The 55,172-nt window shown below is 64.7% G+C and carries 58 protein-coding genes; 31 read left to right on the top strand and 27 right to left on the bottom strand.

Annotation, left to right across the window (positions count from 1 at the left end; translation table 11 throughout):
• The 15 genes from ACU0BR_RS14795 to ACU0BR_RS14865 all read left to right on the top strand — a co-directional run.
• A partial coding sequence (locus ACU0BR_RS14795; RefSeq protein ID WP_446157598.1) for a preprotein translocase subunit SecY occupies nt 1–581 on the top strand: 581 nt, incomplete at its 5' end.
• Nucleotides 578–1,225, top strand: coding sequence for an adenylate kinase (locus ACU0BR_RS14800; protein WP_446157599.1), 648 nt, complete (start codon nt 578–580; stop codon nt 1,223–1,225). The genes ACU0BR_RS14795 and ACU0BR_RS14800, both read left to right, overlap by 4 nt.
• 187 nt (nt 1,226–1,412) lie before the next feature.
• A complete protein-coding gene (gene rpsM / locus ACU0BR_RS14805; RefSeq protein ID WP_446157600.1) occupies nt 1,413–1,781 on the top strand; it encodes a 30S ribosomal protein S13 in 369 nt (122 codons plus the stop codon).
• 15 nt (nt 1,782–1,796) lie between these two features.
• Nucleotides 1,797–2,186, top strand: coding sequence for a 30S ribosomal protein S11 (rpsK, locus tag ACU0BR_RS14810; RefSeq protein ID WP_446157601.1), 390 nt, complete (start codon nt 1,797–1,799; stop codon nt 2,184–2,186).
• A gap of 108 nt (nt 2,187–2,294) precedes the next feature.
• Complete coding sequence (locus tag ACU0BR_RS14815; RefSeq protein WP_446157602.1) at nt 2,295–3,311, top strand: DNA-directed RNA polymerase subunit alpha; 1,017 nt, start codon at nt 2,295–2,297, stop codon at nt 3,309–3,311.
• 121 nt (nt 3,312–3,432) lie between these two features.
• On the top strand, nt 3,433–3,852 hold the full coding sequence (gene rplQ, locus ACU0BR_RS14820; protein ID WP_446157603.1) for a 50S ribosomal protein L17: 420 nt from the start codon (nt 3,433–3,435) through the stop codon (nt 3,850–3,852).
• 146 nt (nt 3,853–3,998) lie between these two features.
• The gene (locus ACU0BR_RS14825; RefSeq protein ID WP_446157604.1) at nt 3,999–5,321 is read left to right on the top strand and encodes a replication-associated recombination protein A; all 1,323 of its coding nucleotides are present in this window, start codon (nt 3,999–4,001) and stop codon (nt 5,319–5,321) included.
• Between the two features lie 31 nt (nt 5,322–5,352).
• Nucleotides 5,353–5,730 (top strand): fluoride efflux transporter CrcB, encoded by a 378-nt coding sequence (crcB, locus tag ACU0BR_RS14830; protein ID WP_446157605.1) that lies wholly within the window; start codon nt 5,353–5,355, stop codon nt 5,728–5,730.
• Nucleotides 5,727–6,776, top strand: a complete 1,050-nt coding sequence (locus tag ACU0BR_RS14835; protein ID WP_446157606.1) for an RluA family pseudouridine synthase — start codon at nt 5,727–5,729, stop codon at nt 6,774–6,776. The genes crcB and ACU0BR_RS14835 overlap by 4 nt, the downstream gene beginning before the upstream one ends.
• Nucleotides 6,773–7,459 carry an HAD-IA family hydrolase gene (locus ACU0BR_RS14840; protein WP_446157607.1) on the top strand — a complete coding sequence of 229 codons (687 nt, stop codon included), beginning with the start codon at nt 6,773–6,775 and terminating at the stop codon, nt 7,457–7,459. Before ACU0BR_RS14835 ends, ACU0BR_RS14840 begins: the two co-directional genes overlap by 4 nt.
• Nucleotides 7,456–8,169: an ATP12 family chaperone protein gene (locus ACU0BR_RS14845; protein WP_446157608.1), complete on the top strand. Its 714-nt coding sequence runs from the start codon at nt 7,456–7,458 to the stop codon at nt 8,167–8,169. Before ACU0BR_RS14840 ends, ACU0BR_RS14845 begins: the two co-directional genes overlap by 4 nt.
• A 262-nt stretch (nt 8,170–8,431) precedes the next feature.
• On the top strand, nt 8,432–9,448 hold the full coding sequence (locus tag ACU0BR_RS14850; RefSeq protein WP_446157609.1) for an amino acid ABC transporter substrate-binding protein: 1,017 nt from the start codon (nt 8,432–8,434) through the stop codon (nt 9,446–9,448).
• Nucleotides 9,449–9,583: 135 nt separating this feature from the next.
• On the top strand, nt 9,584–10,840 hold the full coding sequence (locus ACU0BR_RS14855; protein WP_446157610.1) for an amino acid ABC transporter permease: 1,257 nt from the start codon (nt 9,584–9,586) through the stop codon (nt 10,838–10,840).
• A gap of 1 nt (nt 10,841) precedes the next feature.
• Nucleotides 10,842–12,158 (top strand): amino acid ABC transporter permease, encoded by a 1,317-nt coding sequence (locus ACU0BR_RS14860; RefSeq protein ID WP_446157611.1) that lies wholly within the window; start codon nt 10,842–10,844, stop codon nt 12,156–12,158.
• Between the two features lie 12 nt (nt 12,159–12,170).
• Nucleotides 12,171–12,962 (top strand): amino acid ABC transporter ATP-binding protein, encoded by a 792-nt coding sequence (locus tag ACU0BR_RS14865; RefSeq protein WP_446157612.1) that lies wholly within the window; start codon nt 12,171–12,173, stop codon nt 12,960–12,962.
• Nucleotides 12,963–13,101: 139 nt separating this feature from the next.
• Here the strand turns inward: ACU0BR_RS14865 and ACU0BR_RS14870 are convergent, their stop codons facing one another.
• The 3 genes from ACU0BR_RS14870 to argB are packed head-to-tail and all read right to left on the bottom strand — an operon-like array spanning nt 13,102 to nt 15,166.
• Nucleotides 13,102–13,632 carry a SixA phosphatase family protein gene (locus ACU0BR_RS14870; protein WP_446157613.1) on the bottom strand — a complete coding sequence of 177 codons (531 nt, stop codon included), beginning with the start codon at nt 13,630–13,632 and terminating at the stop codon, nt 13,102–13,104.
• Nucleotides 13,623–14,303: a ferredoxin gene (locus tag ACU0BR_RS14875; RefSeq protein WP_446157614.1), complete on the bottom strand. Its 681-nt coding sequence runs from the start codon at nt 14,301–14,303 to the stop codon at nt 13,623–13,625. The genes ACU0BR_RS14870 and ACU0BR_RS14875 overlap by 10 nt, the downstream gene beginning before the upstream one ends.
• On the bottom strand, nt 14,300–15,166 hold the full coding sequence (argB, locus tag ACU0BR_RS14880; protein ID WP_446157615.1) for an acetylglutamate kinase: 867 nt from the start codon (nt 15,164–15,166) through the stop codon (nt 14,300–14,302). Before argB ends, ACU0BR_RS14875 begins: the two co-directional genes overlap by 4 nt.
• Before the next feature lie 119 nt (nt 15,167–15,285).
• Here argB and ACU0BR_RS14885 point away from each other — a divergent pair, with 119 nt between their 5' ends.
• The gene (locus ACU0BR_RS14885; protein ID WP_446157616.1) at nt 15,286–16,023 is read left to right on the top strand and encodes an SDR family NAD(P)-dependent oxidoreductase; all 738 of its coding nucleotides are present in this window, start codon (nt 15,286–15,288) and stop codon (nt 16,021–16,023) included.
• A gap of 78 nt (nt 16,024–16,101) precedes the next feature.
• Here the strand turns inward: ACU0BR_RS14885 and yihA are convergent, their stop codons facing one another.
• The 9 genes from yihA to ACU0BR_RS14930 all read right to left on the bottom strand — a co-directional run bounded on the left by yihA (nt 16,102) and on the right by ACU0BR_RS14930 (nt 23,311).
• Entirely contained in the window at nt 16,102–16,752 is a 651-nt protein-coding gene (yihA, locus tag ACU0BR_RS14890; RefSeq protein WP_446157617.1) for a ribosome biogenesis GTP-binding protein YihA/YsxC, read from the bottom strand.
• A gap of 4 nt (nt 16,753–16,756) precedes the next feature.
• The gene (locus tag ACU0BR_RS14895) at nt 16,757–17,512 is read right to left on the bottom strand and encodes an MOSC domain-containing protein (RefSeq protein WP_446157618.1); all 756 of its coding nucleotides are present in this window, start codon (nt 17,510–17,512) and stop codon (nt 16,757–16,759) included.
• The gene (yidC, locus tag ACU0BR_RS14900; RefSeq protein ID WP_446157619.1) at nt 17,509–19,362 is read right to left on the bottom strand and encodes a membrane protein insertase YidC; all 1,854 of its coding nucleotides are present in this window, start codon (nt 19,360–19,362) and stop codon (nt 17,509–17,511) included. Before yidC ends, ACU0BR_RS14895 begins: the two co-directional genes overlap by 4 nt.
• A 152-nt stretch (nt 19,363–19,514) precedes the next feature.
• Nucleotides 19,515–20,351, bottom strand: a complete 837-nt coding sequence (gene ttcA / locus ACU0BR_RS14905; RefSeq protein ID WP_446157620.1) for a tRNA 2-thiocytidine(32) synthetase TtcA — start codon at nt 20,349–20,351, stop codon at nt 19,515–19,517.
• Nucleotides 20,352–20,420: 69 nt separating this feature from the next.
• Nucleotides 20,421–20,693 carry a membrane protein insertion efficiency factor YidD gene (gene yidD, locus ACU0BR_RS14910; protein WP_446157621.1) on the bottom strand — a complete coding sequence of 91 codons (273 nt, stop codon included), beginning with the start codon at nt 20,691–20,693 and terminating at the stop codon, nt 20,421–20,423.
• Nucleotide 20,694: 1 nt separating this feature from the next.
• Entirely contained in the window at nt 20,695–21,141 is a 447-nt protein-coding gene (gene rnpA / locus ACU0BR_RS14915; protein ID WP_446157650.1) for a ribonuclease P protein component, read from the bottom strand.
• Nucleotides 21,142–21,244: 103 nt separating this feature from the next.
• Entirely contained in the window at nt 21,245–21,379 is a 135-nt protein-coding gene (gene rpmH, locus ACU0BR_RS14920; RefSeq protein ID WP_012177012.1) for a 50S ribosomal protein L34, read from the bottom strand.
• 168 nt (nt 21,380–21,547) lie between these two features.
• Nucleotides 21,548–22,216, bottom strand: a complete 669-nt coding sequence (locus ACU0BR_RS14925; protein ID WP_446157622.1) for a DUF1236 domain-containing protein — start codon at nt 22,214–22,216, stop codon at nt 21,548–21,550.
• A gap of 264 nt (nt 22,217–22,480) precedes the next feature.
• Entirely contained in the window at nt 22,481–23,311 is an 831-nt protein-coding gene (locus ACU0BR_RS14930) for a prephenate dehydratase (protein ID WP_446157623.1), read from the bottom strand.
• A gap of 110 nt (nt 23,312–23,421) precedes the next feature.
• On the opposite strand from ACU0BR_RS14930, the gene ACU0BR_RS14935 reads away from it, so the two are divergent.
• From ACU0BR_RS14935 to ACU0BR_RS14955, 5 genes are all read left to right on the top strand, one after another.
• Entirely contained in the window at nt 23,422–23,940 is a 519-nt protein-coding gene (locus ACU0BR_RS14935) for a c-type cytochrome (protein ID WP_446157624.1), read from the top strand.
• A gap of 241 nt (nt 23,941–24,181) precedes the next feature.
• Nucleotides 24,182–26,029, top strand: a complete 1,848-nt coding sequence (locus ACU0BR_RS14940; protein WP_446157651.1) for an extracellular solute-binding protein — start codon at nt 24,182–24,184, stop codon at nt 26,027–26,029.
• Between the two features lie 23 nt (nt 26,030–26,052).
• Nucleotides 26,053–27,138, top strand: coding sequence for a microcin C ABC transporter permease YejB (locus ACU0BR_RS14945; protein ID WP_446157625.1), 1,086 nt, complete (start codon nt 26,053–26,055; stop codon nt 27,136–27,138).
• A gap of 1 nt (nt 27,139) precedes the next feature.
• Nucleotides 27,140–28,246 (top strand): ABC transporter permease, encoded by a 1,107-nt coding sequence (locus ACU0BR_RS14950; RefSeq protein WP_446157626.1) that lies wholly within the window; start codon nt 27,140–27,142, stop codon nt 28,244–28,246.
• Nucleotides 28,243–29,865, top strand: coding sequence for an ABC transporter ATP-binding protein (locus ACU0BR_RS14955; protein ID WP_446157627.1), 1,623 nt, complete (start codon nt 28,243–28,245; stop codon nt 29,863–29,865). The genes ACU0BR_RS14950 and ACU0BR_RS14955 overlap by 4 nt, the downstream gene beginning before the upstream one ends.
• 74 nt (nt 29,866–29,939) lie before the next feature.
• Here ACU0BR_RS14955 and ACU0BR_RS14960 read toward each other — a convergent pair whose 3' ends face one another.
• Both ACU0BR_RS14960 and ACU0BR_RS14965 read right to left on the bottom strand, forming a co-directional pair.
• Nucleotides 29,940–31,394, bottom strand: coding sequence for a D-alanyl-D-alanine carboxypeptidase family protein (locus ACU0BR_RS14960; RefSeq protein ID WP_446157652.1), 1,455 nt, complete (start codon nt 31,392–31,394; stop codon nt 29,940–29,942).
• Between the two features lie 228 nt (nt 31,395–31,622).
• The gene (locus ACU0BR_RS14965) at nt 31,623–32,330 is read right to left on the bottom strand and encodes an HAD family hydrolase (protein ID WP_446157628.1); all 708 of its coding nucleotides are present in this window, start codon (nt 32,328–32,330) and stop codon (nt 31,623–31,625) included.
• Between the two features lie 194 nt (nt 32,331–32,524).
• Here ACU0BR_RS14965 and clpS point away from each other — a divergent pair, with 194 nt between their 5' ends.
• The 3 genes from clpS to ACU0BR_RS14980 are packed head-to-tail and all read left to right on the top strand — an operon-like array spanning nt 32,525 to nt 34,755.
• Nucleotides 32,525–32,845: an ATP-dependent Clp protease adapter ClpS gene (clpS, locus tag ACU0BR_RS14970; RefSeq protein ID WP_446157653.1), complete on the top strand. Its 321-nt coding sequence runs from the start codon at nt 32,525–32,527 to the stop codon at nt 32,843–32,845.
• Between the two features lie 47 nt (nt 32,846–32,892).
• A complete protein-coding gene (locus ACU0BR_RS14975) occupies nt 32,893–33,888 on the top strand; it encodes a class I SAM-dependent methyltransferase (protein ID WP_446157629.1) in 996 nt (331 codons plus the stop codon).
• A 57-nt stretch (nt 33,889–33,945) separates the two neighbouring features.
• The gene (locus ACU0BR_RS14980) at nt 33,946–34,755 is read left to right on the top strand and encodes an SDR family NAD(P)-dependent oxidoreductase (protein ID WP_446157630.1); all 810 of its coding nucleotides are present in this window, start codon (nt 33,946–33,948) and stop codon (nt 34,753–34,755) included.
• 64 nt (nt 34,756–34,819) lie between these two features.
• Here ACU0BR_RS14980 and ACU0BR_RS14985 read toward each other — a convergent pair whose 3' ends face one another.
• Nucleotides 34,820–35,197, bottom strand: a complete 378-nt coding sequence (locus ACU0BR_RS14985; protein ID WP_446157631.1) for a hypothetical protein — start codon at nt 35,195–35,197, stop codon at nt 34,820–34,822.
• Nucleotides 35,198–35,267: 70 nt separating this feature from the next.
• Here ACU0BR_RS14985 and hemF point away from each other — a divergent pair, with 70 nt between their 5' ends.
• Complete coding sequence (hemF, locus tag ACU0BR_RS14990; RefSeq protein ID WP_446157632.1) at nt 35,268–36,161, top strand: oxygen-dependent coproporphyrinogen oxidase; 894 nt, start codon at nt 35,268–35,270, stop codon at nt 36,159–36,161.
• Between the two features lie 61 nt (nt 36,162–36,222).
• On the opposite strand, the gene hemE is transcribed toward hemF, so the two are convergent.
• Entirely contained in the window at nt 36,223–37,254 is a 1,032-nt protein-coding gene (hemE, locus tag ACU0BR_RS14995) for a uroporphyrinogen decarboxylase (RefSeq protein WP_446157633.1), read from the bottom strand.
• A 105-nt stretch (nt 37,255–37,359) separates the two neighbouring features.
• Between hemE and hemC the strand changes: the two genes are divergently transcribed.
• Nucleotides 37,360–38,310 (top strand): hydroxymethylbilane synthase, encoded by a 951-nt coding sequence (gene hemC / locus ACU0BR_RS15000; protein WP_446157634.1) that lies wholly within the window; start codon nt 37,360–37,362, stop codon nt 38,308–38,310.
• A gap of 30 nt (nt 38,311–38,340) precedes the next feature.
• Here hemC and ACU0BR_RS15005 read toward each other — a convergent pair whose 3' ends face one another.
• The 9 genes from ACU0BR_RS15005 to ettA all read right to left on the bottom strand — a co-directional run bounded on the left by ACU0BR_RS15005 (nt 38,341) and on the right by ettA (nt 46,382).
• Nucleotides 38,341–38,931, bottom strand: a complete 591-nt coding sequence (locus ACU0BR_RS15005; protein ID WP_446157635.1) for an antibiotic biosynthesis monooxygenase — start codon at nt 38,929–38,931, stop codon at nt 38,341–38,343.
• A gap of 45 nt (nt 38,932–38,976) precedes the next feature.
• Nucleotides 38,977–40,107: a molybdenum ABC transporter ATP-binding protein gene (gene modC, locus ACU0BR_RS15010; protein ID WP_446157636.1), complete on the bottom strand. Its 1,131-nt coding sequence runs from the start codon at nt 40,105–40,107 to the stop codon at nt 38,977–38,979.
• Complete coding sequence (gene modB, locus ACU0BR_RS15015) at nt 40,104–40,799, bottom strand: molybdate ABC transporter permease subunit (protein WP_446157637.1); 696 nt, start codon at nt 40,797–40,799, stop codon at nt 40,104–40,106. The genes modC and modB overlap by 4 nt, the downstream gene beginning before the upstream one ends.
• A gap of 9 nt (nt 40,800–40,808) precedes the next feature.
• Nucleotides 40,809–41,645 (bottom strand): molybdate ABC transporter substrate-binding protein, encoded by an 837-nt coding sequence (gene modA / locus ACU0BR_RS15020; RefSeq protein ID WP_446157638.1) that lies wholly within the window; start codon nt 41,643–41,645, stop codon nt 40,809–40,811.
• A 337-nt stretch (nt 41,646–41,982) separates the two neighbouring features.
• Nucleotides 41,983–43,194 (bottom strand): geranylgeranyl reductase family protein, encoded by a 1,212-nt coding sequence (locus ACU0BR_RS15025; protein ID WP_446157639.1) that lies wholly within the window; start codon nt 43,192–43,194, stop codon nt 41,983–41,985.
• 152 nt (nt 43,195–43,346) lie between these two features.
• Nucleotides 43,347–43,553: a cold-shock protein gene (locus ACU0BR_RS15030; RefSeq protein WP_446157640.1), complete on the bottom strand. Its 207-nt coding sequence runs from the start codon at nt 43,551–43,553 to the stop codon at nt 43,347–43,349.
• 248 nt (nt 43,554–43,801) lie between these two features.
• Nucleotides 43,802–44,215, bottom strand: coding sequence for a DUF7282 domain-containing protein (locus ACU0BR_RS15035; protein WP_446157641.1), 414 nt, complete (start codon nt 44,213–44,215; stop codon nt 43,802–43,804).
• A 255-nt stretch (nt 44,216–44,470) separates the two neighbouring features.
• Nucleotides 44,471–44,629: a DUF3309 family protein gene (locus ACU0BR_RS15040; RefSeq protein WP_446157642.1), complete on the bottom strand. Its 159-nt coding sequence runs from the start codon at nt 44,627–44,629 to the stop codon at nt 44,471–44,473.
• A gap of 97 nt (nt 44,630–44,726) precedes the next feature.
• Nucleotides 44,727–46,382 (bottom strand): energy-dependent translational throttle protein EttA, encoded by a 1,656-nt coding sequence (gene ettA, locus ACU0BR_RS15045; protein ID WP_446157643.1) that lies wholly within the window; start codon nt 46,380–46,382, stop codon nt 44,727–44,729.
• Between the two features lie 274 nt (nt 46,383–46,656).
• On the opposite strand from ettA, the gene ACU0BR_RS15050 reads away from it, so the two are divergent.
• Nucleotides 46,657–47,253: a nicotinate-nucleotide adenylyltransferase gene (locus ACU0BR_RS15050; RefSeq protein ID WP_446157654.1), complete on the top strand. Its 597-nt coding sequence runs from the start codon at nt 46,657–46,659 to the stop codon at nt 47,251–47,253.
• Between the two features lie 83 nt (nt 47,254–47,336).
• A complete protein-coding gene (gene dacB / locus ACU0BR_RS15055; RefSeq protein ID WP_446157644.1) occupies nt 47,337–48,851 on the top strand; it encodes a D-alanyl-D-alanine carboxypeptidase/D-alanyl-D-alanine endopeptidase in 1,515 nt (504 codons plus the stop codon).
• Between the two features lie 219 nt (nt 48,852–49,070).
• Here dacB and ACU0BR_RS15060 read toward each other — a convergent pair whose 3' ends face one another.
• A complete protein-coding gene (locus ACU0BR_RS15060; RefSeq protein ID WP_446157645.1) occupies nt 49,071–50,657 on the bottom strand; it encodes a lysine--tRNA ligase in 1,587 nt (528 codons plus the stop codon).
• An 84-nt stretch (nt 50,658–50,741) separates the two neighbouring features.
• On the opposite strand from ACU0BR_RS15060, the gene ACU0BR_RS15065 reads away from it, so the two are divergent.
• Both ACU0BR_RS15065 and ACU0BR_RS15070 read left to right on the top strand, forming a co-directional pair.
• Nucleotides 50,742–51,200: a tellurite resistance TerB family protein gene (locus ACU0BR_RS15065; RefSeq protein WP_446157646.1), complete on the top strand. Its 459-nt coding sequence runs from the start codon at nt 50,742–50,744 to the stop codon at nt 51,198–51,200.
• A gap of 235 nt (nt 51,201–51,435) precedes the next feature.
• Entirely contained in the window at nt 51,436–53,721 is a 2,286-nt protein-coding gene (locus ACU0BR_RS15070; protein ID WP_446157647.1) for a right-handed parallel beta-helix repeat-containing protein, read from the top strand.
• A gap of 93 nt (nt 53,722–53,814) precedes the next feature.
• Here ACU0BR_RS15070 and ACU0BR_RS15075 read toward each other — a convergent pair whose 3' ends face one another.
• Nucleotides 53,815–54,108, bottom strand: coding sequence for a hypothetical protein (locus ACU0BR_RS15075; protein ID WP_446157648.1), 294 nt, complete (start codon nt 54,106–54,108; stop codon nt 53,815–53,817).
• A 96-nt stretch (nt 54,109–54,204) separates the two neighbouring features.
• Here ACU0BR_RS15075 and ACU0BR_RS15080 point away from each other — a divergent pair.
• Nucleotides 54,205–55,172: IS481 family transposase (locus ACU0BR_RS15080; RefSeq protein ID WP_446157649.1), on the top strand; the 968-nt coding region annotated here is incomplete at its 3' end.

Consider the following 55,172-nt stretch of genomic DNA (forward strand, 5'->3'; position numbering starts at 1 on the left):
ACGGCGGATCCTCGCATCTGCCGATCAAGGTCAACCCGGCCGGCGTGATCCCGGCGATCTTCGCCTCTTCGCTGCTGCTGCTGCCCACGACGATCGCGACATTCTCGGGCAATTCCACCAACCCGGTGATGTCGACGCTGCTGGCCTATTTCGGGCCCGGCCAGCCGCTTTACCTGCTGTTCTTCACCGGCATGGTCGTGTTCTTCACCTACTTCTACACCGCCAATGTCGCCTTCAAGACCGATGACGTGGCCGAGAACCTGAAGAACCAGAACGGGTTCATTCCGGGCATCCGCCCCGGCAAGCGCACCGAGGAATATCTGGACTACGTGGTCGCGCGCATCCTGGTGCTGGGCTCCGCCTATCTGGCGCTGGTGACGCTGCTGCCGGAGATCCTGCGCAGCCAGCTGGCGATCCAGTTCTACTTCGGCGGCACCTCGGTGCTGATCGTCGTGTCGGTTACGATGGACACCATCCAGCAAGTGCAAAGCCATCTGTTGGCGCATCAATACGAAGGACTGATCGAAAAGTCGCAACTTCGCGGTAAGCGGCGTGGTAAAAAAGGGACAGCCAGACGATGAACATCATTCTTCTCGGCCCGCCGGGCGCCGGTAAAGGCACACAGGCGAAAATTCTGGTCGAAGAGAGGGGCATGATCCAGCTGTCTACCGGCGACATGCTGCGCGAAGCCAAGGAAAGCGATACCGAGATGGGGCGCCGCGTCGCCGAGGTCATGGCGCGTGGCGAGCTGGTGACCGATGAGATCGTGATCGGTCTGATCGAGGAAAAGCTGACCGGCGACAACGGCGGCGGGCTGATTTTCGACGGGTTCCCGCGGACGCTGGCGCAGGCCGATGCCCTGGGCGAGCTGCTGGAGAAGAAGGGCGCCGCGCTGGATGCGGTGATCGAGATGCGCGTGGACGACGAGGCGCTGGTCGCGCGTGTGTCGGGCCGGTTCACCTGTGGCAACTGCGGCGCGGTCTATCACGATGAAACCCGTCCCACCAAGGTGGCGGGCGTCTGCGACGTCTGCGGGTCGCACGATCTGAAACGGCGCGCCGACGACAACGCCGAGAGCCTCAAGCAGCGGCTGATGGAATATTACAAGAAGACCTCTCCGCTGCTGGGCTATTATTATTGCAAGGGCAACCTGACCGGGGTGGACGGGCTCAGCGACATTCCCGTCGTGGCAGCGCAGGTCAAGGAAGTTCTTGACAACCTGTGAATCCGGTCTTGACCCGGTGGTCAAAACGACCTAGTTCACGCCATCCCGTTAGGGGAATCGGTGGAATTCCGCCGTCCCGCCTTCGGTGGATAATCAGTTATGACGTGGCCCGCTGGCAGCTGCCTCGGGCCGTCGTTGTGAGAAAAGGTTCTGGAGCTACGGAACCGCAACGAAAGGAAAGTGACACGTGGCACGTATTGCTGGCGTAAACATCCCCACGGGAAAGCGCGTTCCCATCGCCCTGACCTACATCACCGGAATCGGCCCCTCCTCGGCCCGCTCGATCTGCGAAGCTGTCGGCATCGACGGCACGCGCCGGGTCAACGAGCTGTCGGATGCCGAAGTGCTGCAAATCCGCGAGCATATCGACGCGAACTTCACCGTCGAGGGCGATCTGCGTCGCGAAGTGCAGATGAACATCAAGCGTCTGATGGACCTGGGCGCCTACCGTGGCCTGCGCCATCGCCGCAACCTGCCTGTCCGCGGCCAGCGGACCCACACCAACGCTCGTACCCGCAAAGGCCCCGCGAAGGCCATTGCCGGCAAGAAGAAGTAAGGGAGGGTCTGATCAATGGCACGCGATAAGACACGCACGAAGAAAAAAGAACGCAAGAACATCGCCACCGGCGTGGCGCATGTGAACAGCTCGTTCAACAACACCAAGATCCTGATCTCCGATGTGCAGGGCAATGCGATCGCATGGTCCTCTGCCGGCACGATGGGCTTCAAGGGCAGCCGAAAATCCACACCCTACGCGGCCCAGATGGCGGCAGAGGATGCGGGCAAGAAGGCGCAGGACCACGGCGTCAAGACGCTGGAAGTCGAAGTGCAGGGCCCCGGTTCGGGCCGCGAATCCGCGCTGCGCGCCCTGGCTGCCGTCGGCTTCAACATCACGGCGATCCGTGACGTCACGCCGATCGCCCACAACGGCGTTCGCCCGCCGAAGCGTCGCCGCGTCTGATCTATCCAAATTCGGGCTGCGTGGTTTCGCGCGGCCCGATTCCGTCTTTTTGAACCTCGGGCGTTCTCGGACCCGGATCCTTACCGAGAACACGAATGGAGGCGACACATGATCCATAAAAATTGGCAAGAGCTGATCAAGCCGACCCAGCTTGACGTCAAACCCGGCAACGACCCCACGCGTCAGGCGACCGTGATCGCCGAACCGCTGGAGCGCGGCTTTGGCCTGACGATGGGCAACGCGCTGCGCCGCGTGCTGATGAGCTCGCTTCAGGGTGCCGCCATCACCAGTGTGCAGATCGACAACGTGCTGCATGAGTTCAGCTCCATCGCCGGGGTCCGCGAGGATGTGACCGACGTTGTGCTGAACCTCAAGGGCGTGGCGATCCGCATGGAAGTCGAGGGGCCCAAGCGGCTGTCGATTTCCGCCAAGGGTCCGGGCATCGTGACGGCGGGCGACATTTCCGAAAGTTCGGGGATCGAGGTTCTGAACAAGGACCACGTGATCTGTCACCTCGACGAGGGCGCCGATCTGTTCATGGAACTGACGGTCAACACCGGCAAGGGCTATGTCTCGGCCGACAAGAACCGCCCCGAGGATGCGCCCATCGGCCTGATCCCGATCGACGCGATCTATTCGCCGGTCAAGAAGGTCAGCTATGACGTGCAGCCCACCCGCGAGGGGCAGGTGCTGGACTATGACAAGCTGACGCTGAAACTCGACACCGACGGCTCGCTCAGCCCCGACGACGCGGTGGCCTTCGCCGCGCGCATCCTGCAGGATCAGCTGTCGATCTTCGTCAACTTCGACGAGCCCGAGGCCGCCCGCACGCAGGACGACGACGACGATCTGGAGTTCAACCCGCTGCTGCTGAAGAAGGTCGACGAGCTGGAGCTTTCGGTCCGGTCCGCGAACTGCCTGAAGAACGACAACATCGTCTATATCGGCGATCTGATCCAGAAGACCGAAGCCGAGATGCTGCGCACCCCGAACTTTGGCCGCAAGTCCCTGAACGAGATCAAAGAAGTGCTCTCGGGCATGGGTCTGCATCTGGGCATGGACATCGTCGACTGGCCGCCCGACAACATCGAGGAACTGGCCAAGAAATTCGAGGATCATCTCTGATCCCGAGGCGGTCCCGGCCCAGCGGCCGGGGACGCGCCCCGCATCCGGGCAATTCCGCCCCAAGGAGAGCGGCCCACAACGCATGGGACCGCCGGACAAAGCAAAACCAGGAGTTTAGACAATGCGTCACGCAAGAGGTTACCGCCGCCTGAACCGGACCCACGAACATCGCAAGGCGCTGTTCGCGAACATGGCCGGTTCGCTGATCGAACATGAGCAGATCAAGACCACGCTGCCCAAGGCGAAGGAATTGCGCCGGATCATCGAAAAGATGATCACGCTGGCAAAACGCGGCGATCTGCATGCCCGCCGTCAGGCCAATGCCCAGCTGAAGCAGGACATGCATGTCGCCAAGCTGTTCGACGTGCTGGGGCCGCGCTACAAGGAGCGTCAGGGCGGTTACGTCCGCGTGCTGAAGGCCGGGTTCCGCTATGGCGACATGGCGCCGATGGCGATCATCGAATTCGTCGACCGCGATGTCGATGCCAAGGGCGCCGCTGACCGCGCCCGCGTCGAGGCCGAGGAAGCCGCCGAGGCGTGATCCGAGGCCCCCGCCGGGACCAGGCGGGGCCGCGACAGAATTTCCAGAAACCCCGGTGCCGCGCGCCGGGGTTTCTCGTATTCCGGGGGGTGGCGCGGCGACGGATTGCGCTTTTCCCGCCCCCCTCGCACGGGTAGCTTTCGCTTATGGCTGATCTTTTCGATACCGGCGCCGCGGCGCCCGCCCGGGCCTCCGGCAGCGCGCCACGCCCGCTGGCCGACCGGCTGCGCCCGCGGGCGCTGGCCGAGGTCATCGGCCAGCCGCAGGTGCTGGGCCCCGAGGCGCCGCTGGGCGTGATGCTGGCTTCGGGCAGCCTGTCGTCGCTGATCTTCTGGGGGCCGCCCGGCGTGGGCAAGACCACCATCGCGCGGCTGCTGGCGGATGAAACCGATCTGGCCTTCGTGCAGATCAGCGCAATCTTTTCCGGCGTCGCCGAGCTGAAGAAGGTGTTCGAGGCCGCGCGGATGCGGCGCGGCAACGGGCAGGGGACGCTGCTGTTCGTCGATGAGATCCACCGTTTCAACAAGGCGCAGCAGGACAGCTTCCTGCCGCATATGGAGGACGGCACGATCCTGCTGGTCGGTGCGACGACGGAGAACCCCTCGTTCGAGCTGAACGCCGCGCTGCTGAGCCGCGCGCAGGTGCTGGTGCTGGAGCGGCTGTCGCTGGCGGATCTGGAGCGGCTGGCCCAGCGGGCGGAACGCGAAATCGCCCGGCCCCTGCCGCTCGACGGGTCTGCCCGCGACGCGCTGCTGGAAATGGCCAATGGCGACGGGCGCAGCCTTTTGAACCTGATCGAACAGGTTGCCGCATGGAAAACCGACGCCAAGCTTGATCGCGACGCCCTGTCCAGGCGACTGACGCGCCGCGCCGCGAAATACGACAAATCCGGCGATGAGCATTACAACCTGATCTCGGCGCTGCATAAATCGGTGCGCGGGTCCGACCCGGACGCCGCGCTTTACTGGTTCGCGCGGATGCTGACGGGCGGCGAGGATCCGCGCTATCTGGCGCGGCGCATCCTGCGCATGGCGGTGGAGGACATCGGGCTGGCCGACCCGCAGGCGCAGACCGTCTGTCTGCACGCCTGGGAGACCTACGAAAGGCTCGGCAGCCCCGAGGGAGAGCTGGCGCTGGGGCAGGCGGTCAGCTATCTGGCGCTGGCGCCCAAGTCGAACGCGGGCTACGCCGCCTTCAAGAACGCGATGCGCGCGGCGAAAAAGACCGGGTCGGAACCGCCGCCCAAGCATATCCTGAACGCGCCTACCGGGTTGATGAAGGAACAGGGCTACGGCGAAGGCTATGCCTATGACCACGATGCCGAAGACGGATTTTCCGGGCAGAACTATTTCCCCGAGGGGATGAAGCGCGGCGTCTATTACCTGCCGGTGGAGCGCGGCTTCGAGCGGGAGCTGAAGCGCAGGCTGGACTATTTCGCCAAGCTCCGCGCCAAGCGGCAGGACGGTTGACAATGTGCGATGCGGGCATGAGGTAGGCGCGATGATCTGGACCCTTCTACAAGTAGGCATCGGCGGCGCGCTGGGGGCGATGGCCCGCTATCTGACCGGCGTGGCCACGATCCGCGGCTTTGGCCCCGGCTTTCCTTGGGGAACGCTGACGGTGAACATTCTGGGCTCCTTCCTGATGGGTGCGCTGGTCGTGGCGCTGGCGATCAAGGGCGGCACGCGGTTCAGCCCCTTGCTGATGACCGGGCTGCTGGGCGGGTTCACCACGTTTTCGGCCTTTTCGCTGGATGCGATCACGATGTGGGAACGCGGGCAGGCGGCGCTGGCGGGGATTTACGTGCTGGCGTCGGTGACATTGTCGCTGATCGCGATCGGCGCTGGATTGATGATGGCAAGGAGCGTGCTGACATGAGCGCCGTGCAAATGCTGACCGTCGGTACGGATGAGGCCGAACAAAGGCTGGACCGCTGGTTCCGCCGCAATTTTCCGCACGTCAGCCAGGGCAAGATCGAAAAGCTGTGCCGCAAGGGCGAGATCCGTGTCGATGGCGGGCGGGTCAAGGCGGCGTCGCGCATCGCGCCGGGCCAGGTGGTGCGCGTGCCCCCCTTGCCCGATGAGGCCGACACCCGCGAACGCTCCGCCGCGTCTCGCGTCACCGATGCCGACGCCGAGATGATCCGCGCCTGCGTGATCTATCGCGACGACCACATCATCGCGCTGAACAAGCCGCCGGGCCTGCCGGTGCAGGGCGGCAGCAAGCAGACCCGCCATGTCGATCAGATGTCGGACGCGCTGCGCTTTGGCTATGACGAGAAACCGCGGCTGGTGCACCGGCTGGACAAGGACACCTCCGGCGTTTTGCTTCTTGCGCGCACGCAGCGGGTGGCGGGGGCGCTGACGGCGGCGTTTCGCGCGCGCGAGACGCGCAAGATCTACTGGGCCGTCGTCGCGGGGGTGCCGCATCCGCGCATGGGTACGGTGCGCTTCGGGCTGGTCAAGGCGCCGGGGCATGGCGCCAGGGGCGAAGGCGAAAAGATGCTGTGCATCCATCCCGGCGCGGTCGACGCCACCCCCGACGCCAAACGCGCCACCACCGATTACGCAGTGATGACCACGCTTGCCAAACGCGCGGCCTGGGTGGCGCTGGTGCCCGTCACCGGGCGCACCCACCAGCTGCGCGCGCATATGGCAGAGCTGGGCCACCCGATCGTCGGCGACGGCAAATACGGCGGATCGGGGCAGGAAAACCAGGGCGACGGCTGGGGGGCGCAGCTGGGCGGCGAGGTCAGCCGGAAGCTGCACCTTCATGCGCGGTCCCTGACGCTGCGCCACCCGGAAACGGGCGCGCAGCTGCATCTGACGGCGCCCCTGCCCGAACATATGGCCCGCACCTGGGAAATGGTCGGCTGGGACGCGCGGGATGTGCCCGTCGACCCCTTCGACGAGGAGGAGGCATGACGGCGCGGGACGACACGCCTTGCCTTATCCTCTTCGATGTGGACGGCACGCTGGTGGACAGCCAGCTGCATATCATCGGCGCGATGCGCGCGGCGTTTGCGGCTGCGGGCCTGCCCGCTCCGCAGGATGAGGCGATCCGCTCGATCATCGGCCTGTCGTTGTCGGAGGCGATGCTGGTGCTGGCCCCGGAGGCCGACAGCGAAGCCCTGGTGGAGAACTACCGCAATTCCTTTGCCCGAACCCGGATGTCCGATCCGGCATCGGCCCTGACGCCGCTCTACCCCGGTGCGCTGGCTGCTCTGGACCATTGCCGGGGCGTGGATCACTACGTGCTGGGCATCGCCACCGGCAAATCTCGGCGCGGATTGACGCATCTGATGGAAAGCCATGCCCTGGCGGATTATTTCGTGACCACGCAGGTGGCCGACGATCACCCCAGCAAGCCGCATCCCTCGATGGTGTTGCGTGCGGCCGCGGAAACCGGAATCGACATGGGGCGCGTGCTGATGATCGGCGACACCAGCTATGACATGGCGATGGGCCGGTCGGCCGGCGCGCGCACGCTGGGCGTCGCCTGGGGCTATCACGGCGTCGATGCGCTGCACGCGGCCGGGGCGGAGGCCGTGATCGACCGCTACGAGGATCTGCCCGACGCAATCGCAAGTATCTGGGCATCGACATGAGCGAATGGACACCGAAACGCTTCTGGAAGGCGGCCGATATCGTGGCCGAGGGCGATCGCTGGCACGTCACCCTTGACGGCCGCCGGGTCAAGACGCCGCTGAAGCAGACGCTGCACCTGCCCACGCGGGCGATGGCCGATGCCGTGGCCGAGGAATGGCAGGCGCAGCAGGATGTGGTGCGCCCGGATACGATGCCCGTCACCCGTTCGGCCAATGCCGCGCTCGACAAGGTCGTTCCGCAGCGCGCGGAGGTCGCCGCGATGCTCGCGGAATATGGTGCCACCGATCTGCTGTGCTACCGCGCGGACACCCCGGAGGAGCTCGCGCAACGCCAGAGCGCGGCCTGGGACCCGCTGTTGCAGTGGGCGGAGGCGACATTCGGCGCGCGGTTGCGGCCGACCGTGGGCATCGTGCCGGTCGCGCAGCCCGATGCCGCGGTTGCGCGCCTGTCGGCCCAAGTCGAGGCGCTGAGGCCCTATTCCCTCACGGCGATGCACGATCTTGTGTCCCTTTCGGGGTCGCTGGTTCTGGGGCTGGCCGCGATGCACGATCTGCGCCCGGTCGAGGAGATCTGGCAAATCTCGCGAATCGATGAGGATTGGCAGATCGAGCAATGGGGTCATGACGCGGAGGCCGCGGCCCTCAGCGCGGAAAAGTTTCAGGCATTTCAACACGCCTACAGGTTTTTGAAACTTTCGCAAACGCATTGAGCCACCGATCCGCGGGTGCTCGGGACGGAGAGCGCGGAAGCGAGACATATAGATTTTCGGCAAGGCACGGGCATGGCTGGAAAATTTAATCAAATGTTCAATTACGCAGCGCAACCTGGGCTTTGGTCTCTTGACCTGCGCTATCATTTTTGACCTAACTTGGTGCCATTGAGGGGATACAACCTTCAAGGTAACGCCCTCCGGCCCTTGAAAAGGTCGAAAAATCTGTCCCGAGCGGCAGAAACATCAGGAAGAGGTAAATATGAAATCTACGGTTATTCTTGGCGCAGCAACGATTGCCACCTTCGTGGCAGGTTCGGTGGCGGCGGCGACGCTTGACGATGTCAAATCGCGCGGCAAGCTCAACTGCGGCGTGACGACCGGACTGGTTGGCTTTGCGGCACCCGATGCGAACGGCAACTGGGAAGGCTTTGACGTCGGCGTCTGTCGCGCGGTCGCCGCGGCGGTGCTTGGCGACCCGCAGGCCGTCGAATTCACGCCCACCACCGGCAAGACCCGCTTCACCGCGCTGGCCTCGGGCGAGATCGACACGCTGGCCCGCAACACCACCTGGACCTTTTCACGCGACGTCGACCTGAAATTCACCTTCATCGGGGTGAACTACTACGACGGTCAGGGCTTCATGGTGCCCAAGGAGCTGGGCGTGACCTCCGCCAAGGATCTCGACGGCGCCACCGTCTGCATCCAGACCGGCACCACGACCGAGCTGAACCTGGCCGATTTCTTCCGCTCCAACAACATCAACTATGAGCCCGTGCCGATCGAAACCAACGCCGAGGCGCAACAGCAGTACCTGGCCGGTGCCTGCGACGTCTACACCACCGACGCCTCGGGTCTGGCCGCGACACGCGCGACGTTCGAGGACCCTTCGGTGCATGTGATCCTGCCCGAGATCATCTCGAAGGAGCCGCTGGGGCCGCTGGTCCGTCACGGCGACGACCAATGGGCCGACATCAACCGCTGGGTGCTGAACGCGCTGATCGCGGCGGAAGAGCTGGGCGTGAGCTCCGCCAACATCGAAGAGCTGTCCAAGGGCACCAACAACCCGGAGATCAACCGTCTTCTGGGCACCGAGGGTAACCTGGGCGAGATGCTGGGCCTGAGTGCCGACTGGGCCAAGAACGCCATCATGGCGGGCGGCAACTACGGCGAGCTGTTCGAAAAGAACATCGGCGAATCCACCCCCATCGGCCTGGCACGCGGGCTGAACGCGCAGTGGACCAACGGCGGGCTGATCTATTCGCCCCCCTTCCGCTAAGTTCCGACCAAGCGAAGGGCGCCGAATTCGGCGCCCTTCTGCCATACACCAATAATAAAAGCAGCAATGACCCAGGACGGACCGGCCCAACCGGATCGCGGGTATTTTGCGATAGGGAAAACGGGGCTGTACGCGATGACTGTACTTACCGACCCGCCGAAGGAGTCGTTCCGGCTCTCCATGCTGATCTACGATACCCGCTATCGCTCGCTGACCATCCAGGCCGTGGCGATCATCGGGTTCCTGGCCTTGCTGGCCTGGCTGGTCAGCAACACGGCGCAGAACCTGGCGGCCCTCGGCAAGCCGATCGATTTCGGCTTTCTGACCGAACCCGCCGGTTATGACATCAACCAGCGCCTGATCGATTACACCTCTCAGTCTTCGCATCTGCGGGCGGCCTTCGTCGGGCTGCTGAACACATTGCTGGTGGCCGCCCTGGGCTGCGCGCTGGCGACGATCCTGGGGGTTATCATCGGCGTGCTGCGGCTGTCGAAGAACTGGATCATCTCGCGCCTGATGACGGTCTACATCGAAGGATTCCGCAACGTGCCGGTCCTGCTGTGGATCGTGTTCTTCATGGCGATCCTGATCGAGACGCTGCCCGCGCCGCGCGACTTCAGGGGCGACACGCCCGATGCGTCGATGTTCCTTTTCGACTCGGTCGCCATCACCAACCGCGGCGTTTACGTGCCCGAGCCGCTGTTTTCCCGCGGGCTGGGCGATTTTTCGGTTTTTGGCGCCTTTAACATCAGTATCGAACTTATCGCGCTGCTGATCGTGCTGGGGCTGGGGATCTGGGCCGCCGCGCGGGTCAAGACCCGCGCCGACCGCATCCAGGCCGCGACGGGCACGAGGCCCACCACCTGGTATCTGCGTGCCGCGCTGATCGTGCTGCCGCCGGTGCTGCTTTTGTGGGCTCTGGGATTCTATCTGGGCTATCCGGCGCTGAAGGGCTTCAACTTTCAGGGCGGCACCTACATGCGCAATTCGTTGATCGCGCTATGGCTGGCGCTGTCGCTATATACCGCGGCATTCATCGCCGAAGCGGTGCGCGCGGGCATCCTGTCGGTCAGCCGCGGCCAGACCGAGGCCGCCTATGCGCTGGGGCTTTCCCCCAACCGCACGATGAACATGGTGATCCTGCCGCAGGCGCTGCGGGTGATCATCCCGCCGCTGATCTCGCAGTATCTGAACCTGACCAAGAACTCCTCGCTCGCGATCGCGGTGGGGTACATGGACATCACCGGCACGCTGGGCGGCATCACGCTGAACCAGACCGGACGGGAGCTCGAGTCGATCCTGCTTCTGATGCTGGTCTACCTTGCCATTTCGCTGAGTATTTCGACGGTGATGAACTGGTACAACAATCGTGTGAAGTTGGTGGAGCGGTAGGATGAGCGATACACATCAGGAAACCGTCCTCTACGTACGGGACACGATGCTGCCCGAACAGGAGCCGCCCGTCACGACAAGCGGCCCGCTGGGCTGGATGCGCAGCAACCTTTTCTCGGGGTGGTTCAACACCCTCATGACGATCGCCGGGGTGATCGTGGTCTATCTGGTGCTGGCGGCCGTGCTGCCCTGGATGCTGCAATCGAGCTGGACCGCCAATTCCCTCAGCGAATGCCGCGACCAGATCGCCGCCGCCTACGGCCAAGGCACCACCGGCGCCTGCTGGGCGGTGATCCGGGAACGCTATCTGCAACTGATCTACGGATTTTACCCCTCAGACCTTTACTGGCGGCCGAACCTCACCTTCGTCCTGCTGCTGGTCGCCGTCGCACCGATCCTGTTCGGGCGCGTGCCGAGGGTGCTGTTGTGGTTCAGCGCGATCTATCCCTTCGTCGCCGCCTGGCTGATGTGGGGGGGCAGTGTCTGGACGCCGCTCATGGCGCTGTTCGGTGTCGTGCTCGGCTATGGCACTTTTGTCCTGGCCAGCCGTTTCAGCGGCGCGCTGGTCGCCGTGATCGGGGCGATGCTGGTGCCGGTGCTGTGGTGGATCTTTCTTGCTGGGCAGGCGGCCACCGACCTTCAGTCGCTGATCCCGATGGCGCTGGAACCCGTCGACAGCCGCAACTTCGGCGGCTTCATGCTGTCGATCACCATCGGGGTGACGGCCATCGCCGCCTCGCTGCCGCTGGGCATCGTGCTGGCGCTGGGGCGGCAGTCGGATCTGATGATCGTCAAGTCGCTTTGCGTGGGCTTCATCGAGTTCATCCGCGGCGTGCCGCTGATCACGCTGCTGTTCGTGGCCTCGACCCTGCTCAACCTGTTCCTGCCGCCGGGCACGAATTTCGACATCATCTTGCGGGTGATGATCATGGTGACGCTCTTTGCCGCCGCCTATATGGCAGAGGTCATCCGCGGTGGTCTGGCCGCCCTGCCCAAGGGCCAGTACGAGGCCGCCGACGCGCTGGGGCTGGATTACTGGAAGGCGCAGCGGCTGATCATCATGCCGCAGGCGCTGAAGATTTCGATCCCCGGCATCGTGTCGACCTTCATCGGTGTGTTCAAGGACACCACGCTGGTGTCGATCATCGGCCTGCTCGATCCGCTGGGCCTGTCCAACGCCATCCGGGCCAACGCCGAATGGAACGGCATCGTGTGGGAGCTTTATGGCTTCATCGCGCTGATGTTCTTCGTCTTCTGCTTCTCCATGTCCCGCTATTCCATGTATCTGGAGCGCAAGCTTCAGACCGATCATCGCTGAGGGAGATCGCCTATGTCTGATCTTGCAACCAATACCAACGCCGCGCGCGGCCAGATGCAGGTGAGCGACGAGATCGCCATCGAAATCGCCGAGATGAACAAGTGGTACGGCACCTTCCACGTGCTGCGCGACATCAACCTGACGGTGAATCGTGGCGAGCGGATCGTGATCTGCGGGCCTTCGGGGTCCGGCAAGTCGACGCTGATCCGCTGCATCAACCGGCTGGAGGAACACCAGGCCGGGCGCATCGTCGTGGACGGGATCGAGCTGACCTCGGATCTGAAGAACATCGACAAGATCCGGCGCGAGGTCGGCATGTGCTTTCAGCACTTCAACCTCTTTCCGCATCTGACGATCCTGGAAAACTGTACGCTCGCACCGATCTGGGTGCGCAAGACCCCCCGCAAGGAGGCCGAGGAAACCGCGATGCATTTCCTCGAAAAGGTCAAGATCCCCGAGCAGGCCGACAAGTACCCGGGCCAGCTGTCGGGCGGCCAGCAGCAGCGCGTCGCGATCGCGCGATCGCTGTGCATGAAGCCGCGGATCATGCTGTTCGACGAACCGACCTCGGCGCTGGACCCGGAAATGATCAAGGAGGTCCTGGATACGATGATCGAGCTGGCCGAAGACGGCATGACCATGCTGTGCGTCACCCATGAGATGGGGTTCGCGCGGCAGGTGGCGAACCGGGTCATCTTTATGGACCAGGGCCAGATCGTCGAGCAGAACGAGCCGGAAGAGTTCTTCCAGAACCCCCGTTCGGAACGTACGAAACTGTTCCTGAGCCAGATCCTGGGCCACTGAACGGAACGGACGGTACGAAAACATCCGACATGCCGCGCATGTTCGGGGGCCGCCCGCGCAGGGCGGCCTTTTTCACATGTGGGCGTCTCTGTCGGGCGGGTCGGGTCCGGACGCGGGGGCGGGGAAGATCCCGGCCGCTTCAGGCGCCGTCGTCCTCCGCAGGCAGATCGTTCGGAGAGGCGAAGGCAAGAAATCGTCCGGTGCCGGGGCGCAGATCGGCCCAGCTTTCGATGTCGAATGCGACGATGCTCGTCGTGCCGGGGGCATATCGGCCCAGCCGCGAGGGCGCGGGCTGGCGCAGCAGGTTATTGGCCAGCGTCGCGATGCCGGGATTATGGGCGATCAGCAGGGCCACTGGCAGCTGCGGCACCTGACGGATCGCCGAAAGCAACCCGCCCGCGGGCGCGGCATATAGCTTTCCCTCCACCTGCCGCGAACCGATCTGCGCATGTGCCGCAATGCCATCCAGCGTCTCGCGCGTGCGCTGCGCACTCGACACCAGGGCCAGGGGTGCCGGCAGCGCCAGTTCCGCCATCCGGGCGTGCAGCCAGCGACCGACGGCCCGGGCATCGCGGCGTCCGCCCTCGGTCAGCGGGCGGTCGTGGTCGTCGAGACCGCTGCGTGCGGGGACGGCCTTGGCGTGGCGGGTCAGGATCAGCGTCAGGGGCATGAAGGGTGGAACCTTTCCATGTGATAGGCCGATTGGCGCGGGTCGCGCGGGTAGCCTGCGCTTACCGGGCAGGCGCGGCGGGCCAGACAGCCGCCCTGCATGCATGGGCCGTCCGGCCTGCGCGCCAGCAAGTCGTGGCAGGCCGACACGTCGTATCCTTCGCTCGACAGCGCACCCGCCGGACAGCGCGTCAGGCAGGGCCTTGCCGCGCAGCTCAGGCAGGGCCGGGGGGCGCGCGCTTCGCAGGATGCGGGCAGGGCGTGACCCTCGGCAAGCACCAGCGCGCCGCGGTAGGAGACCATCAGACCCGCCCGGTCGTGCACCAGCATTCCGATGGGCGACACCCAGGCCCGCCCGGACCGCAGCGCCCAATCGTGAAACGGATGCCAGGGCGGGCCGCCAAAGGGAAAGACGGCGCGCGCGCCATAGGTGTCGGCGACAGCTTCGAGCACGCGGCGCGACCATCTGTCCATCGGGTCGGGCCGACGGTCGCGCCATTCCGGGGTTGTCTGGAATGCATCCCAGAAACCCGGATCACGCGGGCCGATCAGCACGAGGCTGCCGCGCGACGGCAGACCCGCGACAGGCTCCCCCGGCGTCAGCGCAAAGCCGCCCAGCACGTCGAGGTTCTGCGCGCGCAGGTCCTCCTCAAGCGGGGGCGGGGCGCTCATCTCGACCGGATCAGGGAGCCTGCGCCGTGATCGGTGAAGAGCTCCAGCAGGCAGGCGTTGGGCGCGCGCCCGTCCAGGATGACCACCGCCCGCACCCCGCCGCGGATCGCGTTCAGCGCCGTCTCCGTCTTGGGGATCATGCCGCCCGCGATCACGCCCCGGGCGGTCAGCTCGTCGATCTGCTGGGGGGTCATCTCGGTCAGCACATGGCCTTCGGCGTCCTTCACCCCGGCCACGTCGGTCAGCAACAGCAACCGATCGGCCTTGAGCCCGGCGGCGATGGCGCCCGCGGCGGTGTCGCCGTTGATGTTGTAGGTCTCGCCGCTCCGGCCCATGCCGATCGGCGCGACGACGGGGATGATCCCGGCGGTGTGAAGCTGGTGCAGCACATCGGCGTTCACCTGCGCGGGGTTGCCCACGAATCCCAGTTCGGGTGCGGCCGGGTCGCAGACGATCATGCTGGCGTCCTTGCCCGACAAGCCGACCGCGCGGCCGCCCTGATCGTTGATCGCCTGCACGATGCGTTTGTTGATCAGGCCCGACAGCACCATCTCGACCACTTCGACGGTGGCGGCGTCGGTCACGCGCTTGCCCTTCACGAACTCCGACTTTATGTCGAGCCGCTCCAGCATCTCGTTGATCATCGGGCCGCCGCCATGCACGATCACGGGGTTCACCCCGACTTGCTGCATCAGCACAACATCTCGGGCGAAACTCTCCATCGAAGCGGCGTCGCCCATCGCATGGCCGCCGAACTTGATCACCACGCGCGCGCCGTCATAGCGTTGCAGATAGGGCAGGGCCTGCGACAGGGTGCGGGCGGTGGCGATCCAGTCACGATTCATGGCGGTCTGTTTCTTCATTTCATCTACCTTTGTTGCTCTCCCTGTTACTGCCTTCGCGGGGTACTGCCAAGTGGCGCCCCATTGCGCCGCCCCGCGAATAGGATAGGTTGCACGCGAAACCGGCGGAGCGACCACGGATGAGCCAGGACAGACAGCGCAGCATCGTGTTGACCGGCGCCAGCCGCGGGATCGGTCATGCCACGGTCAAGCGCTTTTCGGCCGAGGGCTGGCGCGTGCTCACCTGCTCGCGCCATCCTTTCGACCCGCGCTGCCCCTGGCCGGGCGGTGAGGAAAACCACATCCAGATCGACCTGGCCGATCCCACCCGCACCATCGAGGCGATCGAGCGCATCCGCGCCAAGCTCGACGGGCGGCTCGACGCGCTGGTCAACAACGCGGGCATCTCCCCCAAGGGCGAGGGCGGCGCGCGGCTCAACAGCATCGACACCGACCTGCGCACCTGGGGGCAGGTGTTCCACGTCAACTTCTTCGCCCCCGTGGTACTGGCGCGCGGGCTGAAGGAAGAACTGGCGGCGGCGGGCGGATCGGTGGTCAACGTCACCTCCATCGCGGGCAGCCGGGTGCATCCTTTCGCGGGCGCCGCCTATGCCACGTCCAAGGCCGCGCTCAAGGCGCTGACGCGCGAGATGGCGAATGACTTCGGCCCGATGGGCGTCCGCGTCAATGCGATCGCGCCCGGAGAGGTCGAAACCTCGATCCTGTCGCCGGGCACCGACCGGATCGTCGCCGAATTGCCCCTGCGCCGCCTCGGCCAACCCGAGGAGGTCGCCTCCACGATCTATTTCCTGTGCTCCGATCAGGGCAGCTATGTGTCCGGTACGGAAATCGAGGTCAACGGCGGCCAGCACGTCTGAACCCGGCGCGCCACGGCTTGCCTCTCATTGTCGTGAAAATATCCCCGCCGGAGGCATCGACCTGCCCCGTCGGCGCCGTCAGGCGAATTGCGCGATCACGCTGCGCAGCTGGCCGATCCCATCGCCGCTTTCCGAAGAGGTGACGATGATCTCGGGATAGGCGGCCGGGTGGCGCGCCAGCACCTTTCGCGTGGTCTCAAGCGCGGCGGCGCGGTCGGCCTGCTTTACCTTGTCGGCCTTGGTCATCACGACCTGAAAGGTCACCGCCGCCCGGTCGAGCAGCGACATGATTTCCTCGTCCACGGCTTTCGCGCCATGGCGGTGGTCGACCAGCACGAAGGCGCGGCGCAAGGTCTGCCGCCCGGTCAGATAGCTTTTCAGCAGCCGCTGCCATTTCGCGACGACATCGACCGGCGCATTGGCATAACCATAGCCTGGAAGATCCACGAGATAGAGCGCATCGGTCAGTGTGAAAAAGTTTATTTCCTGCGTCCGGCCCGGTGTATTCGACGCGCGCGCCAGCGCCCTGCGCCCGGTCAGCGCGTTGATCAGCGTGGATTTCCCGACGTTGGAGCGGCCGGCAAAGCAGACCTCGCCCCGGTCCGCGTCGGGCAGGCCCGACATGGCGACGACGCCTTTCAGGAACTCCGCGCCCGAGGCGAAGAGAAGCCGCGCGCGCTCCAGTTCGGCGGCGTCGGGCTGTTCGGCGATCGGGAATTTCAGGTCCATCGTCTCACTCCGCGATCAGTGTCAGTTCATCGCCGCAGAGGACGTCGCCGGCTGCGATCACGCGGGCATAGACGCCGAAGTGCCGGTGGCCCCAGCCTTGTTGCAGCGCGCCCAGGGTGTCGGCGTCGCGTTCCCCGGTCCGCGGATTGGCGGCGGTGGCCAGGCAGCGCACCACCGGCTCTTCCACCTGCAGGAGAGCGGCACCCAGGCGCAGTTTCCGGCCGATCCAGTCAAGCTCCTGCCAGGCGGGCAGCCCGTCGATCCAGAAGTTTCCACGCCAGCGGCGAATGTCCAGGTCCGGCATGTCGAGGCGATCGGCGACCTGCCGGTGCGTCGACAGGTTCATCAGGCTGACCGAAGGGTAGGGCGTGTCGGTCATGCCGCGCCCGTCCAGCCGGATGACGCGCGCCGATTGTGCCCGGTCATCGGGCAGCAGCGGGCGCGACCAGTCCAGCAGCGCCGCCGCGTCGCGTTCGGGATGAAGGGAGACAGTGTTCAGATCGGGGTGGCGGAAGGTCACCACCTCGGTCTCCTCCTCCAGCGTGCAGGAGATCCCCATCAACCCCGGCGCCTTGGCCCCGCGCGAGAAATTCGCGCTGCGCCCCCAGCTGTTGCCGGCGGTCTTGGCCGCCTCATGTGCGATGGCCCATGTCCGGTCCCAGGGCATCGATTGCCCGGCTTGCAGCGACACGCGCGACAGCGGCTCGCTGCCGTGGGATTTGACTGGATGACGCCAGATCTGGGCCAGCGCGGCGGTCATTTCTTTTCTGTCGACGACTTGTCGCGACTGAAGCTGCGCAGGATGTTGCCGAAGACGTCGGGCTTATATCCCTGGCTGCGCATGATCAGATACTGCTGCGTGAAGGTGATCGTGTTGTTCGCGATCCAGTACAGCACCAGCCCGCTGGCAAACCGGCCGAGCATGAACATGAACACCCATGGCATCCAGGCGAAGATCATCGCCTGCGTCTTGTCGGCGGGCGCCGGGTTCAGTTTCTGCTGCAACCACATGGAAATGCCCAGCAGGATCGGCAGCACCCCGATGGAGGCGATCGCAAGGATCGATTCAGGGCCCGGCGCCGGGTAGGGCAGCAGGCCGAACAGGTTCAGCACCGAGGTGGGATCGGGCGCGGACAGGTCGTGAATCCAGCCGAGCCAGGGCGCGTGGTAAAGTTCGATCGTGACGAAGATCACCTTGTAGAGCGAGAAGAAGATCGGGATCTGCAGAAGGATCGGCAGACAGCCGGAAGCCGGATTCACCTTTTCCTTCTTGTAGAGCGCCATCATCTCCTGCTGGAGCTTCATGCGGTCGTCGCCCGCCTTTTCCTTGATCTTCTCCATCTGCGGCTGGAGTTCTTTCATCTTCGCCATCGACACGTAGGACTTGTAGGCCAGCGGGAAGAGCAGCGCCTTGATGATCAGCGTCAGGCCGATGATCGACCAGCCCATGTTGCCGATCATACTGTTGAGCCAGTGCAGGACGGCGAAGATCGGCTTGGTCAGGAAGAAGAACCAGCCCCAGTCGATCGAGTCGATGAAGCCCAGGATTCCGTCGTTCTTTTCGTAGTTGCGGATGGTTTCCCATTCCTTGGCGCCCGCGAACAGCATCGTGTCGACGCTGGCGGTGCCGCCCGGTGCGACGGCCTGCGTGGGCAGGCGCGCTTCGGTCTGGTAGATGTCCGACGAGGGGACGTATTTGATCACCGACCGGAAGGCTTGCCCCGGCTGCGGGATCAGCGTCGTCATCCAGTACTGATCGGTAAAGCCGATCCAGCCGTTGGTTTCGACATTCAGAACCTCGGCGCGGCCGCCTTCGCGGTTGTCGACGGGAAGTTCCGGCATTTTCTTGTACTTGAGTTCTTCGAGCTTGCCGTCGGACATGCGCACCACGCCCTCATGCAGGATGAAGAAACCGCGGGTCTGCGGCTCGCCGTGGCGCGCGACGATGCCGTAGGGCGCCAGCCGGACCTCTTGTCCGGTGCCGTTTTCGACCGTCTGCGTGACGTTGAACATGTAATTCGCGTCGAGCGCGATCTTGCGGTAGAAAATCAGCCCGTTGCCGTTGTTCCAGCGCAGGGTGATGGGGTTGTCGACCGACAGCGTGTCGCCGCCTTCGGCAACTTCCCAAAGCGTGTTGGCGGAAGGGACATCCTTGAAGTCGAGGTTTCCGCCGGGCGCCCAGCCATAAAGCGCGTAATAGGCGCGCGGGTTGCCGACCGGCGACAGGAGTTCGACGTTTTCCGCGCCGGGGTCCAGGCTGACGGTGTAATCCTTGAGGTAGAGCGTGTCGATGCGCCCGCCCTTGAGCGAGACCGACCCGGCCAGCCGCGGTGTGTCGATGGCCACGCGCGGCGCGTCGGGGGCGGCCGCCGTCTGCACGGGGTCGCCGGCCTCGTCGCCGGCGCCGCCGGTGGGCTGGTCGCCGGTGACGGCGGGGGGCGTCAAGGCGGTCTGCGTGCTGTCGGCCGTGCCGTCCAGCGGCGCCGTCGCCGTGGCGGGGGCATTTGGATCGACGGGCGGATCCTCAGGCGGGAAAAAGATGAACCATACCAGGATCACCAGAAAGCTGAGAGCGGTTGCGAGGATGAGGTTCTTGTTCTGATCGTCCATGCGGGACCAATACCTGTCGATTTGGGGTTGGTGCGGTTCAACCGACTGGGGCCGGAAAGGTCAAGCGGATTCACGGCCCGCAGGCAGGGACCGGCGGATGCCGACGCCTTCGGCGAGAGTATTTTTTCCGAAAAGAAGCACCCGCGGCGGCGCTATGCCTCGGGCGGGGTGCGGGCCAGCCCGGCGAAGTCGAAGAGGTTCGGGTCCAGCAGATGCGAGGGGCGCGCGTTCATCAGGGCGCGGAACATGACCTGGCGGCGGCCGGGGCTGTTGGCTTCCCACCCGTCGAGGATCTGCTTGACCTGCTGGCGTTGCAGCCCGTCCTGGCTGCCGCAGAGATCGCAGGGGATGATGGGGTAGTTCATCGCGCGGCTGAATTTCTCGCAATCCGATTCGGCCACATGGGCCAGCGGGCGATAGACAAAGAGATCGCCCTCTTCGTTGACCAGCTTGGGGGGCATGGTGGCCAGCCTGCCGCCGTGAAAGAGGTTCATGAAGAAGGTTTCCAGGATATCGTCGCGGTGATGGCCCAGCACCACGGCGGAACAGCCTTCTTCCCGGGCGATGCGGTAGAGGTGGCCGCGCCGCAGCCGCGAGCAGAGCGCGCAGAAGGTCCGGCCCGCGGGGATCTTGTCCATGACGATCGAATAGGTGTCCTGGTATTCGATCCGGTGCGGCACCTTCATGCGTTCCAGAAAGGCGGGCAGCACGGTGGCGGGAAAGCCGGGTTGGCCCTGATCGAGGTTGCAGGCCAGGATGTCGACCGGCAGCAGGCCGCGCCATTGCAATTCGTGTAGCACCGCCAGCAGGGTATAGCTGTCCTTGCCGCCCGACATGCAGACCAGCCAGCGGGCACCGCGTTCGATCATGCCGTATTGTTCCACGGCTTCGCGGGTCTGGCGGACGATGCGTTTGCGCAGCTTGCGGAATTCGGTGCTGGCGGGTGCGCCGTGGAACAATGGGTGGATGTCGTTCAGATCGTCGAGCATGGCAGCCTCGCGTGGGGTCGGGGCCGGTATCGCAAAACCGGGCGCGGATGCAAAGTCATTTGCGCGCCGTCAGCGGGGTGGGCGGTTGGGCCGCCTGTCGGATGGCGGGTCGGTTCGCGCCCCGGGCACCGGATCGGGTCCCATGCCCCCCCAGGGGTGGCAGCGCGCGATGCGGCGCAGCGCCAGCCAGCCGCCGCGCAGCGCGCCGTGACGCTCCAGCGCCTCCAGCGCGTAGGCGGAACAGGTGGGCTGATAGCGGCAATTGCCGCCCAGCCACGGAGAGATCAGCAGCCGGTAGCCGTGAACCGGCAACGCGAGCAGGCGGGCGCCGACGCCGCCCATGTCAGTCGCGCCCCTTGTGCAGCCGTTGCAGCGCGCGGCGCAGATCCGTGCGCAGGCGGTCGAAGGGCAGATCCGCGGTGGCGCCGGGGCGGCCGACCAGAACGTAATCCCAGCCCGGCGTGCCGCCCGCGGGCAGTTCGGCGCGCGCGATTTCGCGCAGCCGTCTTTTGGCGCGGTTGCGCGCCACCGCGTTTCCGATCTTCTTGGAGCAGGTATAGCCGATGCGGATGCGCGGATCGGCCGGGGGGGCGGCCTGGGGGTCGGCTTGGGGCGCGCGCTGGCGGGCCTGCAACAGAAAACCCGGCATCGGCTGGCGCCGGGCGCGGGCGGCTTTCAGGAAATCGGCGCGCTTCTTGAGGACATGCAGCTTTGCCGTCCCGCCAGAGGCGGGGCCAGACTTGGGGCCAGCGTCGGGGCCAGTGGCGGGTTCCGCCTTGTCCGCCGCCACGGGCGCAAGCGCGAAAACCGCCTGTGGCCGGTCTGGATGCGAAACGGGTTTCGCGTCAGAGGCCGCAGGCGGTTTCAATGCGTCGGTGCCTTTCGGCACTGGATTATGCGGAAAGCGATTTCCGGCCACGGGCGCGCCGTGCGTTCAGAATCTTGCGGCCGGCCTTGGTGGCCATGCGGGCACGAAAACCATGCCGCCGCTTGCGAACGAGGTTGCTCGGTTGAAAGGTGCGCTTCATCGCTCCTGCTCCGTCTGTTTTGGACCGGGTCGGCGGCTGGCCTCCGCGATCGGGAATCTAGAAACCCGGTCTTTAGGCGGGGTGATTGGGGAAGTCAACGCGGTTGCAATGGAAAAACGGCCCGGAACGATCTGTTCCGGGCCGCTGCTGTCGCAAGATGGTGCGGGCTTAGCGCACGATGCGGACCACGCGACGCTCGGCCGGGTCGACGATCACGGGCACGCCATTGATATACTGATAGCTGTAGTTGCTGTCGGGGATCTTGTTCAGCGTCACGGTATCGGGGATGCCCACGCCGACCACGACCTCGCCGTCCAGATAGACCGGATCGACCGGGTTGCTGGTGACATAGGTTTCGGTCTTCGCGGTGATGTCGGGGCCGGGGTTGGCCACGGCGCCCGCGCCCGCGCCGATCACCGCGCCGGCCGCCGCGCCGATCGGGCCGCCGGTCAGGCCGCCGATGATGGCGCCTACGGTGCCCGCGCCGGTCGCGGATTCGCCGGTGGTGTCGTCATAGGTGACGGTGGTCACGTTGACCTGCTGGCGGTTGGGGTAGACGGCGACCGGCTTGTTTTCGACCATTGCGGTCAGGTAGTCGCCATAGGCCCAACCCTGGGTGCCGTCGAAATCGACGCGGCACCAGCTGGAGGTGTCGAGGCATCCCTCGACCTTGACGGCGCCGTCGGCGGGGATGACGGAAATGATTTCCGCAGTGGGGGCGGGGCCTGCACGCAGGTTGAGATCCGTGGCGGCGGTGGCGTCAATCTGGGCTTGAGCGAATGCGGCTGTGCCCATCAGGCTTACCATTGTCATGCCGAGTGCGGTTTTCTTGAACATTGTCGTCTCCTTCGTCAGTCCGGCCGTTTTTCGGGAACATCCCTGTGGCCGCTACTGCCAGACAACCGCTGTCAGAAGGTCGGGTTCCCGGCCGAAGACGCCCGGCGATGTGCCGACATCGCATGATGCGCGGCTGCCTGCCGATGGCGAGGCGGCTGGGCGAGTTTTTGCCGCATGTGCAATTTCAAGGCGATCCGCCTGGAACCGGACGGGCGGTGCGCGCCGCGCCCGGACCCCGGCTTCGGTGCGCCGGGTAGGTGCGGGTCAGTGCCGGTTGGGATCGGCCGGGTAGGTCCCCAGGATCATGATGTCCGAGCAGAAATAGCGCAGTTCTTCCAGCGCGCGGGCGACCGGCGCGTCCTCGGGGTGGCCTTCGATATCGGCATAGAACTGGGTGGCCTGGAACGATCCGCCGACCATGTAGCTTTCCAGCTTGGTCATGTTGACGCCGTTGGTCGCGAAGCCGCCCATCGCCTTGTAGAGCGCGGCCGGAATGTTGCGCACCCGAAACACGAAGGACGTCATCATCGCCTCGCCGCGGCGCGACAGATCCTCCTGGCGCGACATGATGAGGAAGCGGGTGGTGTTGTTGTCCTGATCCTCGATATGGCGGGCCACCAGATCCAGACCGTAGATGTCGCCCGCCAGTTCCGAGGCCAGCGCGCCCAGCGTGGGGTCGGCCTGTTCGCTGACGTGCTGGGCCGAGCCGGCGGTATCGGCGCCGGTGACGCGGTGGATGCCGTGCTGCCTGAGGAACCCGCGGCACTGGCCCAGCAGCACCGTGTGGCTCATCGCGTGGGTGATCCGCTCGAGCGGCGTGCCGGGCAGGGCCAGCAGGTTGATGTGCACCCGCACGAAGGCCTCGCCGACGATGTGCAGCCCCGACTCGGGCAGAAGGCGGTGGATATCGGCCACCCGGCCGTAGGTCGTGTTTTCCACCGGCAGCATGGCAAGTTCGGCGGTGCCGTCCCTGACCGCGTCGATCGCATCCTCGAATGTGCGGCAGGCCATCGGCTCCATCTCGGGGCGGGCGTCCACGCAGGCCTGATGCGAATAAGCGCCCAGCTCACCCTGGAATGCGATGCGGTGGCTCATGCTGCTGTCTCCCGATCAAAAGGGCGTTTCGTCGCGGTGACTACACCTTGCGGAACACGGTGGGAAGCGGATAGACACTTGCCAAACGATCCTTAGAACGAGATCCCTTCATGTTCGATACAATGACGCTGACCAAAATCGTGGGCGCCCTGTGCGGAACCCTGCTTGTTTTTCTGCTGGGCAGCTGGTTCGCCGATACGATGTATTTCACCGAGGCACATGGTGAAGAAGGCGTTCAGGGGTATAAGATCGAGGTGGCCTCCGCCGATGCCGCCCCCAAGGAAGCCGCGCCGCAGGTGGACATCGCCACCCTGATGGCCAGCGCCGATCCCGGCAAGGGCGAGCGGGTTTTTTCCAAATGCAAGGCCTGTCACAAGCTGGAAAAGGGCGCCAACGGCGTCGGTCCCTATCTTTACGGCGTCGTGGGCCGGCCCATCGCGACGGCCGAGGGCTACAACTATTCCGACGCGCTGTCGGGCAAGCAGGGCGACTGGACGCCCGAGCATCTGAGCGCCTTCCTGACCAGCCCCAAGAGCTGGGCACCGGGCACCAAGATGGGCTTTGCGGGTCTGAAGAACGCGACAGACCGGGCCAACGTCATCGCTTATCTGCAATCGGTGGGCGGCTGAGCCACCTGCGTTTGCATCCCTACGCTGCAAAGGCCGCCCCTCTGGGCGGCCTTTCGCGTTCGGGGGCAAAGGCGGCTTGTATCTTTCGGTTTCGTGACTTTACCTTCGGCGACGATACGATATTTCTGCAAGTACGCTTCCGTAATCATAGGGGGATCGGATGACAGGACTTCGGGCGCAAACGGTCTTGGTCGCGGCGCGGTCGTCGCTGGGCGACAGGGGGTATCGCCTCCGGGCGCTGATGTCGTTGTTTCCGGTTCTGGTTTTCATCACATTGATGATGCTGCCCTTCGCCGCGCGTGCGCAGGGCGATCTCATCAAGGCGCATGGGATATCGACCTTCGGCGATCTGAAGTATCCCGCCGATTTCGAGCATCTCGATTACGTCAATCCCGACGCGCCGAAGGGCGGCGAGATATCGGAATGGGCGTTCGGCTCCTTCGATTCCATGCACCCCTACACGGTGAAGGGGCGGGCGGCGGCGATGTCGTCGATCTTTTTCGAAAGCATGCTGACCGGCACGCTGGACGAGATCGGCGCAAGCTATGGCCTGCTGGCGGAATCGCTAGAATATCCCGAAGACCGCAGCATGGTGATCTTCAACCTGCGCCCCGAGGCCAAGTTTTCCGACGGCAGCCCCGTGACCGCCGAGGACGTGAAGTTCTCCTATGAGATCCTGCGCGACAAGGGGCTGGCCAGTTTCCGCGCCCAGTTGAGCAAAAAAGTCAAAAGCGTGGAGATCCTGGGCCCCAGGCGGATCAAATTCGTGTTCAACAAGGGCATCCCGACCCGCGATCTGCCTGCCGATATCGGCGGGTTGCCGATTTTTTCCAAGGCGTTCTATGACGCCAACAACCGCGATTTCGCCGAAAGCTCGCTGGAACCGCTGCTGGGCTCGGGGCCCTATGTTCTGGGCCAGATGGATGTAGGCCAGCGCGTCGTCTACAAGCGCGATCCGAACTATTGGGGCAAGGATCTGCCGATCAACCGCGGGCAGAACAACTTCGACACCATCCGCATCGAGTATTTCGCCGATTACAACGCCGCCTTCGAGGGGTTCAAGGGCGGCACCTATACCTTCCGCAACGAGGCCTCGTCGAAGATCTGGGCCACGGGCTATGATTTCCCGGCCGTCCAGAAGGGCTGGGTGATCAAGCGCGAGGTGCCCAATTCGATCAAGGCGCCGGGGCAGAGCTTCGTGTTCAACCTGCGGCGCGAAAAGTTTCAGGACCCCCGCGTGCGGGAGGCCATCGGCCTTATGTTCAACTTCACCTGGTCGAACGAGACGCTGTTCTACGGCATCTACAGCCGCGACAGTTCGTTCTGGGCCAATACCGATCTGGGCGCGCGCGGCCTGCCCAGCCCCGAGGAGCTGGCAATTCTGGAGCCGTTGAAAGACATCCTGCCCGACGGCGTGCTCGATTCCGAGCCGTTTTCCTGGCCCAATGGCAGCGAGCGTCAGGTCGACAGATCAATGCTGCGCCGTGCCGCCAAACTGCTGGAGGATGCGGGCTGGGCCGTCGGCGCGGACGGGATGCGCCGCAACGCCGAGGGTGAGCTGCTCAAGGTGGAATTCCTGAACGACAGCCAGACCTTCGACCGGGTGCTGAACCCTTATGTCGAGAACCTTCGGCGGCTGGGTGTCGATGCGGTGCACAACCGGGTCGACAACGCGCAGATGGAATCGCGCATCCGGCCGCCCGATTTCGATTTCGACATCATCACCGCCTTTACCCAGACCGGCTATATTCCGGGCACCGAGCTGCGCCAGTACTACGGGTCCGAAAGCGCGAATGACGATGTGTTCAACGCCGCCGGCCTGCAATCGGAAGCGGTCGACAAGCTGATTGACGTGGTCATCGCGGCCAAGACGCGCCGGGAAATGCGCGTCGCCATATCCGCGCTCGACCGGGTGCTGCGGGCCGAACGCTTTGCCGTGCCGGAATGGTACAAGGGCGCCGACACCATCGCCTATTACGACATCTTCGGGTTTCCCGACACGCCGCCGCCCTATGGGCTGGGAGAGCTGAGCATCTGGTGGTACAAGGCCGACAGAGCAAAGGAACTCAAGGCGGCGGGCGCATTCTGAGCCGTCAGAACAGGACTATCTGAATGGGCGCCTACATCCTGCGGCGACTGGCCCTGATCATTCCGACGCTGATCGGGATCATGGTCATCAACTTCACCCTGACGCAATTCGTCCCCGGCGGGCCGATCGAACAGATCCTTGCCCAGATGGAAGGGCAGGGGAACGTGTTCCAGAACTTTGCCGGGGGCGGCGACGCGGGTGGCGCGAATGCCGTGGGCGGGGATGAACGCTATCAGGGCGCGCGCGGCCTGCCGCCGGAATTCATCGCCGATCTGGAAAAGCAGTTCGGTTTCGACAAGCCGCCGTTGCAGCGGTTCCTCGACATGATGTGGAACTACCTGCGCTTCGATTTCGGAGAGAGCTATTTCCGCTCGATCAGCGTGATCGATCTGGTGCTGGAAAAGATGCCCGTGTCGATCACGCTGGGGCTGTGGTCGACGTTGATCGCCTATGCGATTTCCATCCCGCTGGGGGTGCAGAAGGCGGTGCGCGACGGATCGGCCTTCGACGCCTGGACCTCGGGGGCGATCATCATCGCCTATGCGATCCCGGCGTTCCTGTTCGCGATCCTCTTGCTGGTGCTCTTCGCGGGCGGCTCCTACTTCAAGATCTTTCCGTTGCGCGGGCTGGTGTCGGACAATTTCGCCCAGCTGTCGCCGCTGCAACAGGTGGGCGACTATTTCTGGCATATCACGCTGCCGGTGCTGGCCTCGTCGATCTCGGGCTTTGCCACGCTGACGCTGCTGACCAAGAACAGCTTTCTGGACGAGATCAAGAAGCAATACGTCGTCACCGCCAAGGCCAAGGGCCTGGGCGAGCGGCAGGTGCTTTACGGGCATATCTTCCGCAACGCGATGCTGATCGTGATCGCGGGTTTTCCCAGCCTCTTCATCGGCATCCTGTTCGGCTCCTCGCTGCTGATCGAGACGATCTTTTCGCTCGACGGGCTGGGGCGGCTGGGGTTCGAGGCGGCGCTGGCGCGCGATTATCCGGTGCTGTTCGGCACGCTCTACATGTTCGGGCTGCTGGGGCTGTTGATCGGCATCGTGTCGGATCTGATGTATGTCTTCGTGGACCCGCGCATCGACTTCGAAAGCCGGGAGACCTGATATGGCGCTCTCTCCGCTCAACCGGCGCCGCTGGCGCAACTTCCGCCGCAACAGGCGCGCCTTCTGGTCGCTGATCCTGTTCTGCGTGCTGTTCGGCATTTCGCTGTTCGCGGAACTGATCGCCAACGAAAAGCCGCTGATCGTGAGCTATCGGGGCGAGGTCTATTTTCCGATCCTGAACTTCTATCCCGAAACCCAGTTCGGGGGCGATTTCAAGACCGAGGCCATATACCGCGACATCGAGGTTCAATGTCTGATCCGCACCGGCGGGCTCGATACCTGTTTCGACGACCCCGAAGGCGTGATCGCGGATGCGGCAGATGGGCAGGTCGCGGGCGAGCCGGTGCAACCGGGCTGGATCGTCTGGCCGCTGATCCCCTATTCCTTCAACACGATCGTCGATATTCAGGGCGTCGCCCCGTCGCCGCCCGATGCCAACAACTGGCTGGGCACCGATGACACCAAGCGCGACGTGCTGGCGCGGGTCATCTATGGCGTGCGCCTCAGCGTGATCTTTACCCTGATCGTAACGGGGCTGGCGTCGGTCATCGGGGTGTTCGCGGGGGCGGTGCAGGGCTACTTCGGCGGTAAGACGGATCTGATTTTCCAGCGCGTGCTGGAGATTTGGGCCTCGACCCCGTCGCTTTACGTCATCATCATCCTTTTCGCGATACTGGGGCGCAGTTTCTGGCTGCTGGTCTTTGTGTCGGTCCTGTTCGGCTGGCCTGCGCTGGTGGGCGTGGTGCGGGCGGAATTCCTGCGCGCGCGCAACTTCGAATACGTACGCGCCGCGCGCGCGCTGGGCGTCGGCAACTGGAAGATCATGTTCCGCCACATGCTGCCCAACGCGATGGTCGCCACGCTGACGCTGTTGCCGTTCATCGTCTCGGGCACCATCGGGATGCTGGCCTCGCTCGACTTTCTGGGCTTCGGCCTGCCCGCCGCGCTGCCGTCCCTGGGCGAGCTGACGTTGCAGGCCAAGCAGAACCTGCAGGCGCCCTGGCTGGGGTTCACCGCGTTCTTTACCTTTGCTGTGCTGCTGTCGCTGCTGGTCTTCATTTTTGAGGGCGTGCGCGATGCCTTTGACCCCCGGAAGACATTTCAATGACCGAGCCCCGCCCGCAAGACGCCGTGCTGGACGTGCGCGACCTGAATGTCAGCTTCAACCAGGATGGCACCACCACCCATGCCGTGCGCGGCGTCAGCTTTCACGTCGGCAGGGGCGAAACCGTCGCCCTGGTGGGGGAGTCGGGATCGGGAAAATCCGTCACCGCGCTGTCCACGGTGGATCTTCTGCCCGACAGCGCCGTGATCGAAGGCTCGATCGCCTATCGCGACCAGCAAATGGTCGGTGCCGACAAGAAGCTGCTGCGGAAGGTCCGCGGCAACGACATCAGCTTCATCTTTCAGGAGCCGATGACCTCGCTCAACCCGCTGCACACGCTGGAAAAGCAACTGGCGGAAAGCCTGCTGCTGCATCAGGGCCTGAAGGGAGCGGAAGCGCGCGCGCGCATTCTCGATCTGCTGCACAAGGTGGGCATCCGCGACCCCGAAAGCCGCCTGTCGGCCTATCCGCACCAGCTTTCGGGCGGGCAGCGGCAGCGCGTGATGATCGCCATGGCGCTGGCCAACGGGCCGGATCTGCTGATCGCGGATGAACCCACGACCGCGCTCGATGTGACGATCCAGGCGCAGATCCTCGATCTTCTGGCGGAGCTGAAGCGGACCGAGACCATGAGCCTGCTGTTCATCACGCATGATCTGGGCATCGTGCGGGCGATCGCCGACAGGGTCTGCGTGATGAAGGACGGCGAGATCGTCGAAACCGGGCCGACGGAGCGGATCTTTTCCGACCCGCACCATCCTTATACCCAAAGCCTGCTGGCCGCCGAGCAGACCGGCGCACCCGATCCGGTGCCCGAGGGCGCGAAAGAGGCGCTGCGCACCGAGGATCTGCGCATCTGGTTCCCGATCCAGACCGGGCTGATGAAGCGCACCACCGGCCACGTCAAGGCGGTGAACGCGGCAAATGTCACCGTGCGCGCGGGCGAGACGGTCGGCATCGTGGGCGAATCGGGATCGGGCAAGACGACGCTGGCGCTGGCGGTGATGCGGTTGATCTCCTCGGAAGGGGGTATCCTGTTCGAGGGGCGGAACATCCAGGGGCTGTCGTCGAAAAAGCTGCGGCCGCTGCGCAAGGACATGCAGATCGTGTTCCAGGACCCTTTCGGTTCGCTCTCGCCGCGCATGACGGTGGAGCAGATCATCGCCGAGGGGCTGGGCGTGCATGGTGTCGAAAAGGGCATGGACAAGCGCCAGATGGTGGCCGACATCTTGTCCGAGGTCGGTCTGAACCCCGAAATGATGCACCGCTATCCGCATGAGTTTTCGGGCGGTCAGCGCCAGCGTATCGCGATTGCCCGCGCGATGATCCTCAAGCCGCGGCTGCTGGTCCTCGATGAGCCGACATCGGCGCTGGACATGACGGTGCAGGTGCAGATCGTCGATCTGCTGCGTGACCTGCAGCGCAAGTACGGGCTGGCCTATCTGTTCATCAGCCACGACCTGCGCGTCGTGCGCGCGCTCAGCCACAAGGTCATCGTGATGAAGCAGGGCGATATCGTCGAGGAGGGCGAGGTCGCGAAGGTCTTCGATGCGCCCGCGCATCCCTACACGCGCACGCTGATGGCCGCGGCCTTCGACATGAAGGCCAGCAGCACCGCCTGATCCCCCGCGTTTTGTCGCCCAACAAAAATCCGCCCCGAGAGGCGGATTTTTACGAATTCAAAAGGGTTCAGAGTTCAGGGTTCGATAGTGAAACATTGCACGCCGCGGGCGGAAAGGCGGCGGCAGGCCAGATCGGCACGCTCCTGCGACAGGCCGACGAAATTCGCCTCATAGCCGGAGGCGCGCGGAACGACTTTGCGCAGGGCCTCGTCGAGGGTCTCGATCTCCGCCAGGGCGGTTTGCAGCAGCATCCGTTCCGCCTTGTCGCGGGAATGGAACTTGCCGATCGTGATGCTCCAGTTCCGTCCGCCGGAGGTGGAGGCGCGGGTTACCACCTCTCTCAGGGGGCGGGTATCGCGCCGGATGGCGGGTTTCGCGGGTTCGGTCGCGTCGGCCTTGGCGAGCTGCGCGAATGCGGCGGGGCGTTCGGCGGGCGCGCGCGCGGTCAACGGCGCAACCGAGGCGGGGGCGGCCGCCTTCTTGTCGGCCAGCGCCGCCTCGGCCGTCACGAGGTCACGCGCAGGTGTCGCGATCGCGGCCTGGACGGCCTCCGTCACGCTTGCCTTCAGCGCGACCATCACCGCGGCTGATGGCGCGGGCGCAGGGGGCGAGGACACAACAGGGGCGGGGGCCGATACCGGACGCGCTTCGGGGCGGTCGCTGGACAGGACCGCCATGCGCACCGGACCGGGGGACGCGGCGCCTTTCAGCACCCTGGAAAAGTTCGGCTTTTCGGGCTTGCGGATCGCCACGCGGGTGGGGGCGCGCCGAAAGCCCAGATCCATCAGCTCCGCGACCTTGGCGTTGCGCTGCGCGGAGGACCGGCCGCCGAAAACCGTGGTGATGATGCGTTCCTGCCCGCGTTCGGCAGATGCCACCAGATTGAAACCGGCCGCGTTGGTGTAGCCGGTCTTGATCCCGTCCGCACCCTTGTAGGAGCCGAGGAACCGGCGGTTGGTATTGGCGACCTTGCGCAGGCCCGCATCCGTGGTCCGACGTGAGAACAGGTTGTAATATTGGGGAAAGTCGAAAAACAGATGCCGTCCCAGGGTGGTCATGTCGCGTGCGGTCGACAGGTGGCCCGCTTCGGTCAGCCCATGGGCGTTCTTGAAGGTGGTGCGCGACATGCCCATCGCGCGCGCCATGCGGGTCATGCGGCGGGCGAAGGCGGCTTCGGAGCCTTCCAGCGCCTCGCCGATCGCGGTGGCGGCATCGTTGGCCGATTTCACCGAGGCCGCGCGGATCAGATAGCGGAACGCGATCTTGGACCCCGCCCGCAGACCCAGTTTCGAGGGCGGCTCCGACGCCGCCTTGCGCGAAATGCGAACCTGGGTATCGAGCGTGATTTCACCGCTCTCGATGGCCTGGAACGCGATATAGAGCGTCATCATCTTGGTCAGCGATGCCGGATGCAGCCTTGTGTCGGCATTCGTCGAATGCAACACCTCGCCTGAACGCGCGTCGATCACGAAATCCGCATAGGGTGCCGCAGAGGCACGCGCCCCGAAGGTTATCGAAAAAATTGTCAGGATTACTGCAAAGATGACGGGTATCGCCCGCGCCTCAGGTGCTTTCACGTCACTGTCCAATCTGCCTCAACCCGACATTTTTGCCGTGGTCTTTTTTGTTTGTTAATTGAATGTAACACATGATTTCACGTTGCAACATACCCCGAATTTTCAAAGAAACGGTTTTGCATAATTAGATGGCGAAACATAAGGGGACGTCACACCCACAACATGTACGCGTTCGCGCTCCTACAGCGACAATATGAGATCCGGTAAGGCCTCGATTCGGTCGAGGTGCTGAAACCTGGGATGGTCGGCGGGGGCGTTGGCATGTTCCAGTTCCCAGGTGAGCCCGTGCGGAACGTGCACTCCCCAGGCGCCTGTCTCGAGCGCGGGAATCACATCCGAGCGCATGGAATTGCCGACCATCATCGCGGCCTCCGGTTCATGGCCCTGCGATCGAAAGATGCGGTGGTAGACGGCAGGGGTCTTTTCCGACACGATCTCCACCGCGTCGAAAACCTCGCCCAGACCCGACGCTGCCAGCTTGCGCTCCTGATCCAGCAAATCGCCTTTCGTGATCAACACGATGCGATATTCCCGCGCCAACCGCTCGACGGTGGAACGCACGCCGGGCAGCAGCTCGACCGGGTGCGACAGCATTTGGCGCCCGGCTTCCAGGATTTCGGCGAGGACCGCTGCGGGAACGCGCGCGTCGCTCACCTCGATCGCGGTTTCGATCATCGAAAGGGTGAAGCCCTTGATGCCATAGCCATAGTGCCCGAGATTGCGCCGTTCCGCGGCGAGCAGGCGTTCGTGCAGATGCGCGCCCTGGACGTAATCGGCCAGCAGCGCCTCGAACCGCTGCTGCGTGCCGCGAAAGAAACGTTCGTTCTGCCACAGCGTGTCGTCCGCGTCGAAGCCGATGATCTTCAACTCATTTCGGTGTCTCGTCATCGGGATTATCCTTTTTCACGGCAGCTTGCGCGGCGCAGGGCGGACGAATTGCCACAGAAAGCGCCAACTGTCGTAATCCACCTCTTTTCACATCGAACCTGGCAATTATATTGGACGGACAAAGCAATCAACTTTCCATTCCCCGCCCAAGCGCCAACACGCCGGAGCCTGCGTTGACCATTCCCCTTCATGCCATGTCGGACGACCCCGGAAAGACCGACGATGAGGCCGGTGTCGTCACCAAGACCAAGCCCAAGACCCAGCGTCCGCCGCTCTACAAGGTGATGTTGCTGAACGACGATTACACGCCGATGGAATTCGTCGTTCATGTGCTGGAACGGTTCTTCGGGATCACGCATGGCCAGGCGGTCGAGATCATGCTGACTGTCCACAAGAAGGGGCTGGCGGTGGTCGGCGTGTTCAGCCATGAGATCGCGGAAACCAAGGTGGCGCAGGTCATGGATTTCGCACGCAGGCATCAGCACCCGTTGCAATGCACCATGGAAAAGGAATAGCAGCGGGAGTCTCAATCGACGGGTCTGCTGCTGGGACGGGACATTTCATGACAATTCATCGCGTGACACTGGCGCAGGCGTCGGGGGCGCTCGCGCTTCCTGAAGCCGGGGCGGTCGGCGCGTTTCGCCTCAGGGGTGATTCGGTGCCCGATATCGGTCTGGACCGGCTTGAGGCGATGCAAAGTTTCGCGCCCGATCACGCCGCGCTGCGGCGCCTGGGGGTGCGGGTCACGGATGACCCGCGCGGGCCCTATGCGGCGGTGCTGGTCCAGGCGACACGGTCCAAGCAGGAAACGCGGGCGCTGATCGCGCGCGCCCTTGAGGCGGTTGAACCGGCCGGGATGCTGCTTGTCGACGGGCAGAAGGTCGACGGCATCGACAGTATCCTGCGCGATCTGCGCCGCAAGGGGCTGACGGTCGAGACATTTCCGAAGGCGCACGGGCGGTTGATCTGGTTCCAGCGCCCCGCGGATGATCCCCTTGCCGATTGGCGCGACCCGCCCGTAGCCAGCCCCGAAGGTTTCGTGACGGCCCCCGGGATTTTCTCGGCCGAGAAGGTCGATCCGGGATCGGAGCTGTTGGCGCGGCATCTGCCGCCCCTGCGCGGTCGCGTGGCGGATCTTGGCGCGGGGTGGGGATATCTGTCGCGCCGGATCCTGGAGGCGGATGAGGCCGACAGGATCGTCGCGCTCGATCTGGTCGAGGCCGAAGGCGTCGCGCTCGATTGTGCGCGCCAGAACGTCACCGATCCGCGCGCGGGGTTTCACTGGGCCGATACCACGGTGTTCGAGGGCGCCGCCTATGATGTCGTGGTGATGAACCCGCCCTTTCACGTCAGCAGAGCGTCGGACCCCGCCCTGGGGGCCGATTTCATCGCCGCCGCCGCGCGGCTTTTGAAACCGGCCGGGGCGCTTTGGATGGTTGCCAACCGGCATCTGCCCTATGAGCGGCCCCTCGGCGCCGCGTTTCGCAAGGTGGAGGAAACCGCTGCCGAGGGCGGCTTCAAGATCCTTCATGCCGCGACCCCTCGAAGAGGGCGCTGAACTTCGCTAACCTGCCCGTTACGGGATCACGCCACGCAATCAAAAAGCAGGGGCCGCATGTCCACTTCAATTACCGGCAAGACCGCTATCGTCACCGGCGCCGCCAACGGCGTGGGCCTGGCCATCGCCCGCCATTTCCTGGCGCAGGGCGCGAATGTCGTCTTTGCCGACATGGATGAGAAACGCCTCAAGAACGAAGTGGGCAAGGTGACCGAGGATGACAGCCCGTGCAGGATCTTTTCGGGCGATCTGCGCCAAAAGCTGACGGTCACCAATCTGTTGTCAGCGACCATCGACGCATTTGATCGGGTGGATATTCTGGTCAATGCCGCCCGCCAGGTCGAGGTGACCGACCCGATGAACCCCGATGACACCACCGTGGAGACGTTGTTGCAGCAGAACCTGATGTCGGCCCTTCGGCTGACGCAGATGGTGTCGCGCCGGATGATCAAACAGGCGGCCGAGGAAGAGCGGACCGACGGTCAGATCGGCTCGATCGTGAACCTGTCGTCCATCACCTCGCGGGCGACGCATCCCGATCTGATGGGGTTCTCGATTTCCGCCGCGGCGCTGGAGCAGATGACCCGTTCCATGGCGCTGGTGCTGGCGCCGGAGCGCATCCGCGTCAACGCGCTGGCCTTCGGCAGCGTGATGAGCGCGAGCCTCAAGCGGTCGTTGAAGGATCAGGAAGACCTGCGCAAGGAAATCGCGGAAATCACCCCGCTGCGCCGCATCGCCAAAGCGTCGGAGCTGGCGGATACGGTCCAGTTTCTGGCCTCGGAAGCGTCGAGCTTTATGACCGGGCAGGTGGTGACCGTGGATGGCGGGCGGACCTTGCTCGACGCGATTCACCGCTCTGCGCATTAGGGCTTTCGGGGCGGGGCTGAGACGACGCGGGTGCCTCATCCTTTGCCGAAGCGCGCGGGGGCGGCTACCCGGCGTAGCGTTGGCGGCACAACCGGGTTTCTGAGGCGGCTTGCGCGGCCAGCTCTGCCTCTTTGGCGCGCAATTCCCGAAGCTTGCGCCGCTCGGTCGACAGATCCAGCGCCACGGGGCGCTGCGTTTCGCCCAGACGCGACCCCAGGCAGGCGCGCGCGCCGTTGTTGCCGGTGCAAAAGCCGACCGAAGGCGTCACCCGCGTTTCGGTGCGCAGGGCATAGCCGCGCTCCAGATCGCGTTCCGACTGGGCGATCAGGGATTGCACGACCCGCAGATCCTTGGTGGCGACCGCGACGCAGCGCTCTTGCGGCGTGGCACATGCAGCGAGCCCCAGAAGGCCCGCCAGCAGATAGACCGGTTGTCGCAGCATCGGGTTCCCCGTTTCACAAAGCGCGCCGGTTGGTTAGACCGGGGTGCATCCCACAATAGAGAGTGCCGCGATGACTGACAACTTCGATGCAGAAAAGGCCGCCGCATCCGCGTGGTTCCGCCAATTGCGCGACACCATCGTCGCGGCCTTCGAAAAGCTTGAGGACACACAGCTCGAGGGACCGTTCGCGGACGCGCCCGCCGGACGGTTCGAGGTGACGCAGACGCGCCGCGCCTCGGACGACGGCAGCGACGCGGGCGGCGGCTTGATGAGCGTCATGCGCGGCGGCCGCGTGTTCGAAAAGGTCGGTGTCAACGTCTCTGCCGTGCACGGCGTTCTGGGCGAGCGGGCGCAGATGGCAATGGCGGCGCGCAAGGATCTGCCTGGGATGAAGGAGGATCCGCGCTTCTGGGCGTCGGGCATTTCGCTGGTTGCGCATATGCAGAACCCGCATACGCCCGCGGTTCACATGAACACCCGCATGTTCTGGACGCCGCATGGCTGGTGGTTCGGGGGCGGGACCGATCTGAACCCCTGCCTGGAATATGCGCAGGACACGGCGCATTTCCACCAGGTTCTGCGCGATGCCTGCGCGCCGCACGATGCGGATTACTACCCCCGGTTCAAGGACTGGGCGGATGAGTATTTCTATATCCCGCACCGCAAGCGGGCGCGCGGCGTCGGCGGTATCTTCTACGACGATCTGTGCACCGGCGACTGGCAGGCCGATTTCGCCTTTACCCGAGACGTCGGGCGGGCGTTCCTGCCTGCGTTCCTGGGGCCGGTCGAACGCGGTCGCAACATGCCTTGGACCGACGCCGACAAGGCCGCGCAGCTTGCGCACCGGGGGCTCTATGCCGAATACAATCTGGTTTATGACCGCGGCACCAAGTTTGGCCTGGAAACCGGCCACGACCCCGACGCGGTGTTGATGAGCCTGCCGCCCGTCGCCACCTGGCCCTGAACCGCGGGTCCGGCCGCGGGGCGCTGCCGCGCCGCCGCGCCCCTCGAACCCCTCGGGCCCGTCAGCCGCGCAGCGTCTTGAGCATCAGGCTGACGTTTTCGGGATCGGCGTCGGGCGTGATGCCATGGCCCAGATTGAAGATATGCGGCCCCCCTGCAAAGGCATCGCGGATGCGAAGCGTCTCGTCGATCAGGGCCTGCCCGCCGGTGACCATGTGGGAGGGGGCCAGATTGCCCTGCACGCAGCCGTCTTTCTGCACGTTGCGCACGGCCCATTCGGCCGACACGGAATTGTCCAGCGCCACGCAATCCGCGCCGGTGGCGCGGGCGAAACCGATGTAGTGCTCGCCCGCCTCGCGCGGGAAGGCGATGACGGGGATGTCGGGGTGCCGATTCTTCAGCGCGCCGATGATGCGTTTGGCGGGCGCCAGCGCATAGCGGTCGAAGGCCTCGCCCTTCAGCGAACCGGCCCAGCTGTCGAACAGCTTGACCACTTCGGCGCCCGCGTCGATCTGCGCCGACAGATATTCGATCGTGGCTTCGGTGATCAGGTCGATCAACCGGTTGAAGGTCGTGGGATCGCCGGTGCGAAGCATATGCGCAGGGGCCTGATCGGGGGTGCCGCGCCCCGCGATCATGTAGGTGGCGACGGTCCAGGGTGCCCCGGCGAAGCCGATCAGCGCGACCTCGGGCGGCAGTTGTTCGCGCACGAGGCGGATGGTCTCGTAAACCGGGGCCAGATGCGTGTGGATGTCCTGCGCGCCCTTCATCATGAGCAGCCCGTCGGGCCCGGTGATCGTGGACAGGCGGGGGCCTTCGCCGGTGACGAACCACAGATCCGCCCCCAGGGCCTGGGGAATCAGCAGGATGTCGGCGAAAAGGATCGCGGCGTCGAAGCCGAACCGCCGGATCGGCTGCATCGTCACCTCGGCGGCCAGTTCGGGAGTGTAGCACAGCGACAGGAAATCGCCCGCCTTGGCGCGGGTGGCCTTGTATTCCGGCAGATAGCGGCCCGCCTGCCGCATCATCCAGACCGGCGGAATGGCCTGCGTTTCCCCCGCGAGAGCCTTGAGCAGCTTTTTGGTCTGTGCCATGTGATCCTCTTTGCCTTGCGCATGTCCCGCGTTTTCGCCTGTCTGCCGATTTGCCGCAAGCCACTATGGCTTGTGGGGCGGATTTGACACGGGTAGATCTGAGGGATGAGCACGGATCTTCCCTCCCCCGCCAAACCCCTGCGCATCGGCACCCGCGGCTCTCCGCTGGCGCTGGCGCAGGCCAATGAGACACGCAGCCGTCTGGCGCAGGCCTTCGATCTGCCGGAGGAGGCATTCACGGTCGTGGTGATCAAGACCACCGGCGACCGGGTGCTGGACCGGCCGCTGAAGGAGATCGGCGGCAAGGGGCTGTTCACCCGCGAGATCGAGGAGGCGATGCTGGCCGGGGAAATCGACCTGGCGGTGCATTCGATGAAGGACATGCCGGTGCTGCAACCCGAGGGGTTGGTGCTGGACACCTACCTGCCGCGCGAGGATCCGCGCGACGCTTTCGTGTCGCTGCGGTTCGCGCAGCTTTCGGATCTGCCGAAGGGCGCGGTTCTGGGCTCGTCCAGTCTGCGCAGACGGGCGCAGATGGCGCATCGGCGCCCGGATCTGAAGCTGGTCGAATTCCGCGGCAACGTACAGACCCGCCTGCGCAAGCTGGAAGACCGTGTCGCCGATGTGACCTTTCTGGCGATGGCCGGGTTGAACCGCCTCGGCATGGCGGATGTCGCGCGTTCCGCGCTGGAGGTGAGCGATATGCTGCCCGAGGTGGCGCAAGGCGCGATCGGGATCGAACGGCGCGCCGACGACAGCCGCGCCGCCGCCCTGCTGGAAGCGATCCACGATATCCCCACCGCACAGGTGCTGGCTGCCGAACGCGCCTATCTGGCCGCGTTGGACGGATCGTGTGAAACCCCTATCGCCGGGCTGGCGGTGCTGGAGGGGGGCAGCGTCAAGCTGACCGGCGAAATCCTGCGCCCCGACGGCTCCGAAGTGCTGGGCGACAGCGCGATCGCGCCGGTGGAGGACGCCGCCGCGATGGGCGAGGCGCTGGCCAGGGGCCTGCGCAGCCATGCGCCCAAGGGGTTCTTCGACTGGCTTGCCGATTGAAGCGGCGCGGCCCGCGCTGATCGGGGCGGGCTATTCGTCCGGCGGGGCTTGCAGCCTGTCGGACATCCCGTAATCCCGGTAGATCGCGAAAACGCGTGCTCTGCGAAAGGCGGGCAATCCGCGTGCGGAAACGATGGCATGGCGCAGGGACGGGGCGTCGCCGGCCGCGATCAGTGTCATGTCGCTATCCGGGTGATTGACGCTGGAAAACCTTTCGCCGGGGCCAGTTCGGGGCGCCTGATCGTCCGAGGGCGCCCCGCTTTCGACGGCCACGATCAGGGCGGTGCCCGCGCGCACATCCAGGGGCAGGGCCGCGTCATCCTCAACGCCCGTCTCTCCCAGCAGGTGACCGATACGGATGCGATAATCGGCAAAATGGCGATTGCGTCCGGCGGACTGGGATTTCCTGTGCATCGGATCGCGCCGCCAGCGGGTGATCGCGGCCTCATCTTGCCAAAGCTGGTGGGAGAGCAGCGCGCCGTCGCGGCTGCGTGACCTGTACCTGTCGATCCACAAAAGTCCTTCGTGCCGCGCCAGCGCGGGGCGCAGCAGGTCTACCTGGCGGAAATAGTGATCCACATGGCCCTGCTTGGGAAGAACCTCGAAGAACAGGCCATCCATCGTCACGCTCCTTGCAATAGGTGCCGTTCGCGGCGTGCGCCGATGTTAAGGCGCATTTTCTGCCGCGGCCAGCCCGACATCGCCTTGGGCCACGGACACGGACTTGATCACGCCAAAGCAGCTCATGCCCGGTTGCAGCCCCAGCGCCGTCGCGGACCGGCGCGTGACGCGCGCCAGGATCAGATCTTCCCCCGCGCGCAGCTGTACCGTCACGCCCGGCCCCTGTCCGACATGCAGCGCGCTGACGGTCGCGGGCAGGATGTTGAGCGCCGAAAGCCCTTCGGGACGGGTGCGTGACAGGATGACGTCCTGCGCCTCGATCCTGATGCGCATGCGCGTACCGGGGGCGCCTGGCAGATGTGGCAGCAACAGCCGCCCCGCCGAGATCTGCACCTCCGTCAGGCCGTCGTCGTGGTGGGTCAGCAGCCGTCCGGTCAGCAGGGAACCCGCCTCCCGCACCCCCAGCAGGGGGACGGCGGCAGGGTCTGACAGGATCTCGGTCGCGGCGCCCGCGCGCAGGACGCGGCCTGCATCCATCACAACCACGGTCGTCGCAAGGCGGGCGACCTCGGACATCGCGTGGCTGACAAAGAGGATGGGCACGACAGTGTCGTCGCGCAGCCGTTCCAGATAGGGCAGGATCTCGGCCTTGCGGGCCTCGTCCAGCGCGGCCAGCGGTTCATCCATCAGCAACAGGCCGGGACGGCACAGCAGGGCGCGCCCGATGGCAACGCGCTGTTTCTCGCCCCCCGAAAGCGCCAGCGGTCGCCGCTCGAGCAGCGCGCCGATGCCGAGCATCTCGACGACATGCGCGAATTCCGCCCGGTCAGGTCGGGCTGCCTCGCGCCGCGCTGCGAACCAGCGGCCATAGCGCAGGTTCTGGCGCACGGTCAGATGCGGAAACAGCCGCCCTTCCTGAAAGACATATCCCAGGTGCCTGCGGTGCGGCGGCTGCCAGACCGGGCGATCGGCGCCGGGGCCGATGTGGCACAGAACCCTGCCATCCAGCGCGATGCGCCCGGCTTGCGGGCGCAGCAGCCCCGCCACGGCGTTCACCACGGTGGATTTCCCGGACCCCGACCGCCCGAACAGCGCGGTGACACCCGGCGGCGCAGTGAAATCGACATCGAGCGCGAAGCCGGGAAACGCGTGCCGAAGCTGGACCGAGAGGCTCATTTTCCGGCAATCCTCTGCGCCACGCGTGTCGCGATCCATTCGGAGGCCAGCAGCGCACCCATCGACAGCGCGATGGACACTGCCACCAGGCGCAGCGCCGCGCCTTCGCCACCGGGGATCTGAAGGAAGCCGTAGATCGCCGTGGGCAGGGTCTGCGTCTGGCCGGGAATGTTCGACACGAAAGTGATCGTCGCCCCGAATTCGCCCATCGCCTTGGCAAATCCCAGCAGGCTGCCCGCGATGATGCCGGGCAGGATCAGCGGCAGGGTGATGGTGGCAAAGACCCACAAGCGCGGCGCGCCCAGCGTGGCGGCGGCTTGTTCGAGCCTTGGGTCCACGGCCTCGACCGCCAGGCGGATGGCGCGCACCATCAGCGGGAATGCCATGATGCCCGCCGCCAGCGCCGCGCCGGTCCAGCGAAAGGCAAGCACCAGCCCGAGGGCGTTTTCCAGAAACGCGCCCACCGGCGCGCGCCGCCCGAAGGTCAGCAGCAGCAGATAGCCGGTGACGACCGGCGGCAGGATCAGCGGCAGGTGGACCAGGCCGTTCAGCAGGTGCCGACCGGGGAACCGCCCCCGCGCCAGCGCCAGCGCCACCGCGATCGCCAGCGGCAGGCTGAGGGCCGTCGCCCAGAAGGAAACGCGCAGCGACAGCGCGACGGCTTCCCATTCCTGTGGACCCAGCCACGTCACGCGCGCGATTTACCGCGCAAGGCCGAAGCCGTGTCTCTCGAAGACGGCGGCGGCGGGGGGGGAGCTCAGGAAATCCAGATAGGCGCGGGCGCCGTCGGCGCGCGTCTCGGCCATGATCGCGGCGGGGTAGACGATGGGCGGGTGGCTGTCGTCGGGGAACCGGCCAAGCACCTTGACGCCGGGGTCGGCCAGCGCATCCGTGGCGTAGACGATGCCCAGCGGCGCTTCGCCGGTCGAGACGAGTGCGAGGGCGGCGCGCACGTTGTCGGTCTGCGCCACGCGCGCGTCGACGTCTTGCCACAGGCCCAGCGATTGCAGCGCCGCCTTGCCGTAGATGCCCGCAGGAACCGCATCAACCAGCGCCATCGCCAGCCGACCCTCGGAGCCCAGCATTCCCGGCAGATCCAGCGCCGCCCCGAGGAGCGGCGGTCGCGCCGCGGCGGACGCTGACGCAGGGAAGGGCGCCGCTTGATCCGCGGGGGCAATCAGAACCAGGGAATTGCGCAACAGATCGATGCGGCTCCGCGCGCGCAGCAGCCCGGCGTCGTCCAGCACGTCCATCCAGGCGCTATTGGCCGAGATGAACAGATCCGCAGGCGCACCGGCGCTGATCTGGCGGGCCAACGCGGAACTGCCGGCGAAGGAAATGCGCACCGGGGCGCCGGTTTGCGCCGTCCATGCCTCCGACACCTCCTCCAGCGCTTCCTTGAGGCTGGCCGCGGCGAACACTGTCAGCGTGTCGTCGGCGCGTGCCGGTCCGGGCAGTGCCGTCGCAACCAGCGCGCAGGCCACGAGCAGCAGGGTGCCCATGGCGGTCGGCAGTCGGCGCAGCGGGGACAGGGACATGACGGGCCTTTCGCGGTGATATTCGCGGCAAATATCGCAGGCGGCAAAGGGGCGACGCAAGCGCCGAATGGTCGCCCCGTCGGGTGGATGTCCATGCGCACCGCAGCGAGAAGCCGAAGCATCGCGCCGCCACGCGCACGGCTGACCGCAGAGGGGGCGGCGGGGCTGGCCGAATTCGCCGCCGACCGGGCCGAGGTCATCCTGGGCAATCGCGTGATCTATGCCGACACGTTCGACGACGGGAGCTGCGTGACAGAGCGCAAGCGCAACAGCGCTGCCGCCAATGAGATCGAGAGCCTGCGTCGGGAAATCGCCGCGCGTATGGAAGGGCAGCGGTCTAGACCCGTGGTTCCGCCGCCCCGTCTGCCCCATGCGCCCGGCGCCGGGCGAACAGCGCCCGCACCATCGCGCGCGGTGCACGCCGCAGAAGATCGCCGCGCAGATCTCTGTATTCCAGATCGCCCGCCAGCAGGTCGAGGTAGCGCCGGGGCAGGGTCTGGCTGCGCGCGAAGCTGGCCTTGAACGCGGGTTTCATCGTGGGGGAAAAGATCAGGTGACGCCACAGGCGCGCCTCGGACAGGGAGGCGTGGATCGGACGCAGCGCGCGGCGGTATATGGCGAAGGCGCGCTCGGGGCGGGCTTCGGCGATTGCAGCCTGCGCGGCCCGGGCGGCCAGCCGCCCGCTGTCCATCGCCAGGGCAATGCCCTCGCCGGTGATCGGATCGACCAGCCCCGCCGCGTCGCCCGCAAGCAATACGCCCGCGCGCCCGGGCTTGCGGCGATAGGCACCGAAGGGAAGGAACTGCCCCTTGATGCGCGCGCCCGGATCGTCGATGCCGTGGCGTGCCAGATAGGCCGCAAGGTCGGCTTTCGGATTTGGGTTCTGCGACTGGATGCCCCCCACGCCGATCGTGGTGCCGTGCGCCTTTGGAAACGCCCAGCCATACCCCCAGGCCGCCGCGTCGAAATCGACCTCGACCGTTTCCGGGCCGGGGGGCGTCGCCTGCTCGGCCGGGGGCACCTCGACCTCGAGCCCGAAGCCGATCGTGGCCGGATCGAAGGCGCGCGCGAAAAGCGTCTTGGCGACCGCGCTGTTGACGCCATCCGCGCCGATCAGCACGCGGTAGCCGATGCGATCGCCGCCTTTGAGATCCACCTGCTTTCGGTCCGGGTGCACCTGTTGCAACCCCTGGCCGGTGATGAGCGTCACGCCGCGCAGTCGCGCATGGGCCAGCAGATGCGCATCGAGCGCGCGGCGCATCGTCAGATACATCACCGGCGCGTCGTCCATGCGGGCAAGTTCGCGCGTACCGGCAACGAATCGCATGGCGCGACAGGGGCGGAACAGCGCCGGGTCGTCGGGGGTCAGGCGATGGATGTCGCGCAGCAGGCGCACGCTGCGCCCGGTGAACAGCCCGCCGCAAAGCTTGTCGCGCGGAAAGGCGCTGCGATCGACGAGCAGCGTCGACAGGCCCGCATCCGCGGCGGTCACCGCGGCCGATGTGCCGCAGGGGCCCGCACCGATGACCACAACGTCGAAGGTTCTCATCCCGCTCGCCCTTTCGTGTCGGCGCCGTGTCTAGCGGTTTGCGCCAGCGCTGTCACCGTATGACCCGGAGGGCGCCGCGGAGAAGCGGGCATGAAAAAGGGCCCCGCAGGGCCCTAGGTCGTGGGGCTTGGCCCCGATGCGCGCCGGATGCTTTACAGCAGTTCCAGGTTGGTCGCGCTTTCGCGGCCGTCGCGGCCGGCTTCGATGTCGAAGCTGACTTTCGCGCCGTCGGCCAGACCGGTCAGGCCCGAACGCTCAACAGCGGAAATGTGCACAAAGACGTCTTTGCTGCTGCCCTCGGGGGCGATGAAGCCGAAGCCTTTGGTAGTGTTGAACCATTTTACGGTGCCAGTAGCCATCCGTAGTCTCCTTGCAGTATCTGCCCGCGGAAGTGCGGCAGGTCGGCTCGTCAGTGCATAATCGATAGACTGAGGCCGGTGAAGGAGACAGTGGTCGATAGTGTTAACGTCGCCCGGAAAAGATAGGGCCTTGCGGCCGCGTTTGCAGGAACATTAGCGCGGCCGCCGGCGATCTGTGCGCCCAGGGCACGGGCGCGGCGGCGGTTTCCTGCCGCCCCCGCGGGCGCCCGCGGCGCCTGGCGCGGCGATTACATCGCGGTGCGGAACTTGATGACATAGGGCGCGCCATCGGCCTTGGTGGCGGGGCCGTCATCGCTGGTGTTGCCGGTGCCGAAGTCGTAGGTGCCATTGCCGTTGGTCTCATAGTGCAGCATGGCGACATAGCCCTCGCCCCGCATGACATTGCCGTCGACCATCACCTTGACGTTCTGGGTGGTGCCGGCGGGCAGGGCGGTGTGGCCGATCGAAGCCGGGATGACGGGCTTGCCGTTCTCGACGGCGTGCAGAACGACATAACCGGGCTTGTCCATCATGATGGAGGGGAAGGTGATGGCCCGCGGCGAGAAGCTGGCGCCCTCGACCATCAGGTTCAAATGGCCCGCGGACGCGGCGGAGGCGACGAGCGTGACTGCTGTTGCGGCGGCAAAAGTGATCTTTTTCATGGATAGGCTCCTTCTGTTGAATTCGGGCTGATGACTTCGGGTTCGATGGCGTAGTCACGTGGCACCGCATCCAAAAGTTTCACCACGTCGGGAATTCCGGGTAAAAATTTGCGGCGGGAAAGCACCCTGCCGCCCCGCAAGGCCAGAAAGGGCGGGCGGTGAGCCGGGCATCGCAATCGCGAACGGCCGCCGCAGGGGGGCTGCGGCGGCCGTTGGGCATTGCGGAAACAGCTGGAAACGCTGTCTGACCGGGGGTCAGAGGCGGCCGGTCAACGCCAGTATCAACAGAACGATGAGGATCAAGCCCAGGATGCCCGAGGGGCCGTACCCCCAACCGCGGGAATAGGGCCAGGCGGGAATGACAGCGATCAGCAAAAGCACGATTATGATCAGAATGATTGTCGAAGTGCCCATGGTAGTCGTCCTTGGTTATTCGGGGCACATGCTTGTCCCCGAATGGTGAACGTCTTTCCGGGCACCCCGGTTCCCTTTCGGCGGCGATCCGCCTGCGCTATCTGACGAATTTCTTGTGCTTCACGCGCTTGGGTTCCAGCGCATCGGCGCCCAGACGGCGTTTCTTGTCCTCTTCGTAATCCTCGAAATTGCCCTCGAACCATTCGACATGCGCCTCGCCCTCGAAGGCCAGGATATGCGTGCAGATCCGGTCGAGGAAGAAACGGTCGTGAGAGATCACGACGGCGCAGCCCGCGAAATCGACGAGCGCATCCTCGAGCGCGCGCAGCGTTTCCACGTCCAGGTCGTTTGTCGGCTCGTCGAGCAGCAGCACGTTGCCGCCCGATTTCAGCAGCTTGGCCATATGCACGCGGTTGCGTTCACCGCCCGACAGCTGGCCGACCTTTTTCTGCTGATCGCCCCCCTTGAAGTTGAAGGCCGAGCAATAGGCGCGGGAGTTCATCTGCGCGTCGCCAAGCTGGATGATCTCCCCGCCCGAGGAGATTTCTTCCCACACCGTGGCGTTGGGGTCGAGCGCGTCGCGCGACTGGTCGACGTAGGACAGCTGTACCGTGTCGCCGTATTCGACGGTGCCGTCGTCGGGCTGTTCCTGTCCGGTCAGCATGCGGAACAGCGTCGTCTTGCCCGCGCCGTTGGGGCCGATCACGCCGACGATGCCGCCCGGCGGCAGGGCGAAGGACAGATCTTCCACCAACAGCTTGTCGCCCATCGCCTTGCGCAGGTTCTCGACCTCAATCACCTTGCCGCCCAGGCGCGGGCCGTTGGGGATGATGATCTGCGCGCGGCCCAGCTTTTCACGCTCGGACTGGTTGGCGAGGTCGTTATAGGCGTTGATCCGGGCCTTGGACTTGGCCTGCCGCGCCTTGGCGCCCTGGCGCATCCACTCAAGCTCCCGCTCCAGCGTCTTCTGCTTGGCCTTGTCCTCGCGCGCTTCCTGCTGAAGACGCTTGGCTTTCTGTTCCAGCCAGCTGGAATAGTTGCCTTCCCACGGCACGCCGCGGCCGCGGTCAAGTTCGAGAATCCACGAGGTGATATCGTCGAGGAAATAGCGGTCGTGGGTGACGACCAGGATGGTGCCCTTGTAGTCCATCAGATGCTGTTGCAGCCAGGCGATGGTTTCCGCGTCCAGGTGGTTGGTCGGCTCGTCGAGCAGCAGCATTTCGGGTGCATCCAGCAGCAGCTGGCACAGCGCCACGCGGCGCTTTTCGCCGCCCGAGAGCGTGTCGACCGAGGCGTCGTCGGGCGGGCAGCGCAGAGCCTCCATCGCGACGTCGATCTGGCTGTCGAGATCCCACAGGTTCTGGCTGTCGATCTCGTCTTGCAGCCGGGCCATCTCGTCGGCGGTCTCGTCCGAGTAGTTCATCGCCAGCTCGTTGTAGCGATCGAGGATGTCGCGCTTGGCCTTGACGCCCTCCATCACATTGCCGCGCACGTCGAGCGCGGGATCGAGCTCGGGCTCCTGCGGCAGGTAGCCCACGCGCGCGCCCTCGGCGGCCCAGGCTTCGCCGGTGAAATCCTTGTCGATGCCGGCCATGATCTTGAGCAGCGTCGACTTGCCGGCGCCGTTGACGCCGACGACACCGATCTTGACGCCGGGCAGAAAGGACAGGCGAATGTTCTCAAAGGTTTTCTTGCCGCCCGGATAGGTCTTGGAAACGCCGTCCATATGATAGACGTACTGGTAAGAGGCCATTCGATCGCTCCGCTCCTGAGGGTTTGGCACTGTCTATTGATTGCGGATCGGGGATTCAATCGCCAAGCATGGGAACAAGCAATGCTGGCCGTGGCCATTGCGATGGGGTATCGGGCCGGGGGTCCGATGAAAACCCGTCGCAAAAAGCTTCTGAAAGCGGTCTGCGGCGAATGGGGAAGCAGGGAAATTGACGATGGTGGACGCGCCACCCGAAAGCGACGGCCGGGCCGTTCAGGCGGCCAGGCCCACCGGGGCGTTGCCGTGGCGCGCCGACATGCCCTTGGCGCGACCGGGCCAGGTGATCGGCCTGCTTGGCGGTTCGTTCGATCCCGCGCATGAGGGGCACGTCCGGTTGACGCAGGAGGCGCTGAAGCAATTCGGCCTCGATCGGGTCTGGTGGCTCGTCAGTCCCGGCAACCCGCTCAAGCAGCAGGGGCCGGCCGCGATGGGGCGCCGCATGGAGCGCGCCGGCAAGGTCATGCGCCATCCCCGGGTGGAAATCACCGGGCTGGAGGCCGATCTGGGCACGCGCTATACCGCGCAGACGCTGCGGATGCTGGTGCGGCTTTATCCGGGCGTGCGTTTCGTCTGGCTGATGGGCGCCGACAACCTTGCCACGCTGCACCATTGGCAGGACTGGCAGTGGATCATGCAGAACATTCCCGTCGGCGTGCTGGCGCGGCCCAAGCAGCGCCTTTCGGCCCGGCTGTCACCGGCCGCCCGCCGGTTTCGCCGGGCCAAGCTGCCCGACGGGCAGGCGCGCAGGCTGGCCAGCGCCGCCCCGCCGGTCTGGAGCTTCGTCAACATGCCGATGCTTGACATTTCCTCCACGAAAATGCGTATCCGCGGGGACTGGCCACAGGAAAGCTGAGCGATGAAATTTCCCGTGATGGATCCCGAAACTTCGTCCCCGTGCCCTTGCCGACATCGGGGTCGCGCGCTTTATTCACCGGCATGAGTGCAGATTTCAAATCACCGCGACGCTGGGTGCTTGGCGGGATCGGTGCCGGGGTCGGTGCCGCGGCCGCGGGCGGGGCGCTGGCCGAACCCCTCACGTCCTCGCCGCGCCCGCTGCCGCGCCTCGCAAAGGCCGACCGCAACCGGCCGCCGGATCTTGCGGAGGTCGTGGCGGCGGCGCGGCTGACGGGGCAGGTGGGCTGTGTGGTGGCGGATCTGCAAACCGGCGAGATTCTGGAATCCTACAACCCGCATGCCCCGATGCCCCCCGCGAGCGTGGCCAAGACCCTGACCACGCTTTACACGCTGGACACGCTGGGGCCGGGATACAGGTTCACCACGCGGGTGATCGCCTCCGGCCCGATGACCGACGGCATCGTGCAGGGCGACATCATTCTGGCGGCGGGGGGCGACCCGTCGTTGAGCACCGTCGAGCTGGGCGATCTGGCGAACAAGCTGCAAAAGGCGGGTGTGCTCGGGCTGACCGGCAAGTTCCTGGTGTCCGACGCAGGGATCGGGCGCATCGCGCAGATCGATCCCGCGCAGCCCGCGCATGTCAGCTACAACCCGGCCGTCGAGGGGCTGAACCTCAACTACAACCGCGTCTTCTTCGAGTGGAAGCGCGAAAACGGCGAATACAGCACCACGATGGAGGCGCGCACCGTCGGCTACAGCCCGGCTGTCGATATCGCCTATATCACCGTCGAGGACCGCAGCACGCCGGTTTACACCTATCGCAGCGACGGGCTGCGCGACGCCTGGACCGTGGCCCGCGGCGCGCTTGGCAAGGGCGGGGGGCGGTGGCTGCCCGTGCGTCAGCCCGCGCTCTACGCCGCCGACGTTTTCCGCACGCTGGCACGCGCGAACGGGCTTGAGCTGCCCGCCGTCGAGCGGCTGGCGGGCGATTTGCCGGGCGACGGCGTGGTTCTGGCCGACAGCATCAGCGAGCCGCTCAACAAGACGTTGACGTCCATGCTTCTTTATTCGACCAACCTGACGGCGGAGGTTCTGGGGCTGAATTCGACCCTGCGCCGCAGCAGGCCGATCGAGACGCTGAAACATTCCGCCAGCCACATGAATGAATGGCTGCGCTACCGGATGCATGCGACGAACCCGATGATGGTCGATCATTCGGGCCTTGGCGGCGCCTCGCGCGTGACGGCCAACGACATGGTCCGGGTGCTGACCACCGGGGGGCTGAACGGACAGTTGCAGCCCTTGCTGAAGTCGATCGCGATGCGCGATGAGAACTACCGTGTGGTCAAGAACCATCCCGCCAAGGTGGTGGCCAAGACCGGAACGCTGAACTTCGTAAGCGCGCTGGCAGGCTATATCACCGCCCCCGACAAGCGGGAGCTGGTCTTCGCCATTTTCACCGCAGATCTGGACCAGCGTTCGGAACTGGATCGTGAAGAGCGCGAAAGCCCCGAGGGCGGCAAGGCGTGGCTCTCACGGTCGCGGCGGCTGCAATCGACGCTGCTGCGCCGCTGGGCGAATGTGTATAACGCTTGAAGGGGGGCGGATAGTGGGGGCGCCCGCGCGGGACGTCAGACGCCGACCTGCGCGCCGCGCAACAGCTGCACGCCGTTGATTTGCCAGCCATCGCCGTTTTCGGCCATCTCATAATCCGGAAAGTGGAACCCGCCGTCTTCATCGGTCACCGTGATTTTCTGGTGAAGCGCAGGTGGGAACGGCCGCCCGTCCTGCCAGGGCAGGACGGGCCGGGGCTGGTCAGGCAGGTGCGGACGCCAGGGCGTTTTCGATGAGTTGCGCGGACTCCGCGATCCCGTAAAGCGCGATGAATCCGCCGAAGCGCGGGCCCTGGCTGGCGCCCAGCAGGACCTCGTAAAGCGCCTTGAACCAATCGCGCAGCGGCTCGAATCCGTGCTCTTTGCCGACGGCAAAGACCATCGATTGCAGAGTATCCGCATCCGTCGCGCCATCCCAATGGCGCAGCCGCCCGGCCAGATCCTGCATTGCGGCGCGTTCCTGCGCTGTCGGGGCGCGATAGGTGCGGGTGGGTTTCTCGACATCGTTGTAATAGCGCACGGCAAAACCCGCGGCGGCGTCCAGGTCCGGGTGGGTGTCGGGCGAGGCCTGCGGCGCATAGCGGCGGATGAACCCCCAGAGCGCATCCTTGTCCTCGGCCGCGGAAACCGACGCCAGGTTCAGCAGCATCGCGAACGGCACCTCAAGGTTGGAGACGGGCGGATTGCCGCCGTGGACATGCCAGACGGGATTGCCGAGCCGGGCTTTTTCGTCCTGATCGGCGAAGGCGCGCAGCTGTTGGTGGTATTCATCCACGGCCTTGGGAATCACGTCGAAATGCAGCCGCTTGGCGGTCTTGGGCTTTTGGTACATGAAATACGACAGGCTTTCGGGACTGGCGTAGGTCAGCCATTCCTCCATGCTCAGCCCGTTGCCCTTGGATTTGGAGATTTTCTGGCCCTTGTCGTCCAGGAACAGCTCATAGTTGAAAAGCTCGGGCCCTCGGGCGCCGAGCGCCCGGCAGATTTTCGACGAGAGCGCGGCCGAGGGGATAAGATCCTTGCCGTACATTTCATAATCGACGTCAAGCGCGGCCCACCGCATGCCCCAGTCGGGTTTCCATTGCAGCTTTACATGGCCGCCGGTGACGGGCAGCTCGACCTTTTCGCCGCCGGGTTCCTGATAGACGATCGTGCCCTTGTCGAGATTGCGTTCCAGTGTAGGGACTTGCAGAACGCGGCCGGTCTTGGGGCTGATCGGCAGAAAGGGCGAATAGGTGTGCACGCGATCGGCGTCCACGCCGCCGAGGCTGGGCAGCATGATCTCCATCACCTTGTCGAACCGTTCGAGCACACGCAGCAATGTTTCGTCGAACCGGCCCTCGGCGTAGTAGTCGGTGGAGGACGCAAATTCATAATCGAATCCGAACTGGTCCAGAAACGCACGCAACCGCGCGTTGTTGTGGCGGCCGAAGCTGTCGTGTGTGCCGAAGGGATCGCGCACCTTGGTCAGGGGCAGGTGCAGATCTTCATGCATCTGTTCCTGCATCGGCACGTTCGTCGGCACCTTGCGCAGCCCGTCCATGTCGTCGGAAAAGCACAGCAGCTTTGTCGGGATGTCGGATATCGTCTCGAACGCACGACGCACCATCGTGGTGCGCGCCACCTCGCCGAAGGTCCCGATATGCGGCAGGCCGGAGGGGCCGTAGCCCGTCTGAAACAGCACATACCCCTTTTCGGGCGCGCCCTTCGCGTAGCGTTTGAGAAGGCGGCGCGCCTCTTCAAAGGGCCAGGCTTTGGACATCATCGCCGTTTCACGCAGGTGGGACATGTTCTCTTTGCACTTTTCATGAAGCTCCGGACCCCATGCCCGGCTGCGCATCCTCCCTATTGCCGCGACGCGGAGAGGTCAATAATGAGGAGGAAAGCACCGCTTGGAAGGAAACCCGCCGTGGCCGATACCCCCTTGTCGCTGAATCCGCAGGACGCGCTTGTCGCCATCATGGTTGCTGTCAGCGCCTCCGACGAAACCGTCCGCACGAAGGAATTGCTGACGATCCAGCAGATCGTGAACGATCTGCCGGTGTTCGACGGCTACGATCAGGAGCGGCTGACGGCGGTTTCCATCACCGTGTTCCGGCTGTTCGACGACGAGAACGGCCTCGACGCGCTGTTCAAGCTGGTCAAGGACGGGCTGCCCGAACGGCTGTTCGAAACGGCCTATGCGCTGGCCTGCGATGTCGCCGCCTCGGACGGGCTGCTCCGCGACACCGAGTTGGAGTTTCTGGCCGAGGTCCGGTATCAGCTGGATATCGACAGGCTGCATGCGGCGGCGATCGAGCGGGGGGCGCGGGCGCGCCACATGCGCCTGTAGCAGGCGGGCAGGTGTAGCAGGGTCGGCAGGGCGGCCCCCGGGAGGGTCGTGCCAACGATTTTCCATGCTTCTTTAACGGCCTTTTAACCACGGGATGCTATGTCGCTGGCCGTCCGGGCACCGCCGTTGACGCCATTCCAGCAGAGCAGTCGAGGCGCGCGCGGTCAGAGATCCGCGCGCTCGCGTGGTCTGTCGGTCCAGATGCGGTGTCTTTCATGAAGAGGGAACCTGCAAGATGCCGATCATTGACAGCGCCGACCTGATGCCGCCGCCCTTTGCCGACGGGCTGGATGTCTATTCCAGCGGTGACGGGACACCGGGCGATGCGACCTACGCGGGTGCGGCCAATGCCGCCGTGGTCCCGGCGGACCAGGATTTCGGCAGCTGCCTGGAAATGCTGAAAACGGACACGGTTCAAAAACTGCGTTACACCGGTGAGACGCCGCTTTTGCCCGGCTGCTATCTGAGAATTTCCGCACGCGTCAAAGCGATCAGCGGCAATCTGCCGTCGGTGCGTATCGCCGGTTGGGCCGGTGCCGCAGGAGGCGCCCATGTCACCGGCCTGACGGAGGTGACGACGGCGAGCAAGCTCGATACATACGGCAAAGTCGTGACGATCGAGGCGATCGTGGGAACCGGCGCGCGCAACGGGGTGGAGCTGATCTGGGGGATGCAGCCCGATTACGGCCATTTCGGACTGGATCTGACCGGCGCGAACGGCGGATTGCTGCGGATCGAAAACCTGAAGATCGAAGACGTCAGCGCGCAATTCGTGCGCGAGATGTTGAACGTCGTGGACGTCAAGGATTTCGGCGCCATCGGGGACGGCGCCGCCGATGACGCCCCCGCCTTCCTGGCAGCCGATCAGGTGGCGGACGGTCGGCGCGTGCTGGTGCCCGACGGCGTTTTTCGTCTGGCTCAGAGTGTTACCCTCAACAGCCGCGTCGAATTCCGGGGCAGGATCGAGATGCCGACCGATGCGATCCTCGCGTTGACCAAGAATTTCGATCTTCCCAGTTATATCGATGCCTTCAAGGACGAAGCTCTGGCGTTTCGCAAGGCGTTTCAGGCGCTGTTCAACAATGTCGACCACGACAGCCTCGACCTGTGCGGGCGTCGTATCGACGTGGATGCGCCGATCGACATGCAAGCGGCTGTGTCGAACAAGACCAGTTGGGCCGTGCGCCGCGTGATCCGCAACGGCCAGTTCAACGTGGTGGCCAGCCCGGCCTGGAACACGATCACGGTCAGTTCGCAGGCACGCTACTCGATCTCCGACAAGTTGCGGCTGACGAATGTGGTCAATGTCGCCAACATTCCGGTCGGCTCCCTGGTCACGGGCAAGGGCGTGGGGCGCGAAGTTTACGTGAAGGACCGCAATATCGGAGCGGCGACGCTGACGCTCAGCCAGCCACTGCATGACGCGGCCGGGACCAATGTGTATCAGTTCCAGCGCTTTCAGTATCTGCTGGATTTCAGTGGCTTCAGCTCGCTTTCGAAACTGGAACTCTCGGACATCGAGTTTCAGTTGGACGGGAAGGCTTCCGGCATCATGTTGGCGCCGGACGGATTGACCTTTCATCTGCGCGACTGCTTTCTGACGAAACCGAAAGATCGCGGCATTACCTCTATCGGGCGCGGCTGTCAGGGAATGTTGATCGACCGGTGCAACTGGGTATCCAGCGAGCAGAGCCTGGCGGCCGAAGACCGGGTCACGATCGGCATGAATACCAATGCCAACGATAACAAGATTCGCGACAATCGTTTCGTGAAATTCCGCCATTTCGCCGTGATGAACGGATCGGGCCATATTTTCGTTGGCAATCATTGGTTCCACGGCGATACGCGCAACAACGGTCTCAGGCTGGCGGGACTGGTGCTCACGCAGCCGAATGTGAAAACGCAGATAACCGGAAATTATATCGACAACAATTATATAGAATGGACGAATGAACATGACGCAGAGCCTGAACACAACAGCGAACTCAGCTTCGGTGGCCTGACTGTCACTGGTAATATATTTACGGTCAACGATGTGAGTCCCTGGTTCAATTGGTTTGTAATCAAGCCATTCGGCCCGGGACATTACATCCAGGGCCTGAACATATCCGGCAACGTTTTCAAGGCGATCAACGGATCGATCACCCGGGTGGACAAAGTGGATGAGAGTCTCGCACCGCTGGACGCGTCGCGGCATCGCAATATCGTGGTTGAAGGAAATACTTTCAACTCGATCGACCAAATCATCTCGAACCCGGTTACGCTGCCCTTCGAGCAGGAGACCGCGTCGGACAGATGGACGGTCGATTTCGCCGGTTATCTTCCCTTTTCCGGCGAATGCCGCACGGTCCAATCCGTCGTCCTGCGTAATCCCATCCGCAACGCCAGTAATGTGAAGGTTTTTCCGGGTCATTATGTCGAAACCCAAATGGGAACCCTGCGAACAAAAGTCCATCTGAACTGGTCGCAGGCGGTGAAAGGTAAGGCTTGGGTTACCGCAAGAGCAGATAACCCGACCTGAATTGCGCGCGCGTTCGCAGCTGCCAAGGCCGTCGGGGATGGGGCGAGGACCGCTTTGTTCTTCGGCGATACGATCCGGATCTCGTCTCATGATTTAGAATTCAAGCCAGGTTCTAAAGCGAATCAACGCCGCCGTGCCCTTGGCTTTATGCGCCTGAACAGTGGGATGATTGCGAATGTTGAGGTCGCCTGCTGCAATGTCGCTCACCTGTCGTTTTTGCATGAAGCGCCATGGATGATATGGCGCGAATTCGGGCCCTGGACCTTGCTCCGAAGACAGCGCGAGCGACGCGCCAATGATTACCGGATAGCGGCCGCCGATGTCGATTTCTTTCCGAAAAACTGGCGCTTTGCCTGCTCGAAAAGACGATGAAGGAAAGTCGGCCATAAATTGTTCCATCCCGGATGATCACATAAGTCCTCGGCGATCTGCGCTGTTCATGGCAAGATCGGTTCTGAGAGACGTCCAAGGCGGAGCACGATCATGCTGATCCATCTTCACAAGCAAGCCACGACGACGCCCAGAATACGGGCCCTGATCCAGGCGAGCGCGGAGCCTGCGCCGGTTCTGGCGGAGCGCTTCGGCATCACGGAGCAGACCGTCTATAAGTGGCGCAAGCGCGCCAGCGTCGAGGATCGCAGCCACACACCGCATCGGCTACAAACGACATTGACGCCCGCGCAGGAAGCCGTCGCGGTGGCCTTGCGCAAGACGCTGCTGGTCTCGCTGGATGACTTGCTGGCGGTGGTGCGGGAGTTTCTCAATCCGAACGCGTCACGCTCGGGTCTCGACCGCTGCCTGCGTCGGCATGGCGTGAGCAACCTGCGCGATCTGAAGGCTGAGGTCCCCCGGCCGAAACACAGCGCCTTCAAAGCCTATGAGCCCGGCTACATCCACATCGACGTGAAATACCTGCCCCAGATGGCGGATGAAACATCACGGCGCTACCTCTTCGTGGCGATCGACCGGGCGACCCGCTGGGTCTTCATCCGCATCTTCGAAGCAAGGACTGCGGCCAACGCCCGCCGTTTCCTTCGGGATCTGGAACGCGCCTGCCCCCTCTGCATCCGCACCATTCTTACGGATAATGGAAGGGAGTTCACCGACCGGCTGTTCGGCCTGCGCAAGCGCACCGCAACGGGCGCGCACGAGTTCGACACGCTCTGTGAGGCCCTCGACATCGAGCACCGCCTGACACCGCCGAAATCACCGCAGACCAACGGCATGGTGGAGCGGTTCAACGGACGCATCGAGGAGGTGCTGCAAAGCCACCACTTCCGATCGGGCGAAGAACTGGAAACGACGCTCCACCGCTATGTCTGGCTCTATAACCAGCAGCTCCCTCAATCGGCCTTGGGAAGCAAGACGCCCTTGCAGGCGATGAAAGACTGGCACAATCGCAAGCCGAAGCTGTTCAAGAAACAGCCATACTACCTGCCGGGATGTGACAC

This window comes from Brevirhabdus sp., from assembly GCF_052826345.1.

Bases quoted from the DNA above. Each gene is read 5' to 3' on its own strand.
- ACU0BR_RS14800 (WP_446157599.1), top strand. From the start codon at position 578: ATGAACATCATTCTTCTCGGCCCGCCGGGCGCCGGTAAAGGCACACAG.
- rpsK (WP_446157601.1), top strand. From the start codon at position 1,797: ATGGCACGCGATAAGACACGCACGAAGAAAAAAGAACGCAAGAACATC.
- ACU0BR_RS14815 (WP_446157602.1), top strand. From the start codon at position 2,295: ATGATCCATAAAAATTGGCAAGAGCTGATCAAGCCGACCCAGCTTGAC.
- rplQ (WP_446157603.1), top strand. From the start codon at position 3,433: ATGCGTCACGCAAGAGGTTACCGCCGCCTGAACCGGACCCACGAACAT.
- ACU0BR_RS14825 (WP_446157604.1), top strand. From the start codon at position 3,999: ATGGCTGATCTTTTCGATACCGGCGCCGCGGCGCCCGCCCGGGCCTCC.
- crcB (WP_446157605.1), top strand. From the start codon at position 5,353: ATGATCTGGACCCTTCTACAAGTAGGCATCGGCGGCGCGCTGGGGGCG.
- ACU0BR_RS14835 (WP_446157606.1), top strand. From the start codon at position 5,727: ATGAGCGCCGTGCAAATGCTGACCGTCGGTACGGATGAGGCCGAACAA.
- ACU0BR_RS14840 (WP_446157607.1), top strand. From the start codon at position 6,773: ATGACGGCGCGGGACGACACGCCTTGCCTTATCCTCTTCGATGTGGAC.
- ACU0BR_RS14845 (WP_446157608.1), top strand. From the start codon at position 7,456: ATGAGCGAATGGACACCGAAACGCTTCTGGAAGGCGGCCGATATCGTG.
- ACU0BR_RS14850 (WP_446157609.1), top strand. From the start codon at position 8,432: ATGAAATCTACGGTTATTCTTGGCGCAGCAACGATTGCCACCTTCGTG.
- ACU0BR_RS14855 (WP_446157610.1), top strand. From the start codon at position 9,584: ATGACTGTACTTACCGACCCGCCGAAGGAGTCGTTCCGGCTCTCCATG.
- ACU0BR_RS14860 (WP_446157611.1), top strand. From the start codon at position 10,842: ATGAGCGATACACATCAGGAAACCGTCCTCTACGTACGGGACACGATG.
- ACU0BR_RS14865 (WP_446157612.1), top strand. From the start codon at position 12,171: ATGTCTGATCTTGCAACCAATACCAACGCCGCGCGCGGCCAGATGCAG.
- ACU0BR_RS14870 (WP_446157613.1), bottom strand. From the start codon at position 13,632: ATGCCCCTGACGCTGATCCTGACCCGCCACGCCAAGGCCGTCCCCGCA.
- ACU0BR_RS14875 (WP_446157614.1), bottom strand. From the start codon at position 14,303: ATGAGCGCCCCGCCCCCGCTTGAGGAGGACCTGCGCGCGCAGAACCTC.
- argB (WP_446157615.1), bottom strand. From the start codon at position 15,166: ATGAAGAAACAGACCGCCATGAATCGTGACTGGATCGCCACCGCCCGC.
- ACU0BR_RS14885 (WP_446157616.1), top strand. From the start codon at position 15,286: ATGAGCCAGGACAGACAGCGCAGCATCGTGTTGACCGGCGCCAGCCGC.
- yihA (WP_446157617.1), bottom strand. From the start codon at position 16,752: ATGGACCTGAAATTCCCGATCGCCGAACAGCCCGACGCCGCCGAACTG.
- ACU0BR_RS14895 (WP_446157618.1), bottom strand. From the start codon at position 17,512: ATGACCGCCGCGCTGGCCCAGATCTGGCGTCATCCAGTCAAATCCCAC.
- yidC (WP_446157619.1), bottom strand. From the start codon at position 19,362: ATGGACGATCAGAACAAGAACCTCATCCTCGCAACCGCTCTCAGCTTT.
- ttcA (WP_446157620.1), bottom strand. From the start codon at position 20,351: ATGCTCGACGATCTGAACGACATCCACCCATTGTTCCACGGCGCACCC.
- yidD (WP_446157621.1), bottom strand. From the start codon at position 20,693: ATGGGCGGCGTCGGCGCCCGCCTGCTCGCGTTGCCGGTTCACGGCTAC.
- rpmH (WP_012177012.1), bottom strand. From the start codon at position 21,379: ATGAAGCGCACCTTTCAACCGAGCAACCTCGTTCGCAAGCGGCGGCAT.
- ACU0BR_RS14925 (WP_446157622.1), bottom strand. From the start codon at position 22,216: ATGTTCAAGAAAACCGCACTCGGCATGACAATGGTAAGCCTGATGGGC.
- ACU0BR_RS14930 (WP_446157623.1), bottom strand. From the start codon at position 23,311: ATGAGCCACCGCATCGCATTCCAGGGTGAGCTGGGCGCTTATTCGCAT.
- ACU0BR_RS14935 (WP_446157624.1), top strand. From the start codon at position 23,422: ATGTTCGATACAATGACGCTGACCAAAATCGTGGGCGCCCTGTGCGGA.
- ACU0BR_RS14940 (WP_446157651.1), top strand. From the start codon at position 24,182: ATGTCGTTGTTTCCGGTTCTGGTTTTCATCACATTGATGATGCTGCCC.
- ACU0BR_RS14945 (WP_446157625.1), top strand. From the start codon at position 26,053: ATGGGCGCCTACATCCTGCGGCGACTGGCCCTGATCATTCCGACGCTG.
- ACU0BR_RS14950 (WP_446157626.1), top strand. From the start codon at position 27,140: ATGGCGCTCTCTCCGCTCAACCGGCGCCGCTGGCGCAACTTCCGCCGC.
- ACU0BR_RS14955 (WP_446157627.1), top strand. From the start codon at position 28,243: ATGACCGAGCCCCGCCCGCAAGACGCCGTGCTGGACGTGCGCGACCTG.
- ACU0BR_RS14965 (WP_446157628.1), bottom strand. From the start codon at position 32,330: ATGACGAGACACCGAAATGAGTTGAAGATCATCGGCTTCGACGCGGAC.
- clpS (WP_446157653.1), top strand. From the start codon at position 32,525: ATGTCGGACGACCCCGGAAAGACCGACGATGAGGCCGGTGTCGTCACC.
- ACU0BR_RS14975 (WP_446157629.1), top strand. From the start codon at position 32,893: ATGACAATTCATCGCGTGACACTGGCGCAGGCGTCGGGGGCGCTCGCG.
- ACU0BR_RS14980 (WP_446157630.1), top strand. From the start codon at position 33,946: ATGTCCACTTCAATTACCGGCAAGACCGCTATCGTCACCGGCGCCGCC.
- ACU0BR_RS14985 (WP_446157631.1), bottom strand. From the start codon at position 35,197: ATGCTGCGACAACCGGTCTATCTGCTGGCGGGCCTTCTGGGGCTCGCT.
- hemF (WP_446157632.1), top strand. From the start codon at position 35,268: ATGACTGACAACTTCGATGCAGAAAAGGCCGCCGCATCCGCGTGGTTC.
- hemE (WP_446157633.1), bottom strand. From the start codon at position 37,254: ATGGCACAGACCAAAAAGCTGCTCAAGGCTCTCGCGGGGGAAACGCAG.
- hemC (WP_446157634.1), top strand. From the start codon at position 37,360: ATGAGCACGGATCTTCCCTCCCCCGCCAAACCCCTGCGCATCGGCACC.
- ACU0BR_RS15005 (WP_446157635.1), bottom strand. From the start codon at position 38,931: ATGGATGGCCTGTTCTTCGAGGTTCTTCCCAAGCAGGGCCATGTGGAT.
- modC (WP_446157636.1), bottom strand. From the start codon at position 40,107: ATGAGCCTCTCGGTCCAGCTTCGGCACGCGTTTCCCGGCTTCGCGCTC.
- modA (WP_446157638.1), bottom strand. From the start codon at position 41,645: ATGTCCCTGTCCCCGCTGCGCCGACTGCCGACCGCCATGGGCACCCTG.
- ACU0BR_RS15025 (WP_446157639.1), bottom strand. From the start codon at position 43,194: ATGAGAACCTTCGACGTTGTGGTCATCGGTGCGGGCCCCTGCGGCACA.
- ACU0BR_RS15030 (WP_446157640.1), bottom strand. From the start codon at position 43,553: ATGGCTACTGGCACCGTAAAATGGTTCAACACTACCAAAGGCTTCGGC.
- ACU0BR_RS15035 (WP_446157641.1), bottom strand. From the start codon at position 44,215: ATGAAAAAGATCACTTTTGCCGCCGCAACAGCAGTCACGCTCGTCGCC.
- ACU0BR_RS15040 (WP_446157642.1), bottom strand. From the start codon at position 44,629: ATGGGCACTTCGACAATCATTCTGATCATAATCGTGCTTTTGCTGATC.
- ettA (WP_446157643.1), bottom strand. From the start codon at position 46,382: ATGGCCTCTTACCAGTACGTCTATCATATGGACGGCGTTTCCAAGACC.
- ACU0BR_RS15050 (WP_446157654.1), top strand. From the start codon at position 46,657: ATGCCCTTGGCGCGACCGGGCCAGGTGATCGGCCTGCTTGGCGGTTCG.
- dacB (WP_446157644.1), top strand. From the start codon at position 47,337: ATGAGTGCAGATTTCAAATCACCGCGACGCTGGGTGCTTGGCGGGATC.
- ACU0BR_RS15060 (WP_446157645.1), bottom strand. From the start codon at position 50,657: ATGTCCCACCTGCGTGAAACGGCGATGATGTCCAAAGCCTGGCCCTTT.
- ACU0BR_RS15065 (WP_446157646.1), top strand. From the start codon at position 50,742: ATGAGGAGGAAAGCACCGCTTGGAAGGAAACCCGCCGTGGCCGATACC.
- ACU0BR_RS15070 (WP_446157647.1), top strand. From the start codon at position 51,436: ATGCCGATCATTGACAGCGCCGACCTGATGCCGCCGCCCTTTGCCGAC.
- ACU0BR_RS15075 (WP_446157648.1), bottom strand. From the start codon at position 54,108: ATGGCCGACTTTCCTTCATCGTCTTTTCGAGCAGGCAAAGCGCCAGTT.